Raw genomic sequence first — 57,671 nt, forward strand, 5'->3', positions numbered from 1 at the left:
GCCGATGGTTCTATCGGGACCGTCCGACGGGCGAACAACGCCGGACTCGGTGACACCGGCGGCCTCAGCATCGGGACGGACGAGCCGGGCAAAGAACCGTTCGCGCCGTCTGTCCCGACGAAAGACGACGTCGGCATCAACACGGCGAGTGCCGGCTCTAGCGGCCCCAGCGTCGCGTGGCAGTCTCCGAGCGACGGCACAGTTCTAGGCGGGAGCGTGACCCTCCAAATAGCCGCCAGCAATCATGAAGACAGCCCCGACGCCGTGACCGTGGAGTACAACGTCGACGGCAACAGCTGGGTGAGCACCGACTACAACAGCGACACCACCTACTTTGAGGCCAGTCTAGACGCATCGACACTGTCGAACGGCAGTCACACGCTGACAGCACGGGCAACAGACAGCGACGGGGACAAGTCCACAGCCACGGTTGATGTCGTTGCCGGCGCGCTCTTTGCCGACTGGACGCCCCAGTGGATCAGTACGACCGACGACTGGACCGTCTCCTCCGGCGACAGCTTCGTCGGCGGGCACGCCCTCGCGTTCGAGAATACTGCTGGGACCCGGGACCGCTTCGCCATCTCCTGTGACGCGGCGGGAACGCACGCCGATGTCGAAGTCGTTGACCGCTTCCGGGTCCCGACAATCAATCCTGAGACGAATCGCGGCTTCCACGCACGCCTCTTCCTTCGTGGCTCCGGGTCCGAGGGGAACGAGAACGGCTACTGGATCGAGATAGAGGACCGTAACGACGCTTTCCGAGTGGGCAAGTACGTCAACGGTAATTCGACGACTCTCCAGCGGTTCGGTACACCTGCCGAGGATACCTTCTTCTACCGCCGGTTCCGCGCAACGGGCACGACTATACAGGCGAAGGTGTGGCCGGCCAGCGAGAGCGAGCCGTCTGGCTGGGATGTCGAACTCTCCGACTCGAGTCTCAAAAGCGGGTGGGTCGGACTCGGCTCGTTCGACCCCGGACTGGTCGAGACGGACACCATCAGCGTCGCCACCGGCGGGGCCACCGCCGAGATGGTGGAAACTGACGCCGCACCCACTATCTCATGGGCAACACCTTCCGACGGAGCGACGGTGACAGAGACGGTCGGCCTGCAGGTCGCTGCGGGCGATGAAGCGGACAGTACCGGATCGCTAGCGGTCGAGTACCGCGTGGACGGCGGTGACTGGACCGCCACGAGCTACAACGCAGACACCGGCTACTACGAGACCAGTCTCGACACGACAACGCTCGCCGACGGCAGTCACACGCTGACTGCGCGAGCGACGGACAGTGCGAGCAACGCGGCGACGGCGTCCGTCGGCGTCACCGTTGACAACCCGCTTGCCATCTCCACTGTCGATGCACGGAACGTGACGGAGTCGACTGCGACGCTCGTCGGCGACGTAACGAGTCTCAGCGGGGCTAGTGACGCCACGGTCGGATTCGAGTGGCGCCCGGTCGGGTCCAATACGTGGACCGCCGACGGGCGTCAGACCGTCTCGGCTACCGGTGAGTTCACGACGGACATCTCGGGTCTTGAGGCCGACACCGACCACGAGTTCAGAGCCGTCGCCACTGACCCCGACTCGGTCACTGGGAATCCGGTTGGCTTCCAGACTTCGACGACAAGTAACGAGGCACCGACCATCGAGCAGTTCGACGTGATCGACCAGAGTAGCACCGGTTGGCACCAGTATCAGATCGAGTGGGCTGTCGCCGACAGCGATGGGAACCTCGACAAGGTCATCTCTACGCTCCGACGGAATGGCTCCGTCGTCGCCACTGAGAGTACCGGCGTCAGTGGGAGCGACGCCAACTACACGCACGTGCTCCGCGTTCGCGGGAACGTTGACGAGATGACGCTGACGGTCAACGACACGCAGAATCTCGTCGGCCACGCGTCACAGCAACTGTAGGCGGCCCTCTGGAAGAACCCACGGAAACGGTCCCCGTTCTACCCGACGTCGTGCATTTTACTTCAGTCACTCCCCGATGCCGGTACAACCGGACCAGTATGAACTTCATAATTCCCTTGCGTCCTACTCCAGACCGAATGACCACCACGTACACGACTGTGGGTACTAGCGTACCAGCTATCTTCAGTTCGCATACACCGCCATGATGGCCAAGGGAAAGCGCGTCGTCTTCGTCACACAGCGGTATCCGCCTGACAAGGGAGGGAACGCCGCACGTATCGGTGACATGGCGTCGAACTTCGTCGACACCAAGTGGTTTGTGACGGTGCTGACCCTGCCGCCGACGTACCCGCCCTGGTCGTTCGACCGGTCCGTCGAGCAACGATCAACCGAATCCCGTGAGGAAGTAACCGTCCACTGTCTTTGAACGTGGCAACCGCAGGTCGCGAATCCCGGGACTGTCCGGCGACTGGCCTACTATTTCCTTTTCGAGGTCCACGCGATGCTGTGGCTACTGCTCAACGTCCGCCGGTACGATGCCGTGACGACGACGCCGATATCGACCAGTGCCCCCGGACTGCTTGCCAGTTTACTCGGGAAGCCGTGGCTGGTCGACGTCAGCGACCTCTGGATAGACACCTCCATCTCGCTCGGCTACATCGAGTTCAGGTCGACGATTCCAGCGCTCGCCCTCCAGATAGCCGATAGAATCGCCGTCATGACGGAGACGCTGGGTGACTCGCGTCGAGACCTACGGCGACTCGCTGGCGGAGAAGACGGAGATCGTTCCCAACGGCGTCGACACCGACCGATTCCGTCCGGGTCGGCCGCCGTTGAGACCGCCGGGGCGATGCCGAGCAGTGCGGCCGTCGACGAGACGGAAATTTCGCTTTCCGGACTGCGGTTCAGCCCGCAGTAACCGGGCCGGTCGCTTCTGTCGTCATGTTCCCGACACCATCCACATAGTACAGCTGCACGTCGCCGTTGTCGTAGGTTCGGTGGATCGTAGTGTCCCGTTCGATCTGCTCGAAATCCGCGGGATCGTATCGCCACAGACCGGAGTAATCGGGGAAGCCCTGTGGGTAGACGATGCGCCCTTTCCGAGTGATAAGCATGTACTGATCCGTCTCATAACTCTGCCCGAGCGTCCCGTACTCGGTGTAATTGAAGTGCGGAGGCGGTGCCATCGCGCTCGACCCGCCCTCGAAGGGGTGCGTGCCGATGCCATACTGAGCATGGTAGAAGCGGTAGTATCGCATGTCGAACTCAAGGAACCGGTTGGTCGCCGTCCCGTGTTCGGTCAGCCACTTCGTGCCTGACAGTTCCATCTCGGTGACCTGCTCGTTGCTCTCAGATTGGAGCGGTGCGGGGTAGAGAGTGAACACTGATAGCGAGATGACGAGGAGCAAAACGACGGCAGTCGTAGCCCGGAACCCAGTCTCGAACAGGGAGGTGTGACGCTGCCAGCCGACGACATCCCACGTCATCAAAAACAGCTGTCCACTGAGGATGACCGCAGTGATCTTCGCTATCTGGAACGGCCGTTCGTGCGGGACGATGAGGGGAAGGACGAGGAATGCGAGACCGCCCAGACTGAACAGGGCCATCGAGCCGGCGAGCATCGTGTCGTACGTCGTGATGGCGTAGTCACCCTGTCGGATAAGTAATAACAGGAGGCCGATGAAGGCGAACCCGAGCCCGAACAGCACGCCTTCGATACCGTACTTAAAGAAGGCAACGCGAACTAAGTCGATGAGCGCCGGGGATGCCTCCTGAGCCGTCTGTGTGTACCCGGATATCGGCGCACTCCCGCCGCTGGACCCAAACAGCGTCTCGTAGAGCCTGTTGAACCTGAGGATGATCCCTGCATAGTTCGTGTACCAGATAGCGAAGACGGCGACGGACAGCGAGACGAAGTTCGTCGGTGAAGCGAACTGCTCACGTACTCGCGGCGCGTACCGCCCACCCACGTAGAGGAAGAACAGAATGATCCCAAAGAGTGCAGTCAGTGGGTGATAGAAGACGAAACCAACGAGCGCGAAGACGAACACTGCTCGGACTGCGGTGGTTGGCGATCGCTGGCTCTTGACAAACAGGTACAAAACGAGCGGAACGAGCGCGAGACTCATGTCGAACGGTCGTAGCATGGTGTGCGCGGGGCCGAGTATCGGCAGTAACACGAACACGAGACCGTAGAGGACCTGTGTCCGGTCGCCAAACAGCGTCCGGAGGAGATAGAACATTCCGCCAAGGTACACCACCGAGAACACGAATGGGAGAAAGAGCGTCGTCACCGCGAGTTCGATTCCCGCCGCCTCCGAGATAGCCACCATGAGGAGGTGGATAGGTGGGTAGATGTTTGCCCCGATGTCGCCATCTGCCACGATGTCACGGGCGAAACCTATGTGGCTGAGCGTGTCACCGCGTCCCCAGAGCTTGTAGCCACGGAGGTACGGCAACAGGAGGAGGATGGTGTCCGCGAGAAGGACGAGTGCGAGTCCGAACAGCCACGACCGACCCTCGGATTGGCGTGCGTCAGCGAGGATGACCATCGTCCCCAGAAACATCGACCCAATGAGTAACGCCCAGAAGTACAGCGGGTAGGCGTCGTACAGCGAGAGTTCGTACTGGTTGGCCTCGGGCACGAGATAGACGACCACGACTGCACCGAGCAGACAGACCAGTCCGACCAGAGCCAGCCATCGCGGTGTCTTGTTGTTCATCTCCGTTCACCGCACCGTCGTCCGAAGGGTCTACTGCACTCCAGGCTGCGACCCACCCGCTTAACTACCCGATTCGCCGCCGACACTCGATGACCCGACCGCAGGGTGCCGATGTCGCTATCTGTACCACCGACCCGGTCGTCCGCGTCGTACACGCGCCCGCCGTCCATAGGAATAGAGTCCGCGCTGGGACCCATTGTTATAGCTCGCATTATCTGAACGTAGTGGCGCCGACGGTCACCGGGACACCGGCTCACACGCCGGGAACTCCGACGAGAGCAGTGGTGAGAATATTCTAACGCTGTTTCACATCATACGGTCGCTCGAAACCGTCTCGAGAGCCCCGGCGTCACGGATTCTCTCCGCTTTCCGCTCGACTCGGTGTGGTTCAGAACATAAGATGCGATTAACTATATTCTGATCGAAAAAAGCGGAAACAATGAGCTTCTTGCAAAACGGTCCGCAGGCAGTTGCAGCAGCGGAAAACGAACGGCGGTTTCGTCTGTTCGCCGTCAGCGTGCTCGGCTTCTTACTCGTTTCACCCTTCCTGCTCAGACAGTTCGACCTCTTTACGGTCCAGACCTACGTCCTCGCTGGTTTCGTCTGGCTCCACGTCGTCGGGGAGATATTTTCGCCGGGTGAGCGGGGTGTCACGTGGTGGCGGTGGGTCCGGTGGCTACAGCGACTCGGATGGCTCGTGGTCGGCTGGATTCTTTTCCAGCGCATTGTGGCAATCGTCTAGTGACCGCAAACTGATGCTGTCTTCCATCGCTCTGGTACGGGGACCGTTCGGTGCGTCTGTCCCCTAAACTGCTCTGCTAGGGATGTCGTTCTGTCGACTATCGTTTCGACTCTATTCTCAGCACCCACATCGCTGTCGGCGGCCGTGTGCTGAAGAGAAGTCTGCTCTCCACCGACGAGGTAAGCTTCTCAGGTACCCTCGCTGGGAACGTCCACCCAGATATGGACCGACCGGTACGCCGAGTCAGCGTTCAGTTCGGTGTCAGCCGACACCTCCCCTTTGTACAGGAGGTACGTCAATCGGAGGTCCTCGCCGACGCGGTCCGGGATGACCGTGTGGGCCCGCTGGACAGATCCACCGTCCACAATCGTGACGCTGTACCGGTCGAGTTCCGACGAACTCTGTCGCTCTTTGCCATCGAAGGACTCCAGCAGGACGACGACGGTGTAGGATGTCTGCTCGCCCTCGCGGTTGGTGATGCCGACTTGGAGTTGCGTGTCTTCTTCGAGGAGGATTTCGTCGGGGTAGTCACCGGCGACGCTGGTCGAGTCAGTGGGGTCAGCCGTCGTCACGGAGAAGGCCGTAAACTCCTCACCGGGGTCGGTGGTCGCGGCTGTCACCCCGATGCCAGCCATCGCTATGACCAGTCCCACGACGAGAAGAACGGTAACAACGGACCCGTCACGAACCCCTTTGAGTTGGGAAGACGTCCAGTGGAGTACGCGTGGGTCAAATCGCTCCGACGGCGGGATTGTCTGCCTACGGACGGCCGCGAGCGCGGTAAAGAGGAGCGTCACCGAACCGACGAGGGTGACGAAGAATGTCGGTTGCATCCCGAGCGGTGTGTAGCCCAGCCCTATCCCGAGAAGCGGCACGAGGAAGATGCTCACTCCGATTCCGAGAACCATCCGCTCGACGATGGTTATCTCTCCGTTCGCCCACGTCCTGCTTCCTGGAGACGCGCTCTTCGGGAACAGGAGCGCGATTATCGCGTAGCCCGGCGCGAAGAGTATCGCCGATACTCCGAGAAGCACGCTCGATACTGTCTCGATACCGAGGGCTCCCCGTACAGTAATCGACAACCCCAGTATCGCTATGAGGATGAGGTCACTGCCAAGAAACCCCGGTCTGTCTACCAGACGGTCGGCCATTACCGGTCAGACGGGGTCCCATCTCAAAAGTAAATGTCCGCTAACACCGATCGTTTGACGCGGGATTGTCAAATCCACTGTGCGATTTTCGGAGGCCATGCGAACAGGTACGCGACACGCAGTTGATGGCACACAAGTTGACACTATTGCGAACCAGTTCCTAGTTTGCTGTAGTCTGACAACTAGTCTGAAACCAGCGGAGAAATACGTATCAGCGAGAAAATTAACAAGCACGTTCTGTTAACGTTCGACGACCTCGAAGCTGTTGCGGGTCCAGCGGTCGGCGTTGATGAGGTTGACACTGTCGACCACGACCCGCTCTCGCATCGCGCGGCCGACTCTCCGGGATTGAGGCGATATCAGCGGTTCGGACCGAAACGGAGCCCCCAATTCGGGCCCTCTCGACAGACTCGGATGCTGGTCTGGACTCGCTACACGTACTCGCTGAAATCCGTCATGTGGGTGTTGGTCTCTTTACCGGAGATGCTTACACCTAAGCTGCCGACACCGACGGCTGCAGTTACCGCTGACAACCCGAACTGGAAGAAACTCCGCCTGTTAAGGTGTACTTTACCACGTCTATCTGCGTTTAGAGTGTCTGAAAGGCCCGATTCATCTCTATCGTCGTCAACCGCGTTGTGCTTATCGAACATACACATACGTTTGAAGTAGGTATATGCTAATTAGCCGTTCTTACACTGTGTCGACAAAGTAGGTAGCTTTTAGCTACTTATGTGGGTAAAGTAGTTACCACATAAGGCTTCATCCGTGCTGGTTTGCCATACGAGCGAATCAAATATGATAAAGTAATAATACAATACTGTGCGGAAAGGAGAGATTATACCAACCAGACGAGGTGGTGTCTGGTTAGATTCCGAAGTCAGTCTTGACACTAAAACGGGACGCACGTTCCGGGACACACGGTCGACGTGAAATGGTCTCGGGACAAGAGAACGCATAATTGGCCCGTCCCCGAACCGACAGTGGAGTATCAGACGCATACTAATATCCCTGTCAGGAATACGATGCAGTGATCCAATGAACAGCGACAGGGCAACCGACACGTCATCGTCGTGTGAGAATCGTCCAGGAGGGACAGTCGCGGCACGCACGTGGCTCCGATGACCACTGACTTCGTCATCGTCTCCCAGCGGTACCCGCCGGAAAAAGGGGGGAATGCGTCGAGAATCCGCGACACGGCCGTCAACCTCGACAACGAAATCGGAACGACAGTTCTGGCACCGCTCCCGTGTTATCCCCCGGGAAACTTCGATCGGACGTGGGAGCGCAAGCGGACCGAACACGACGACGGAGTGGTCGTCCACCGTCTGTGGACGTGGCAACCCCAGACGGAGAACCCCTCTCTGCTCCGTCGACTGCCGTACTATCTCGTCTTCGCGCTTCACGCGGCGCTCTGGCTGGTGGTCAATGTCCGGCAGTACGACGTCGTCATGACTTCAACACCGCCGATTACCACTGGGCTCCCCGGGATCGTGGCCGTCGCCATCGGGAAGCCGTGGATCGTCGATGTACGCGACCTGTGGATTGAGAACTCGATTGCTCTGGGATACATCACAGCGAACAGCCCGCTGGTGAAAGCCGGACGTGCGTTCCAGTCGGTCGCGTTACACACCGCCGACCGGATTACCGTGACGACAGAAACGCTCGGCGATGCCGTCACCGACGCGTACGGCGGCGAACTCCGGGACCGGGTTCGTGTCATTCCGAACGGCGTCGACACCGACCGGTTTACACCGGAGACTGGGGCTGGCGATGCAGAAGATAGAATCGTGTACACGGGGAACATCGGGAGCGCACAGGCACTCGAACCGTGTATTCGGGCGATGCAACACGTGTCGAACGACGACGCCGAACTCCTGCTGGTCGGCGATGGGGACGAGGTGTCCCGACTCGAATCGGTGACGGAGCACCTCGACCTCGAAGACAGCGTGGAATTCGGCGGACTAGTGGACCGTGAGCGGATCCCGGAGATTCTCAACGATGCGACCGTCGGCTTGGCGCCAATAAAGGACAGTCCGGAGCTTGATTACGCGATGCCCACGAAGCTTTACGAGTACCTGGCGTGCTCGTTGCCAGTCGTAGTCACCGGACGGGGAGAAATCGAACGGTTCGTCACGGAGACCGCGGCGGGCATACACACTGAGCCCGATCCGGAACGCATCGCGGCGGCAATCGACACCCTCCTCGAAAACCCTGAGCAGCGGACGTCGATGGGTCGGGACGGGTACCGGCTCGTAACCGAGGAATACGACCGCGAGGCCATCGCGGGCCGACTCAGCGAAGAACTCCGGGCGCTGACGGCTAGTGAACGACAGGCACCACGCGCGGCCCCGAGTCCCGATGATGACTAAGCCGATCCGCGTGCTTCCGTCGATGGCCAGACTGTACGGTCACACGCTCACGCGGATGGAGCCGGCTCAGATCTTCGGGATGGCCGAACGGACGGCCCGTAACACCGTGCTCGCCCGGCTCCCGGTCGATTTCGACGAGCACTACGACAACGCGGTTCCCGAGCGGCTATCTGTCGCGACAGCCCCACTTGAATCGGACCTCGACGTGCTCCGGGAGGCACTCTCCGACTCGACCGTCCGATCGTTCCAGCGGCGGAGCCGCCGGGCGGCCGACGGCGAGGTGGCGTTTCTCAACCGGACGGTCCAGTCCGATTCGCCGGCCCACCCCGACTGGTACGACCACGGGGCCGACAGTTATCCGTTGCTCTGGCCGCTGAAACTGTACGCGTTCGAACCGCTCCGGTGGGCAGTGCTGGGATTCGAGGACCCGCAGGCGGCTCCGGAGGAGGTCGTCGCGGTGTTCGACCAGTGGATCTGGGACTGGACCGACAGCATCGACATCGGCCGACCCGGCTACCTTCGCAGTGCGTGGACGCCATGGGCAGTCTCACTTCGGACACAGACGCTGGCTCGGTACCTAGCGTGGCGAACCGGCGGTTCTCAGGAAGGCGTTCCCGAGGGACTGAGCGAGGCACTTGTCGGGGAGATATACCGAAATTCGCTCTTCCTTGCCAACCACGTGGAAGGTGACGTCGGCGGCAACCACCTCGTTGAGAACGGGCTCGCACTGCTCATGGCTGGATTGTTGTTCCCTGACACCGACGAATCCTGGTTCTGTACGGGGCGCTCGATACTCGGCCGTACTGGAGCCAAACAGTTCCTCCCCGACGGCGGCCACTACGAGCGGTCGCCGATGTACCACGCGATTGTGACGACGCGGTACGTGACGGCCTGCTCGTTACTGGCGGCCAGCGAGCGAACGGTCCCGGCCTGGTTGACGGCGATGACGGAACAGGCTGTGGCATACCTGCGATACCTCTCACCACCGGACGGGCGGCTCCCGCTATACAACGATGCCGTCTTCGGACAATCGCTCCCGTTGATCGACTGCTTGGGATATGCCGAGAGCGTCGGGTTTACTGCCGATGACCGGGCCGTTCCGTCACAAAGTCCCATGGGCGCTGAGACGGGGTATTACTGGCTCGACACCGACTACGGGCGGTTACTGGTAGACGGTGGGCCTGTGGGGCCTTCCCATCTGCCCGGGCACTCCCACAACGACATGCTGAGCATCCTGCTCTGGATCGGCGGACAGCGCGTGCTCACAGATACTGGTGTGTACGACTACGCCGACAACGAGCGGCGGCAGTACGCTCGAAGTGTCGCCGGCCACAACACTGTTCAGGTCGGTGAGACGGAGCCTATCGAAATCGGTGGCAAGTACCTCATGGGCGCGCGGACGGAACCGACGGTCGACTACGGGGGGTCGGACCCGACCCTATTCAGAGGACACTACGAGACAGCCGCCACCGCACCAGCGTCGTACCGACACGACAGGACGATTCTCGCTAGCGACGACTGGTGGTTGGTCCGGGACGAACTCCGGGGGGCCGACACGGAGACCGAGCCGAGCGTCTCTCGGCTCCACTTCCATCCGGAGGTCGCAGTCACGGTCGGGGATTCGGGGACGGTGCGGGCGACTGGCGGTGACGACGACTCGACTCTGCTCAGCGTCCATCCGCTCGGCGTCAGTGACGCTCGGACGACGACGACCGAGTACTTCCCGGAGTTTGGCGTCGCAGAAGAGCGACAGACGCTAGAACTGGAGGCCAGGCAGGAGTCGGGAACGACTGCCTTGGGGTACCTCCTCGTCCCGTCGGCCGGTGGCCACAGAGCGCCCAACCGTTCGGATGGGAACAGGTAAGCCAGCCGGGACCGCTACCGAGGAACGGCTTCTCTTCTTCCGGCAGGTCGAGATAGGGAATCTTGTCGCCACCGATATCTAACGTCCGGACGACAACGCACTTATCCGGGAACGTGTCGACCCGGTTTAGACGTTTTGTTGCGATATCGGGAAGTCTGTTCACCGTTCCGTGCCGATGTCTATCTGTGGCAGTGCCTACCGCTCAGATGGGCGAACCCGGCACATATCTGCGATATATAGACTAATAGCGCCCGATATGGACATATACAAACGGTATTTACGTGTGTATCAGCATCCACTGGTATCGAAGTTCGTATGTGGACCGATCCCTGAGCGGTCTGCTGCGATCTGAGCAACCACGAGAATTTTATACCTGACATTACAAGCGGGAAATCAGACGATGGTCCCCTTTACTCGACGCACTCTCCTCCACAGCGTCTGCGGGCTGGCGACAGTGCTAGCTGGCTGTAGCGGGGTTTTCGAGGGTAGCGGCGAATCAACACACACTGCTTCCAGAAACGGACGGTTCGAGTGCCTCCAGCGCAGGATCGGTATCTGACCCGGATGCAGTCGTCACACGCGTTGATACCGATCGTCAGCCAGTCTGGCTCGATGATGAAGACGGTCGGCCGACCGAAAGCTCACATTCTCGTCCAATGGAATCCGAGATTATCGATACGGCGGCCAGGGCTGACCGGGTCAGCGTCGTCGAAGACGCGGACCGGTCGGAAATACGGTCCTTCCTCGATGGGACTGATTTCGATACAGAAACCGTCTATGTCCAGACTGTGACAATCGAGGAGTGTTTTCAACTAACGCTCTGTCAGATCCGGTGGGCGGCTGATAACATCACGACCGACTACGGTCGGGTGAGCCGACCCTACGACGAGCCCTGCACAGCGGGCAATAAAATATACGCGGTTTGGGTCATCCGGATTCCCGACACAGTCAACGCAGACGACATCTCCAGCTATTCCTCCTCAATTGGCGGCAACAGTTGCGAAAGACAGCGAGACGGTGCCGAAGGGGAAAGTGAGGGCGGGAGCGAGGCAGCACTGAGCAATGACCGACGCACCCAGTCCGATGGTGAGCAGGCATGACAGACGAGGTATCTGAGACAGACTGGAAATCCGCGCGGATGACGCGCCGTGGTGTGCTCGCCATAGTTGGAGCCACTGCCATTGCTGGCTGTAGCAGTATCGAGAGCATGAGTGGGGGAGACGAGGCAACTATCGATACCTATGACCTGCCCGACATCTCACGTGACGAGGAGCTAGAACCTCCTATTCCCCCTTCGGTCCCAGTCGACATCGCAGCGAGTCATTTCGATGTCGCGCGGGAGCGGGTTCGGTCACTTTTGGCGACGCTTCCGACCCCGCTCGGACCGGAAGAAATCCCGAACGGTCACATCCGCCAGCACCTGACTGATGCCGCCAGCGACGCTTTGGACGGCCTCGATGATGCACGGACGGCCCGAACTGGCTTGATGGCGCTCCGGTCGTTGCGGCGAGCACGCGAAAACGCCCGCTACGCCGCTGCGGGGTGGGGCGTCGCCGACCGTGGTCTTACTGCCGCTCCCCTCCGGAACGAATACGACAAGACCGTGTCTGCGGCCCGCGAAACCCTGCAGGAGCACGAATACGTCGGGGCTGACCCGGTGCGCGCGGCGCTGGTCCACGCCCGGATCGAAGCGAGACTGCAGCGGGCCACTGACACGGATATCAGGCCGAGGGAGGAATCGGAGCTGCTGTCTGTCGCCGAATGGGGTGAGGCGGCCGAGTCGGCCCAAGCGTATCTCAGTGACGCTCGTCACCTACGGGCACAGTTCACTGCTTCGCTTCCAGCCAATGTCGGCACGGTCAGACAAACACTGACCGCCGCAGCAAAAACACTGCTGGCGGACATCCGCGACAGGCGGTCGAACCTGGCACCGGAAACGAACGCTGACGACCGCACCCCGGGGAAGATAGTTTTCGATGAGCTCCGGTGGGAGGTAGAGAGCGGTATTAGCCGTCTTGGGGATGCCGTCGGCCTCGCGAGTGCCGTTGTCGATGCGAACAGTCAATTGGCCCGGCACCGAGCAATCGATCGCATTCAGAGTCGGCGGGAGGCGGGCGAACTCGTTCGGCCATCGGATGGGAAAACGGTTCGAGACATTAGGGAAACCGCGTACGAGGCGCTCACTACGGCCCTCAAATCGAGTTCACAACCGGAACTGGTCCGGACGGTTCTCGTCGATGCTGGCCACAAGGTCATGGCCGCTGACCGTGGGTTAACGCATCATCAGGGAGAGATCTCGGCTTCCACTCTCGATAGAAACGTTGCGGACTACTGGCACGCGACAGCACTCGCCCGTTCAGCATCGGCGGCGACCCAACAGACCGTCCAGACGCTGGAGTCTGGCTAAAACAGCCGTTACGAAAGCGACGTTGTGGCTGGTCCGCCGGTCAACAGAAACACGGTTCCCGCCACACAGGAGGACTCATTGGACGTTTTTTGTAACACACGATATTCACGTTCAGTTATACGTTGTGGTGCGAAATCACAATGTTACCACTGTTATTCGAGTAGTAAACTGATGGGGAACAGAGACTTTGTACGTCGAGTCCCCCTGTTTGCTTGTAATGGATTCTCGGGAACAGGAACCTGCACACCAGCACGATACTGCAACCCAACCGACAGATGGCTTTGACGAAGAGAAGGCGCGACGTGGTGCTCGCCTCCTGCTCGAAGCCGCTGGCCGTGACCCCGATTCGGCGGGGCTATCGGATACGTGGAGCCGGCGTGTCCCGGAAATGTTCGAGACCCTGACTGAAGGCTCTCAGTCCGAGTCCGGACCGGTAATGCGGACCTTCGATGCGGAGACCGACGGTCTCATCGTCAAAACCGGAATTCCGCTTCACAGCATGTGCGAACATCACCTGCTCCCCTTCCAGGGCGTTGCTCACGTGGCGTACAGACCCGGGGAGGAGATGGTGGGACTGTCAAAGCTCATCCGGTATGTCCGGTGGCAGTCACGCCAACTGACGACACAGGAGACACTCACGCGGGATATTGCGGTCGGTCTGGCGGATGAACTCGACGCGCACGGCGTCGTCGTCGAGGTGACCGCAACGCATATGTGCGAAGTCATGCGGGGAATCGAGACGGAGACTGAGACGACGACCAGAGAGCACGTCGGAACCATCAGCGAAGCCGACCGCACGCAGTTCAGGGAGTCGATTCGACGACACGACCAGTAGTCACTGATAGGTGACCCGCATCTCAGGAGAGTATTCATAAACAGGAATTCTACCTGCTACTGCGTCTGCGATCGCGTATGGTGCCTGTGTGACCAATGCGTGGCGCAAAACTCAACGTATTTGTAACCATACAGGATGAGTGCATGCGGTCTAGCCACAGACCCTGGCCTGTACTCGTCGATCGGTTTGAAAAGATGGCGATGGGCCACGTCCTCGGTGGTGGTGCATCCTCGAAGACGGGGAAGCGACTGGCCGACTCGCCTCACTCCTCGACAACGTAGTCCCCGAAGTTATCGACGGTTCCCACCGGTGGCGCACCGAGGGCAAGCCACACGTGCGTCTCAGCAGTATGGTTACACAGAGTTCGAACCGTGTCCGGATACACACGGACCACTCCGCGCTCGGGGACATCGTAAACGTCGCCTTCGATAGATATCTGGCCGCCGGTCGTCGCGACGAACACTTCTTCTTGGCCGTCGTGTATGCAGCGTCGTCACGGAATCCGGTTCGACGACGACCTGATTAACCCGCATCTCCTCACAGCCGAGTGGGTCCGTGAGCTTTCGGACCTCTGTATCGCAGGTGTTGAACTGCTCAGTCGGTACTGTCGCTGGCTGTACGATTTCGAACGAAGACCCCAGACAGTGTCTTGACAGAGTCCAGTCATAGCCTTTGTGACGGGATGGCCCACACGAAGGCCGAATATCTCCAGGGAAATCATTAGGCGAGTGGGCCGAGAATGGTGCACTATGGGCAGTCAATCACCAGAGACGAGCGGCGTTGTACCCGACAGATGACGTTCGCGGCCCAGCCGATCGGCGAGTTTCTCGACGACGTCGCGTCGGGCCAGGTGACCCCGAGCGGCGGTGCAGTCGCGGCCGTCGGCGGTGCGATGGGTGCGGCGCTCTGTGAGATGGTCTGTATCCACACTGTCGGCACAGACGGGTCCGATGTGGAGTCCGGTGAGCTATCGGCTCTAGCGGACGCTCTGGCCGATAACCGGGAGCGGCTGCTCGCCCTCGCTGACGAGGACGCGGCAGCGGTCGACGCGATCGGGGCCGCCTTTGAATCCGGGGATGACGCCCGGATTCAAGAGGTCTCGAAACGCTCGACTGAGGTGCCGCTGGAGACGGCCGAGGTTTGTCTCGACGTCGTCGAGCACGCCCGTACGGTGACTGTGAAGGGGACGCCGGTCGCAGTCCCGGACGCAACTGTCGGGGCGCTGCTCGCGGCAGCGGCGCTACAGGCGTCGGTCTCGACCGTTCGGGCCAATCTCGACATAATAGACGACGAATCATTCGTGGCAGCCTTGAAACAGCGGGCAGACGAGGCAGAAGCGGCCGGCGAAGCGGCGCTCGACGAAGCGGTCACAAACGCGAAGCGGTGAGCGTCGTCCCTTTGTCGAACGCTGGGCAGCGTCCACCGGAAGTCGAGGCGGCGAAACGCGAACGCTGGAACGCAGGACCAGTCCGTCAAAACAGGCCAGAGATGTTGCCGTCTTCGTCGATGTCCATGTCGGCCGCAGCTGGACGGGCCGGCAGGCCGGGCATCGTGAGCGCGTCGGCCGTAAGTGCGACGAGGAAGCCTGCGCCAGCGGACGGGTACACTTCACTGATTTCGAGTTCCCAGCCCTCCGGCGCACCTTTCTGGCTCGCGTCGTCGCTCAGCGAGTGGAAGGTCTTGGACATGACGACCGGGTAGTCGTCGAAGTCGAGTTCGTTCATCTGCTCGATATCGTCAAGTGCGCTACCGGTGTATTTCACGTCGTCAGCGCCGTAGATCTCGGTCGCGACAGTGTGAATCTTCTCTTTGATGCTGTCCTCGTCGTCGTACAGCATTCGGAAGTCATCCTCGACGCTCTCCTCGGTCGCCTCGATGACGTTCTCCGCGAGGTCGACGCCGCCCTCGCTGCCGTCGGAGAACACGTTCGACTCGGCCGCTCTGACGCTGAGTTCGTCGTGACAGTGGTCCAGCACGGCCTGGATCTCTTCGTCGGTGTCGTCCGGGAAGCGGTTGACGGAGACGACGACCGGGACGCCGAACTTCTGGAGGTTCCGCGCGTGTTTATCGAGGTTCGAGAAGCCGGCTTCGACCGCTTCGACGCCAGCCTCGTCAATCTCGTCGTAGTCGACGGGCCACTGGTCCAGTCCGTGGTATTTGAGTGCGCGGACCGACGCCACGAGCACCACAGCGTTCGGCGTCATATCGCCTTTGCGACAGACCACGTCCATGAACTTCTCGGCTCCCAAATCGGAGCCGAAGCCGGCCTCGGTAACGAGGTAGTCGCCCATACCGAAGGCGGTCTTGTCGGCGACCAGCGAGTTCGTTCCGTGGGCGATGTTCGCGAACGGGCCGCCGTGGACCAGCGCTGGCGTCCCTTCAATGGTCTGGACGACATTCGGCTTGATCGCATCCCGGAGAAGCATGGTTGCTGGGCCGGTTGCCTCGATATCATCGACGGTCACCGGGTCACCGTCCTCGTCGTAGGCGACGATGATGCGGCTGACGCGCTCTTTCAAATCCCCGATATCACTGGCCAGACAGAGGACCGCCATCAGCTCGGATGCCGCCGTCAGGATGAAGCTATCCTCCCGCGGCGTCCCACCGGTTTTTCCGCCGAGACCGACGACCGTCTCCCGGAGCGCGCGGTCGTTCATGTCGATCGCGCGCGGCCAAGAGACGTTGTTGATGTCGATGTCAAGGTCGTCGCCCTGCGAGATCTTCGCGTCGAGCATTGCAGCGATGAGGTTGTGCGCGGAGGTGAGTGCGTGGAGGTCGCCGGTGAAATGGAGGTTGATGTCCTCCATCGGAAGGACCTGCGACCGACCCCCACCTGCTGCGCCGCCTTTGACGCCGAACACTGGGCCAAGCGACGGTTCCCGGATGGCGATCATCGCTTCCTCGCCAACGTGGTTGAGCGTCTGCCCGAGGCCGACAGTCGTTACCGTCTTCCCCTCGCCTTTCGGCGTCGGCGTCATCCCGGTTACCAGAACGAGGTTCTGTTCCTTGTTCTTGGCCTGTTCGCGGAGGCGCTCGATGGCGTGTTGTTTGACTTTCGCGGTGTATTCGCCGAAGTACTGGAGGTCGTCGAGGCCGAGTCCCCACGGCTCGACCAGTTCCCAGATCGGCTCCATGTCGGTCGATTGGGCGATATCGTAGTCCGTAGGAATCGGCTCCTGCGTCTCTTCGGCCGCGGATTGCTCATCCTGTGAAGACATCTCGGCTAGCCCTTCCCTGCACCGTCGTAATAATGTTAGTGTACCTAACACTACCGGGATAGGATGTGTTCGAGATGTCGTTACATCCCCCGGAGGCCACATCATGTATCTCGGTTTACGAGATTGGTTCTCAGCCCCGAGTGCAGACAACACGGTAGCGGCCGCGAAGGCGGGTCGTAGGAGATGATTCGGTTACGGCCTAAGGTTCAGTATTAGGGGTTTTCACCTGAGCTGGTAGCATTACAGCGGAACGCGCGAGTAAGCCAGATTCGCCCTGGCGATACATTAATCAGGCCACCGGTGACCAATTATGGTATGCAGTACCACGAGTCGGCGGACTACCTGCAGTCGCTACAGCGTCGTCGGCCCAAGTTGGGAACCGATACGACGGCGCGGATGCTCTCACATCTCGGTGACCCGGACGACAGTTTCGACAGCGTGCAGATCGCCGGGTCGAACGGAAAGGGAAGCACCGCCCGGATGACCGAGAGTGTGCTCAGAGCCGCCGGGCTAGATGTCGGCCTGTTCACCTCGCCAGGATTGAACGGCTTCCGGGAGCAGATTACGGTCAACGGCGGTCGGGTACCGAAAGAGCGAGTGACAGAGTTCGTCGAACAGATAGCGCCCTGTATTGACCAGTTAGCTGCCGAGGACGACAAACCGACGCATTTCGAGGTACTCACCGCCCTGGCGCTCTATCACTTCGATGTCGAGGATGTCGATGTCGCGGTGCTGGAAGTGGGCATCGGCGGCCGCTACGACGCCACGAGTGCTGTCGACCCCGTCGCTAGCGCCGTCACCAGCATCAGTCTGGAACATACCGACCTGCTTGGCGACACGATCGTGGAGATCGCCCGTGACAAAGCACAGGTCGCGCCGCGGGACGCTCCGCTCGTGACGGGAACGACCGGGGCCGCTCTCGACGCGGTTCAGGAGACTACCGATACCATCACCGTGGGCGGCGACGACGCCGATGTCACCGCCATCGAGAACGGCATGCGCTCCGCCGTCGAGAACCGGATCGCACTCACTGGGCCGGACTGGGCCCTCGAATCGAACCTCAAGCTGCTTGGCCAGCATCAGGCGGAGAACGCCGGCGTTGCTGCGACGCTGGCCCGACAACTCATCGATGTGGACACGGAAACCGTATCCGAGGGACTGCGGGCCGCGACGCTGCCGGGCCGGTTCGAAATCCGGTCGATCGACCCGATGGTGGTCCTCGATGGCTCCCACAACCCCGGCGCGATGGAGACGCTGACAACACTCATCGAGCGATACGAGTACGATGATCTCCACGTGGTCTTTGCCGCGATGAAGGACAAGGAGTACGAACGGATGATTGCGACGCTTCCGGCCGCCGAGACCGCGTTTGCCACTCGGCCCAAGCTTGACCGGGCAGCAAGCACCGCGTCGCTCGCTGCGGCGTTCGAGGGGCAGGCGTCTCAGATACAGCAGGTCGAATCCGTTCCTGAGGCCACCGAACGGGCGATAGCTGCGGCCGGCATGGACGACTTCGTGCTCGTGGCCGGGTCGCTCTACGCAGTCGCCGAAGCTCGGGACCGATGGAGCCGGTTGGTCGTTCCCAAAGAGAACCTCACGCTGGCGTCGACAGGGGAAACTGCTGGAGACGAAAGTAATCCGGAAATCCGTCAGCAGGTGCTTTCGGTCACGTTGCGGCGCGACCAGGCAGGCGTCGTCAAACAGGAGTTCGAGGACTGCGGCGGCACCTGTACCTGTTCGACTATTGGCATGCCAGAGAAGCTCGTCGATACGACACTGTCGGGGACGCGGCGACAGTTCCGACAGCTCATCGACCAGCTGGCTTCGGCGGGGCTGGGGCTCGGTCGGCTTGCGACACAACTCAAAGCAAGGCTGTCTGAGCGGTCGTTCCCGCCGCCGTTAGACACTGAATCAGCGGCCGTGATGGGCATTCTCAACGTCACGCCGGACAGTTTCTACGACGGCGGCGAGTACAACCGCCGCGACCTCGCGGTCAATCACGCGAAACAGATGATCGAATCCGGGGCAGATATCGTCGACATCGGCGGTGAGAGCACGCGTCCCGGGGCTGACCCCGTGTCCGTCGAAACAGAGATCGACCGCGTGGTGCCCGTTATCGAGGCCGTGTCCTCGCTCGACACGACTGTCTCCGTAGATACCCGAAAGGCCGCCGTCGCTAACGCAGCGCTGGAGGCCGGTGCCGATATCGTCAACGACGTGTCGGGGCTGTCGGACCCCGAGATGCGGTTCGTGGTTGCCGACCACGACGCGTCCGTCATCCTGATGCATAGTCTGTCTGCGCCAGTGGACCCGGGTCGAACTGTGACCTACGACGATGTCGTCGATGACGTACTTCGAGACCTCACGGAACAGATACTGCTCGCCGAGCAAGCCGGTATCGACCGCGAGCAGATCATCGTCGACCCCGGCTGTGGGTTCGGGAAGAACGCCGGTGAATCGTTCGAACTCGTCGACCGCCTCCACGAGTTCCACGCGCTCGGCTGTCCGGTGCTGGTCGGGCACTCCCGGAAGTCGATGTTTGCCGACATGAGCGACGCCGGTGCGGACAGGCTGCCGCCGACGCTGGCCACGACAGCGCTGGCCGCTGAACGTGGGGCTGACGCCATCAGGGTCCACGACGTCTCCGAAAACAACGCCGTACTCAGGACGGTTTCAGCGACGGCAGCTCGGCCATCCAACCTTCGACAACAGTGATACCTGTGCAGTCCGAAGAACGTGTATGGTACAGTTTCCGGTTCAGCTCGGCTCGGGTCTGCTCGAGTCCGTCGGGCAGGTGGCAGCAGCCGCTGGAACCGTCGTTCTCCTCCTGATACTTGTCGGTCTGGGTGCCTTCGCGTACAAGAGCCTCGTCGGAGACGGCATTCGCTGGCCCGATGAGCGAGAAGAGGCGGACAGTGAGGAGGACGACGGCGTCGTGCAGGGGAGCCGTGAGGACGACTGGGAGTATTACTGACGGCAGAATCCCACTGGCGTGTTGGAACTGGATACGCTATTGATTTTGTAGTCGTTTCGAAACAACGCACAGCCCGCAGAACAGCCGCAGTGTGATCGGTGTAACCATGTCTCAATCGGCACCAGAATCGTAGGAGTGTTCGAACTCCCAGTGATACCGACAGTCCGTACAGGTCGCCCACTCGGGGATGTCGAACCGTTCGGGATGTCGCTGACCGTGTTCCATTCGGCTTCGACAGACCGGGCACGTGAGATACAGGAGCTTCAGGTCGGCGAACTCGTCGTGGCTGTACTCGCCGATACACCGCGGACAGTCGATGCTGTCACGCGCGTTGTGCTGGAAGATTTCCGACTCGCATCGCGGACATTCGACAGTCGCCGGCGGCCGTCTTGCCCATCCGATGTCACCGTCGTACGTCGTCGTTGCCGTATCCATGCTCGACAGCCTGAACTTGTTCGGCCCGTCGCTCCGCCGAAGTGGTGCGGCGACCCGCTTGCCGACCCAGACAAGCTTCGAGAGCAGAACTGCGAGCCATCCAGACACAGTATTATAGTAGTTTTCTGACGGCTTAAATTTCCGGGCAGTGCCGGCGCTGACCCGGTAGTGTGCGGTCGATAGGTTTTCACGGCGACCCGCGGTATGTGGAGTATGAGTTTTGACGCAGCTGTCAGTGTCGCGACGACCGTCCCGGGACTGGCGGCAACCATTTGGAATCCCGTTGTGGGACAGGTGGCGCCCGGCGTTGGCACCGAACTGTCTAGGCCGATCCGCGGGCTCGTCTCGTTCGTTCTCGTGCTCATGGGCGGCGCATTGGTACTCCGGCTACGGCGGAACTACGTCGACGAGTCTATCAACGCGATTTTGGACAGCCCGGCGATGGCTGTCCTCTACGGCATCGCTGGATACGTGATCGTCGCTATTGTCGGCCTCTACGGGGCAACGACGCTGGCCCGCCTCAGCGTCGCTAGCGGGGTGTTCGTCCGTATTGTGATTCTCATCAGTAGCGCGTTCGTCCTGATACTCACAAGCTTCGGGTTTCTCGTTGTCGGCACGCTCCTCACCGACATTCTGCGCAGCCGCCAACCGGTGTTGGGGCTGCTCATCGGAGCCACTCTCAGTGCTGTTTCGTGGGTCCTGCTTTCACCCGCCGGCAGTATCGTGTCCAGCCTCGCCATCGCCGCGTTCGGAATCGGGGGCTCCGCCCGGCTCTGGATACACTCTGAACGGACGGTCGAAACAGAACTGGGTGGCCGGTAGCGTGAACGGTTTCACCCACTGTTGGCGATAACGTCTGATACCACCGGTCGCGTCGGAAAACGCCAAAACGAGAGCGCTTCAGTCGGTGCCTGTCGCCGTGTCGTCTCCCGGGTCGGAGATATCCGTCACCATCTCGTCGCCAGAGGTCACGACGTCCACGTCGTCCCGTTCAGAGAGATCCTGAATCGTCTCTGCGAACTCTTCGGATTCGAGTATCTGGTACTCGTTGTCGAGCCCCAGATACACCGTGTAACACATCAGACACAGGATGAGCGCGAACGGGAGTCCTGTGGTGATTGCGGCCGTCTGGAGCGCGGTCAGCCCGCCACCGATAAGCAGGATGGACGCGACCAGCCCCTCAGTGAGGGCCCAGAAGATCCGCTGCGCTCGCGGAACGTCGTGTTTCCCGCCTGAAGTCAGGTGGTCGATCACCAGTGATCCCGAGTCAGACGACGTGACGAAGAACGTGATGACCAGCAACGTTGCCAGCAGTCCACTCACCACGCCCAGCGGGAACTGCTCCAGTAGGGCGAACATCGCGACGGTCTGGCCAACTTCGTTATACGTCGCCAGCGCCTGTCCGTTCCCCATCAGTGAATTGAACATCGCGCTGCCGCCGAACACCGACAGCCAGAGCGTCGAGAACAGCGACGGAAGGAACAGGACGCCCAGAACGAACTCCCGGACGGACCGACCCTTCGAAATGCGCGCGATGAACATCCCGACGAACGGCGACCACGCGATCCACCAGCCCCAGTAGAACACTGTCCATGCGGTGGGGGTCCCGTTCGCCGCTTCGTTGAGCGTCCCAGTGAAGAATCCGAGCGCGAGGATGTTCCCGAAGTACGCGCCGAGCCCCTCAGTCCACGTCCCGAAGATGTACACCGTCGGGCCCACGATAACGAGGAACCCGAGCAGTGCGAACATCAGGTAGAGATTCAGCGTACTCAGTCGCTTGACTCCGCCGTCGAGGCCCGCCGCGACCGAGAGGGTCGCGATGAGCGTGATCCCGGCGATGAGCACGACTTGGGGCAAGGTCCCGGTCGGGATACTCACCGCACCGAGCATGTCACCGCCCACGTAGGAGAGCCCCGTGTTGACCTGTGCGACACCGAGTCCCAGCGAGGTTGACAGCCCGAACAGCGTCGCAAACACCGTCACGAGGTCGATGATATGGCCCGGCCAGCCGTAAATCCGCTCGCCAAGCAGGGGCCAGAATATCGACCGGAAGGTGAGCGGGAGCCCCCGGTTAAACGAGAAGAACGCGAGGCCGAGTCCCACCAGGCCGTACACCGCCCACGGGTGAAACCCCCAGTGGAAGAACGTCTGTGCCATCGCGGCGGACGCCGCCGCGCCGGTTCCGGCTTCAGCCCCGAAGAAGCTCGGGGGGTTCTGGAAGTAGTACAGCGGTTCCGAGACGCTGAAGAACATGAGGCCGATGCCCATCCCGGCACTGAACAACATTGCCATCCAGGAGAAGTCGCTGAACTCCTTTTCGGCCTCGACGCCGCCGATTCTGATATTGCCGTACTTGCTGAACGCGAAGTACAGCAGTGTGATGATGAACACGTTCACCGCCAGGAGGTAGAACCAGCCGAAGGTGTCTCCGATAGTGTTGAACAGCCACGTGTACGCCGAGGCTGCAGTGTCTCCCAGCAGTATCGTCACCGCGATGAACAGCGCAATTATCACTAGCGCCACCGGGAATACTACTGGATGGATGTCGAAGCCGGCCGCCTGGATGTTCGTATCACCTGGCTCGCGGTCGGACTCCGGGTGGAACAACTCGACCTGAAGCCCGTCCGACATTTCGCCGGTCTGCTCGTCACTGTCTGCCATACGTTACCCCTCTCGAACGCGGTACTGGTCTGTGTTGTCTCATTGTCGTAGTCGCAGTCTTGTGCTGTCGTAGTCCGCCGCCACCGTCATGCCAGCGACATCCCGACGTAGCGCGTCTGCAGCGTTCGTATCCTGTTGGACTTACTGTACTCGTCCGGGCGGGCACGGCGTGCCCACAGTCGACGGATTTTATGTGCTACTCAGTCTCATACTTATGCAGTAATGCAACTCTAATAAAACTTCACCTTAGACCCCAATATATGACCGAATGAAGCGTTGTACTGTTGTTACCTGCCAAATAGTTATGGAATATAACATATTGTGGTTTCCCGGTCACTGTTTACTTGTTCGGTACCCTCCCAGCGTGGGACGCGCGTATTTATTTCGGATTCCTACATACAGCCAGTATGGCACGGCTACTGGCCACAGGGGCAGCCGCGGTGGCAGCACTGCTGATGGGCGTCGGCCTGATCGGAATGACAGTCGGCGACTTCCGGCTCGCAGGGTTCAGTTTCCTCAGCGCCAGCCTGGTGATCTACATACGTGAGACGCGGCTGATAGACGCATAGCGGGTGTCAAATATCGTTGACGCTCATCCGCTGACTGATGACCGGAACGCTCGACGTCCGGACCACTTTATCGGTTGTCCCACCGAGTAGGTTCCCGAGTTTCCCGCGGAACGCCGATCCCAGGACGATCGCGTCCATGCCTTCGTCTTCGGCAAACTCGACGATTTCCTCGCTTGGTGCGCCGGTTTTGAAATGCGTCTCGTAGTCGACGCCGTGCTCTTCGGCGACGTTCCCAAGATTCGCCAGCACCTCCACCCCGTAGGCCCGATACTCCTCACGCATCTCCTCCTCGTCGTCTCTGAGTGCGAGTGCGCGCGGCGTGCCCGGCAGGTCGATTACGTACAATGCATGGACTGTCGCGTCGAGCGCAGCGGCGAGTTCGATGCCGTGTTCTGCCCCTCTTCGTGCCTCGTCGCTGCCGTCATACGGGACGAGTATATTGTCGTACATGCTACCTGACTCATGTGTAATTCCCACACACACCTGTTATAGGTTTCCCCGCTCTCAGCGTTGATCCGTCGGTCTGGACGTCGATTCCGGTTATACTGCGTCGCTTTTTGTCTCTCGTGCAACGTTGTCGACAGGATAGCCCGCATCGCGTATCGCCGCGATAATACCCTGAGCGTGCTCGGCACCGCTCGTCTCGACGTTGAACACGAGATACGCTTCTCCGATCTCGAGATTCTCGACGGACCGTTCGTGCCGGACGTCGTGGATATTGGCCCCCTGCCGGGCGATAACGCCCGATATTTCCTCCATCACACCCGGCTGGTCGTCGATTCGAACCCGAAGCTGAAGGAGTTGCTGACGCTCCGTGAGTGCATGGATGAGAACCTCACGCATCTGTGTCATGTCGAGGTTCCCGCCACACAGCAGCGGCATCACCGTTTCACCCGATACGTCGAGGCCGTCGCTCAGAACGGCGGCGACAGAGGCGGCTCCGGCACCTTCCACGACCTGTTTGGCCCGTTCCATCAACAGGAGAATCGCCTGCGCGATATCGGTATCCGAAACCGTCACAACCTCGTCGACGTTTGCCTCGATGATGTCGAGCGTGGTCTCCGAGATGCCGCCGGTGGCGATGCCATCGGCGATTGTATCTACCTCGTCGAGCACGACCGGAATCCCCTTGTCGAGGCTTTCGTGCACTGTCTCCGCGCCGGTTGCCTGAACGCCAACGACGCGCGTCTCCGGCGAGAGGTGTTTGATCGCCGTCGAGACGCCACTGATGAGCCCACCGCCGCCGATGGGGACGATGACCGTGTCGACATCGGGGCAGTCGTGGTACATCTCCGTGCCGAGGGTCCCCTGGCCGGCGATTATGTCCAGATCGTCATAGGCGTGAACGAACTCGGCGTCGGTCTCCTCAACGACCGCTTTGGCGTGTGACATCGTCTCCTGAAAGTCGTTGCCGACCAGTTCGACGCTCCCACCATAGGCCCTCGTCGCGTCGATCTTGGCCTGTGGCGCGTTCTCCGGCATGAAGATCGTCGCCTCCGCCCCACATTTCGTCGCGGCGAGGGCGACGCCCTGCGCGTGGTTCCCGGCGCTGGCGGCGACGAAGGACTCCACGCCGTCGGCGACGTCCTGCGAGATCTTGTTGTACGCGCCTCTGGTCTTGAACGATCCTGTCCACTGGAGATGTTCCATCTTCAGGTACACCTCGGCGTCGACGAACTTACCAAGTGACGTACTCCGTTCGACTGGCGTCTTCTTGACGACCGTGTCGTCGTCCAGTCGTTCGCGGGCTCGTTCGATGTCTGCGTATGTGACGGGGAGCGTGTCCGATTCTGTTTGTGTCATAGTTGGTATCGTCTCGGGCCTTACGTCAAAGTTGGTGGGTCATTGCGCTATCCCGTTATCTGATGATTCGGTCTCGGGTCGGATCGAACAGTGGCTCGTCACGCACCGTCGCGTCGTAGGTCTCGCCCTCGCACTGTATCTGAACCGACGTTCCGGCTTCGGCGTGTTCGGTCGGAACGTACGTGTACGCGATTGACTCGCCGAGACTGTAGCCGTAGTTCCCGGCCTGCACGTAGCCGATCGCGTCGCCGTCTTTGAGCACTGGTCGCCCACCCAGCATGATATCCGTCGAGTCGTCGAGCGTGAGCGGCGTGATTTTGCTGTCGATACCTTCCTCGCGTGCAGTCTCCAGAGCCGCTTTACCGATGAACTCAGTGTCCAGGTCCACAGCGAAGGGGAGCCCTGCCTCGAAAGGGTTCGAGTCCGTGTCGATGTCCGTCCCCCAGAGGCGGTAGCCTTTCTCTAATCGCATGGAACTGAGCGCGCCGCCGCCCATCGGCCGGATGCCGAGATCCTCGCCAGCGTCCTGCAGCGTCTCCCAGAGGCGCTGGCCGTACTCCGTCGGAGCCCACAGCTCCCAGCCGAGTTCACCGACGTACGAAACTCGCAAGGCGATGACCGGCACGTCCCCGACGTACATCTGCTTGGCGCGGAAGTACTGGAAGCCATCGTTGGTCACGTCTGCGTCAGTACATCGCTGGAGGAGGAGCCGCGCGTTCGGTCCCCAGAGGCCGATCGTTGACTTCGCGCCCTCCTCGACGTGGACCGACACCGTCGCAGGCGCTTCGTCTTCGAGGTGGCCGCCGTGGATACCAGGGGAGTTCCCACCACCGGTCGTCACCATGAACTCCTCGTCGTCGAGTTTGACGACAGTGATGTCCGCGAGGATGCCGCCACCCTCGTTCAGCAGCAGCGAGTACCGTACCTGGCCGACATCGAGGTCCATGTCGTTGCTACAGACCCGCTGGAGGAACGCCTGGCTCCCCTCGCCCTCGACCATGATCGAACTGAACGTCGTCATGTCGAACATCGACACCTTCTCGCGGGTGTGGAGATGCTCCGCGGCCTCGATTTTCGAGCGGTTGATCCCCTGCCAGCCGTCCTGGTCGGGAATCCGGTCCTCGTACTTCTCGACGAGGTCGGCGTTCGACTCGTACCACTGTGGCGTCTCCCAGCCGCCGCTCTGGTAGAACTCCGCGCCGAGTTCCTTCTGCTGGTGGTAGAACGGGCTCGTCCGGAGCTTCCGGTGGTCGTCGGGTTGCCACCGGGGCTCGACAATGCTGTACACCTGCTCGTACCGTTTGGCCCCGCGGTCGACGAAGTAGTCCTTCTCGCCCGCGTGGGGTTCGAACCGTCGGACGTGGATACCGCCAGTGTCAACCGGACCGGACGGCAACCGAGGAGTGCCGTTCTCCATCCACTCGGCAAGGATACGTCCGTAGCCGCCTGAGTGGGTCCACCAGATAGCTAGCCCTGTCCAGAGACCGTCGACCTGCGCCGTTTCGCCGACGGCCGGCATCCCGTCAGGCGTGAACACGAAGATACCGTTCTCGGTGGCCTCGTATTCCACGTCCTGTGTCGCAGGCAACAGTTCGTCGAAGGCCTGCTTCGCGGACTTGTCCCGACCGCGGTGAGTTGGCGTCTCCCAGTGTTCTTTCGTGAACCCTCTGACCGACGCCTGGAGTTCCTCGGTGTTTTTCCCCATCGCCTCGGGGTCGACCGAGAGCGTCTCATGGTTGTACGAGCCCATCCCGAGAGCATCGCCGTGGGTTCGGAAGTACAGCGAGTGGTCCTGGTCGCGACCGACCGGCTGGTGTGGCCCTTCACTCATGTACTCCGCGATAGAGCGGTCCCCCGGAACGTCCAGCCCGGTCGTGTTGTCGCCGACGGAGGATTCGGCGTCGGCGAGTTCCTCCATGGGTTCGGTGACGACGTACTGGTGCTCGACCGGAGCAATCGGGAGGTCAAGCCCAGCTAGTTGGCCGGTCTGGTAGCCCCAGTTGTTCGTCGCGATGACCGCTCGATCGCAGTCGATTCGGCCCTGATCGGTCTCGATAGCGTTGATCTCACCCCCTGAAACATCCAGATCCGTGACCTCCGTGTTCCCGTAGAACGACGCCGAGGAGTGCTCCATGTACCACTGGAGCGCGCCGATACCGTCGACGCGCCCGTCCGTCGGCGAATAGTAGCCGCCGAGGATTTCGTCTTCGTCGACCAGCGGGAGGTGCTCTGTGACCTCCTCAGGCGAGAGCAACTGCGGTTCCGGCAGCCCGTAGGAAGTCGCCCACTCGACGCGCCGGCGGAGGAAGTCCATGCGCTCCTCGCTTCGGGCCACCTCGATGCCACCGACCTCGTCGTAGACACCGGCGTCGGAGAGGAGCCGACTGGTGTAGTGCGCGGTCTTCGTCTGTATCTTCGACGGCGATGTCTGGAACATGATGCCGGGCGCGTGGACCGACGAGCCGCCGGTGACCGGGAGCGGTCCCTGGTCGATGACGACAACGTCCTCCGCGCCGAGTTCCGTCAGGTGATACGCGACGCTACACCCGACAGCCCCAGCACCAATTACGACAGTATCCGCCCGAGACGGGGGAGTCTCTGTGCTCATGTATCTCGTCTGGAACTGTTTCTGTCACAATCTTAAATACACCGGTGAGCAGACCCGCTTGTAGAAGGGATATCTGGTTAGAGCGTCCAGAAACCATCATTTCGCCCGGTGTTGGAAGGTCTGCTAGCCGTCGGGCAGGGAGAGTAAACGGTGATGCGGGACTGAACCACAGCGTGTTACAATTGCGATAGGACCAGCCGCGGGTCGGAGACCGCTCTCAGACGAGCGGTTCCTCGCGGACAGTCGCGTCGTATCGCTGCCCTTCGTAGAGGATCTCGACGCTCGTCCCCGGTTCGGCGTACTCGGGTGGGAGGTACGTGTAGGCGACACAAGCGCCGACGGTGTAGCCGTACTCGGCGCTGTGGAGATAGCCGATAGTCTCGTCGCCATCGAGAACAGGCTTGTTGTCGAGCACGACGGCGTCCTCGTCGTCGAGAGTCAGACAAGCTACCTTGTGGTCGATGTTGTCGCCGGCGGCGGCCGCCGCGACAGCCTCCTTGCCGATGAAGTCGGTTTCGAGGTCGACAGCCCAGCCGAGGCCGGCCTCGTAGGGATTGTGCTCCGTGTGGAGATCCTTCCCCCAGAGCCGGAACCCCTTCTCGATACGAAGCGAGTTCAGCGCACCATTGCCGTACGGGCGGATGCCGTACTCTTCGCCGGCCTCCATGATATGCTCCCAGAGGCGCTCGCCGTACTCCGAGGGCGTGTAGAACTCCCAGCCGAGTTCGCCCGCATAGGAGACGCGGAGTGCAGTCACGGGGATGTTCTTGACGAAGAACTGCTGGCTCGTGAAGAACGGGAAGGCGTCGTCGGAGAGGTCGATATCGGTGACCTTCGAGAGGACTTTCCGGGCGTTCGGGCCGGTACAGACCATCGCCACGAGGCTGGATGTCACGTCGTTGACGACCACGTCGTCGGGGGACTGTTCGCGCACCCACGCGACATGGTTGTTCCCGACCTCACGACCTGTGGTCAGCAGAAGGTAGCGGTCCTCACCGGTTCGCGTGACCGTGATGTCGGCTCGGACGCCACCGCCCTCGTTACACATCAGCGTGTACTTCACGTCGCCCACGTCGATGTCCATGTCGTTCGTACAGAGGTACTGGACGAACTCACCGGCGTCGCTCCCGATGACCTCCATCTTGTTGAAGGAGGTCATGTCGTGGAGGCCGACGTTGTTACGCACGTTCAACGCCTCGGCCCCCTCGATTGGTGACCAGTACTTCGCCTCCCAGCCCTCGCGGTCGGGAATCCGGTCACCGTACTCCGCCAGCAGGTCGGCGTTGGAATCGAACCAGTGTGGTTCCTCCCAGCCGGCCTCGGCCCACAGCTCGGCGTCGTACTTCTTGTGGGTGTGGTACATCGGGGTTCGGCGGATGTCCCGTTGTTTGTCGGTCCAGACCCACTTGGGGTGCATGATATTGTAGACGATACGGTACTCCTCGCCGCCGATGTCTCGGGCAAAGTCCCAACTGCCCTCGTGCTCGTCGAAGCGGTTCACGTCGCAGTGTGCGAGATCGATCGGGCCGTCGGGGAGCCGCGGCACGCCGTGTTCCATCCATTCGGCGAGTGCTTTACCGGCTCCGCCGGCGTGTGTAACCCAGATGGCCGCCGCCGTCCAGAGGCCGTCGTACTCCTGCACGGGACCCATCACGGGGAGTCCGTTCGGTGACTCCGCGAACATCCCGTTGTACTTGTGTTCGAGCTCCTTGCCGGCCGTCGCGGGGAGCAGTTCGTCGCTGGCCTGGCGAGGGGGCTTGTCCGGCCGGTCCGGATGGGTCGCGTTGTTCATGTGATAGTCGGTGAACTCGTGGACCGACCCCTGCTCGCCGTCGGGGTCGTTCCCGCCGAGGTCCCGCGGGTCGGGCACGATGGGGTCGTGATTGTACGAGCCGATACCGTAGGAATCCCCGTGATTCCGGTAGTACATGGCGTTGTCCTGATCGCGGAGAATCGGCCGATCCGGCCCGACGAGCAGTCGTTTTGCCTTCTCACCGGAGACGTTCTCGTAGTTCTCGAACAACGGGTGGTCGGTGATGTCGACCGCGCTGTCTGCCAGTTCATCGAGAGACTCCGTCATCGTGTACTGGTGCTCGACCGGCGTCACCGGCAGATGCACGTCGAGTTTCTCGCCGAGCTGGCGGGCCCAGATGTTCGTCGCGACGACGACCTCGTTGCACTCGACAGTGCCGTTCTCCGTGACGACGGCCTGTACCGAGCCGTTCTCGGTCTCAACGTCCTCGGTGCGCGTGTGTGGGACGAACTTCGCACCCCTGTTCATCGCTTCCCTGGCCAGCGCATCGCAGGCGACGACACCCGAGACCTGCCCGTCTGTCGGGGAGTAGTAGCCGCCCTTGATCTGGTCGGCATCCACTAGCGGGAGGTGCTCGGTAACTTCCTCGGGGGAGAGCAACTGTGGGTCCTCGATACCCCAGGCCTTGGCATACTCGACGCGGCGCTGGAGGAAGTCCATGCGCTCATCGCTCCGGGCGACCTCGATGCCACCTGTTTCGTTGTAGGCCTGATGTCCGTCGGCCCCTTCGAGGTCCGAGTACAGCCGCCGGCTGTAGTCCGCAAATTGGCTGAGGACCTTCGGTTCCGCGGTCTGAAACATGATTCCAGGGGCGTGCGTAGACGATCCACCCGTGGTCGGCATCGGCCCCTGATCGACCACGACCACGTCCTCGCGCCCGAGTTCTGTCAGCTGATAGGCGATGTTACAGCCGACGATTCCAGCACCGACGATGACGGTATCGGCCTCGGTCGGCAGGCTATCGGTAGGCTCCATAACTCTGCGTAGAACGTGCTATGGCGTGGCAATATAGTTACCGCCTGGTCCGCCTCCTTTTCAAACTGACATCGCATTATCACGTAGTGTTTCAGAATAACAGGAGTACCATTGTTAATAGATTTGGGCCCCCTGTGGTGATTGTCAGTTCTATTCGAATCCGTCTAATTTCTCGCAACTGTCTGATTGTACTGTCAGTTTATGTGTTAACAGATGCCTATAGAGGTTTCAACACGATGCTTTCACACCGCTGTATCGGGCAGTGCTGCTATTCCGAAAGAGCATCACAGCATCGTTTCATGCGGCACAGCGGCGCTCCTGCTCCTAGCGTTTTTTGTCTGCGCACCGCCAGATACTGCTATGGACTACACGGCCGTCACGCATACGACGACTGACCGACGGCTTGGGCGGTTGCCGTCGGGTCGAGACGTGTCTGTGACTGTCCACCAGTACGTCGGCGGCACCGGACCGACAGTGTACATTCAAGCGGCGCAACACGGTATCGAACTCAACGGCCCAGCCGCGCTACGGCGACTGCACGCCCGTCTTACCGACGCGGCCATCGCTGGGACAGTACTCGTCGTCCCGGTAGTGAACCAGCTCGCATTCGACCATCGGTCGTACATGACCCCCGGCGAGTACGACGTAATGAACCCGAACCTGAACCGCGTGTGGCCGGGCGACGAGCGTGGAAGCCTACAGGAGCAGTTTGCCGCTCGGCTGTGGGAACTCGTGAAGGATGCGGACGCAGCGGTGGACCTCCACACCGGCACGGCAGATATGCTGGAACACGTCAGATGTCGGGCAGGCGACCCGGCCGCCGAGCGCCTCGCCGAAGCGTTCGGGACCTCCTACAGGCTTATCGACGGGTTCGAGGACACAGGCGACGACGGCTCTGGCGGGACGTTCCGTGCTGCGGCTGCAGAAGCTGGGATTCCAGTTATTACTGCAGAACTATCGAACAGCCGCCGGATAGCACAGGACGCGGTTGCAGCTGGTGTCGACGGGATACAGAACCTTCTGCGCAAGCAGGCAGTCCTCCCGGCTGAGCCGGAGTCGAAGGCGACACAGACGGTACTTCGAAACGATGCGGAGCCGGTCACTGCATCGGAATCGGGACTGTTCGAGTGTCGGCCGGACATCGCCGTCGGCGACACCGTCGACGCCGGGGAGCGACTGGGAACTGTCTACGAACCCTCCTCGTTCGAGCAACAACAGGTCGTCTCAGCGACAGAACGAGGAGTGATATTCTCGCTTGCCAAGGAGTCTGTCGTCGTGAAAGGAGAACGTCTCGCAGGTATCGCAACACCACGATAACCGAGATGTATCCGCGAAGCTGCCCGCGGGCACTGTTTCAGATGCGTGTCGCCAGCCGCAGTTTTGTGGGGTTTATAAATGGGTTCGGTATTCCACACCTATCTCTACACCATAACGTGTCATAGTCACTCAATGACATGGGAATTCACACCGCTTTCACGGCGCTCGCGGAGGTCATCGATGCGTACGAATCCCGCGGACGGTCTATCAAGACCGTCGAAGCCTCGCCGGCCGACACCGGTGATGCAGTCCTTGATGTGACGGTGGCGATGCCGGTCTCGCTGCGTTCCGGCGGCGGCGCTGACGAAGGTCTCACGCCGGAGACAGCGAGGCTAACCGGGAGCGGGGACCTCGAAGTCACGTTCTCACCGTCGGCCACAGAACTCCAGTCGACCGCTGGTGCCGCACTGTCGATAGGTGATGCCTCAGCTACGGTCACTGACGACGGCTTGCTCCTGACGGTACAGTTGACGATCGACGCTACAGGTGCGCCAGACGAGGCAGCCAGCGTCGACTGTGGGCCTTCACTCACCGCTGCTGATATCGCGGATTCAGAACCTGTCAGTGAGGGGGGCGACGGTTCACAGGAAAATCCACAGTCAGACGGTGCGGCTACTCAGTCTCGTCGCGGGAACGACTCTGGATCCGACCCGTTCGCCGCCGTCCGCGACGACTCCGTGCCACCGTACGAGGACACCGACTACCTACAAGCACTGTACGACGAGTGCGACAACTTCAGGGAAATCGCCGAGCAGATCCAGATGGACGTCTCCTCCGAGACAGTCCGACGGTACATGATAGAAGCGGACATCCACGTCCCGAACACGTACGACACCTCCAGTGATGACGAGGAAGAACCGTCGACTGAATCAGGTGCCTCGGACGAGGACACGAACCAGTCCGGAGCCATGGATGAAGGCGAGCAGGTCACTGTGGCCGAGCCTGTCTCAGCAGAATCAGCCACGTCCGTCGAAGAGTCGGTCGGAGAGCTCCCCGACGAGCAACTGGTCACCGACGGGATTGGACTCCCGGCTGCTGTCCAACTGCAAGACGTCGCGGACGCAGTCGTCGAATCAGACACGGTGTACGAGGTCCAGCGACGCCTGAGTCTCGACCGTGGCCAGACCCGGGACCTACTGGAGGAACTCAATCTGTTAGATCTCGTCCTGTGCCGGCTCGCAGACGAACCGGACCACGCTGTCTCCTACGGGACTGTTGCCAGTCGGATCCAGCAGTGTGCGCCTCACAGCGCGTGATAGAAGCGATATCTTATAAACGGGTTCGATGCCCCACCCACAGAGAAAAGTACAGGTACGCCTTATCTCTGGCAACTCATGGCCCTCGGAACACGTGCTGTCTCAGACAGTCAGGGTGTCCGGACGCTGCTGACGAGCGCCCGGTTCGAACTGATGCCGTTCGAGAGCTTCGACGAGGAGATTACCCACCTCCCCGACGACGCGACTATCGCGATCACGACCTCGCCACAACTCGGCATCGAGAAGACCGTCGAAAAGACGGAAGAAGCCGCTGCAATGGGGTACGACGTTGTACCACACATCGCAGCCCGCTACGTGGAAGACCGGGCGCAACTCGAATCGATCGCCGAGCGACTGGAGCAGGCAGGCATCACGGACATCTTCGTTCCGGGTGGTGACCGGGAGGAACCGGCCGGTGAGTACGAGTCAGCGCTCGACATGCTTGAAGCGCTCGCAGAGACCGCGTACTCCTTTGAGGAAGTAGGAATCACGGGCTACCCCGAGGGTCACGACTTCATCGACGACGAAACGCTGGCGGAGTCGATGACACAGAAAGCACCGTACGCGACGTACATCGTCACGCAGTTGTGTTACGACCCGGACGCCGTATTAGAGTGGGTGGAAGACATCCGTGCTCGCGGTATCGAACTCCCGGTCGAAGTCGGTATCCCGGGCGTGATGAACTACCAGCGCCTGATGCAGATATCTCAGAAAGTCGGCGTCGGCGACTCGATAAAGTTCCTCAGGAAGACGACGGGCATCCTCGGGTTCGTCAAGCAACTGGTCGGCTCCCGCGGGACCTACGAACCCGATGAACTCATCGATGGCCTCGCGCCCTACGTCGGGGACGACGAGTACAACGTCCGCGGCGTCCACATCTACACCTTCAATCAGACGCCCGACACGGAGAAATGGCGGCACGATCGTCTTGACTCCTGACACCGACCTGCTTACTGTCCAGACTCGGGACAGCGAGCTACAAGTAGCCTGTTTTCGACCGTCTCGCTACCAGAGACTGCCAGCGAGCAATACTGTGGCCAGAGATCCCCAGCGCAGCCTGGCACAAAGAACGAAAGAGGGGTGCGTTGCTGGGACAGCCGGAGTGAGGATTAGTCGTCGCTTTCGGCCTCTTTCCGGGCGTTGAGCTTCGCCTGCTCACGGGCACTCGGGTTGACAGACTCCTTGAACGGCACCTTTGCGGCGGTGGCGAACACCGGTTCGCCGGGTTCGTCGGCGTACTCATCGGGGAGATGGACCTGGAACTCTAAGTCCAGCTCCTCATCGTATATCTCGTCGTTGAGCGGCGTGTCAGTGACTTCCTGAATCTTCTCAGCCGGGACAAAGCCCATGCCGATGTTGGTCTCCAAGTCCGGGTTCCACCATGGAGAGGTGAGGTAGCCGCATTCCTCGCCCGTGTCCGGGTCGGAGATGAGCCAGAAGTCGGGGGCGTAGTCACGGATCGGTTCGCCAGCGATCTTCAGGCCGATGAGTTTGTGTTCGAACGGATAGTTGCCGTTCTCGATCTGTTCTTTCTGCTTTTCGAGAGCCTCTTTGCCGATGTAGTCGGCCTCCTTGTCGTCAGGGACGTGATAGCCCAGATTGACCTGGAACGGCGAGGTCTCGTGGTCCATGTCCTGCCCCCAGGACATGATGCCGGCGGCGATCCGGCGGTGGTGACCGGGTGCGATCTGGCGACCGTCGTGGTCTTTGACGGACTCCATGACGGGGTCCCAGACCCGTTCGGCGTTTTCCATCGCGTCTTTGACGTAGATTTCGAAGCCCTTCTCGCCCGAGAAACCGGTCTGGCTAATCAACACGTCACAGCCGTCGATCTCGGCCTCCATCAGCCCGTAGTAGGGCACGTCTTTGACCTCGTCGCCGACGACGTCGACCATCACGTCAAGCGCCCTCGGGCCCTGGATCTGCATCGGCGCGACGTCGATCTCGTCGATTTCGACGTCGAAGTCGTTGTCGACGTTGACGCCCTGCAGCCACTGCATCAGCGTCGAGTCTGAGATAGAGAACCAGAACTCGTCTTCCTCGGGCCGGAGCAACACCGGGTCGTTCAGGACGCCACCGTCTTCGTTGCAGAGGATGACGTATTTCCCGTCCATGGCGTCCATGCCCGTCACGTCCCGAGTGACCACGTAGTTCGTCAGCGCCTCGGCGTCGGGCCCTTTGACCCGAATCTGTCGCTCTACGGCAACATCCCAGAGGGTGACGGTGTTTGTCAGTGCGTCGTACTCCTTCATCACACCGCCGTCCTCTGGCTCGATGAGGCCGCGCGGGTGATAGAGGCGGTTGTAGACGGTTGCCCGCCAGGCACCCTCTTCGTTGAAGGACTTGTGGAAGAAGGGGGACTTTCGAACGCGCGTCGACACCAACATCTCGATGTTGGGGTCACCAGTCTGGCGGAGGTTACGGGGGACGGTCCGGTCTGACTGGTCGACACTGGGATGGTTAGGATGTTCCTCGTTACCGGTCATGCCTATGAAAGAAGATGTGAAATACTAATAAAGGGAATTGTTACTTGCTTCTGGTATTTATATACGGGGGAAACTTTGCGGACAGCGACGATACGCTGAACCGTTGTTTAGCAGCCTATAGCATGAATATTCAGCAGAATACGTGTCGTGCTACTCGGATGAGACTGGTAGCTGTCGTAGGAAACGACCGGCACAGAACACGACCGAGCGGCCGCTGTGACTGCTCGGGAAAATATCAGTCCGAGTTACTGTTGGTTCGGGTGTATGTGACGATGTCGAAGTCGCTGTGTGTCATTCGTTCCGTCTCGGACCAGCGCGACCAGTCGACCGTCGGAAAGACCGTATCGCCGTCGAAAGCTGCCGTTAGCTCGGTGAGAATTAGCTCGTCGGCCTGTGGGAGAAACTGCTCGTACACAGTAGCGCCACCAATGACGTAGGTCGTAGATGCGCCGCTGTCGGCCGCTTCGGTCAACGCCGCCGTCGTCGAGGTGACAGCTGTGACGCTGTCAGGAAGGTGATGCGGCGTCGTAGTCAGAACAATGTTTACTCGCTCCGGCAGTGGGCCGTCGAGATCACGGCGGATGCTCTCGAAGGTCCGCCGCCCCATAATCACGGGATGATCGATGGTCGTCCGTTTGAAATGTTTTAGATCCTCGGGATACTGCCACGGAATATCGCCGCCAGCACCGATCACGCCGTTAGCCGCGACGGCGGCAATCAGCGAGAGTTTCATACGTACCCCTTTGTCGGGCTGCTGGTAATAAGTCCGTCCCACCGATGAGCGAGGCCACCGCACGAAACTGACGTATCAGCCCTGCTGCCCGATCTGAGGACACGGTTTCAAGCGACAGCAGGTCGTGTTCGGGTACTGTAATCCTGCCGTTTGGATCTGAATCAGTGGGATGTCGCTGTACCAATTCCAGCCCGGACCTTGATAGCGTATCTCGCGCGCGACTTATGGGGTTCAGCCATATAAAATGCCGTATGGATACGATTCACCTGTCGCCCGGTCCCGCCGCTGCTCAGGCGTTTCGCCTGGGAATCATCGCGAGCGCAGTCGGTGGACTTGCCGGGATCGCGACGCTGTACTGGCTAGACGTCCTGACACTGGTGTTTGCTGGATACGCACTCGTTCTTCTGTTCCCCGTGTATCTGGTCTTCGCTGCAACAGCGTTGAGCGTGTGGTTGGGATACAACAAAGACGCGACAGCATTACGGCCGGTCTACCGACAAAAGGATTCGGGTGGACGATCCGAGTGAACACCACCATCAGATAGGACCAACATCTGTCCCGGTGACTCTCCTTTGGACGATTTTATGCACATACTCTGGAATCCACTTTCAAACGCGGTTCGGTGTCATGAGAGTTGGTTTAAATCGGCAAAACGATTGGAAGCGCCTTCCGAGCGCTTCCAGTGGTGGATCTGTGAACTCATTCCTCTCTGTCAATTATTGTTGCTGCAATGAGGTTTCGCATTCCCCGCCGGAGCCGGCCGCTCATTGCTGTCGAGGACAGTCCGATTTCATCGGCGACTTCGTTCAAGGAAATATCTCTGGGTTCTCCGAAATAGCCGTTTTCGTATGCGGTTGTCAGCGCGATCCGCTGTTCATCAGTCAACCCGTACGACGACTCACCGCCGGTGTCCGTGTTTCCGTAGATTTCGATGATATCGAGCGAGATGTCATTCTCGTTGGCATACTCCCAGATCGTATTGAGCGCTTCGCGGTCAGGGAGCAAGAGTCGGACGAGCCACCCGTTGCCCTTCGTCTCTGTATGGATGAGAAATCCGTTGACATCCGTGACGACAGAACTGATGAGTTTCGTTTCGGGAGTGTGTTCGATGTAGTATATACCGGTCTGGTCGGTCCAGTCGACGAGTTCGTAGCTCTGGACTGTCGGATCAGCATCGAGCATCTCTTCGAGTCGGTCTCTGTCACGATACTCGATGAGGAACGGAAACACCGTGGAGCCCGGATCGGTATTCCCCTGCGTGATGACACGGATCGCTATGTCTTCGAGGTTCTGTAACGTTGGAACCAGAGCGAGGCGTTCGTGTTCGATGTGTATTTTCGTTGTTATTGACATTTTGTGGGACGGAGATTACAATCGAGGCGTCAAAGACGAATACTAGTTCGACAACGGAGCGTCATCATCTGTGAACTGCTGTATGTATGCGGGGTCTCCACCTCAATGTTTACATACACAGGTGCACACACGAGGGTAAAAATAAAAAAGCTGACTGCAGTCGCAGACAGTGCCTGTCGTTTTAGCCAACTGTATTTTCACTAATGAGACCGATTCGACGGATACAGTCGGAGCGACGAAGAAACGTGAAACAACTTAGAACACTTGTATCATTGAGATACTCAATTCGGCGAGCAGCACACGTCTCTCTCGGAATCTGAATTAACAATCGTTTATAATCATCCGTAATAAACACCCGTAATTATCCCACGATGAGCTTAGAAGGCTGTACCCAGTATATTGTATTGATATGAGTAAACCACAAAACCATTCCACCGCCGATAGTAAGTTCTCAAGCTACGATTTCTATCTACCAGCAGTTGCACTACCACCGAATTTCAGTCGTATCGAGGCGGCTGTTTCCGACCTCTTCGACTTCCACGGCGTCGTGCTGATTCCGGAGAGTTACAACAAGTAATTCAGCCGCGTGGCATTGTATCGTCTATTTGAAATTCGTCTGACTGATCGAGGTTAGTCTGTCAGTTTATCCGCGACCGCTTCGACAGCCTCGACAGGGACGTCGTACTCGTCGGCGACCGCTTGTGCCTGTGCTGCCGAGAGTGAGCCGTTTCCAGCGACTGTATTTTTGCTGGGTTCTCGAGGCTGTGACGACGACAGCGGTCCCGAACATGACTCCGACCAAGAGACCGGCAGCTGCCCGACCTGTAGTGAGTCCTGAATAAGTGGTGTAACGCTTGCGGGAACGATCTCGTAGGCTGCCAGTCCCATCGAAATCAGGCTCGTACCAGCCACGAGCCACCACGTCGAGTTGGCTGTGCGGACAGATGTCTCAGCAGCGGTATCCGAAATATCGGAATCAGTAGCCTGTGGTGTCATTCTGTCGGCGAGGCGTGTTTTGTCATCGCAGTATAGTGCTGGTATCGGAACTGGCAGTGAAAAACTCGGTCACTTCGAGTAGCGACCGTTTGGCAGGCGGTTCCCGAACCACACGGGAAGAACTGTGCTGTGTGGAGCAGTACCAACGGAGACTCACTATGTACAGATGAGATAACAGGGCGTATTGAAACCACATGACCTGAAGCGGCCGGTGCAGTGCTACCAAGCGCGGCGTACTATGAGTGTAGAATCCGCACGACACCAGCATACAAACAGGGCAAAGAACAAATCCATGTTTCCAAATTATAGATACAAGGGATTGACTCTAGGCTAATACGTTCTTATTTACGCTTTATTTTTTCTTATTGGGCCGCCACCTAGACAGAATCTGATCCGTATTAAGGCCGTATTTGGCTGAACTGTAATCGGGTCGCGTGATTGAGGCGTGGAACCTGCGAGATTCAACAACTACCAGCCGAATTTTAGATTCAAAGCCTTAGCTAGATCGACGGTACTTCTCTGTTTTATTTGTGGTATCTAGCGCTTCAATATCGTATTCCGGGCTATCCGTCTATCGTACTGTATTCGTAGTACTGGCTTCGAACTTCGATTTCGTTTTTCGTATATCGAAGCATCTCTAACAGGTTTGCCATATACCTAGAGGTGAATCTATCTCTGGGGCCAGTGATACCAAGCGAGACCATGACTTCCTGTTCGTCGTTGAATATCGGAACGGCGACACCTCGAACGCCCCTGAGATGCTCTTCGTCGTCTATCGCATAGCCCTGGTCACGGATTCGCTCGAGGGCCGCTTCAAGATCGGACCGGGATGACAATGTGGTATCAGTCCCCTTCGGAAGCCCATGGTCGGCAACGATTTCGTTTCGTTTCTCCACTGGAAGATGCGCCAGAATAACCTTGCCCAGCGATGTCCAGTGCATCTCGGTATGATTACCGATCGGTATTTCGTCGCCCGCAGCTTTTCCGCCCGAACTCCTGTAGAGGATGACCCGCTGTCCGTTCTCCTCAATGCCGGCACCGGCAATCTCACCGGTTTCTCTGCTGAGTTCTTCAACTTTATTGCGAAGCAATCGGCCGATATCTAGTCGTTGCCGAACACTGCCACCGAGCTCCAGAAAGCGGAACGACCGGCGATACTGCCCGGATTCCTTGACAACGTAGTCCCGCTGGACAAGCGTATTGAGATGAATAAAGACGGTACTTGTAGGGATATCAAGATGAGACGCAAGATCTGAAAGACCGATTGGTTCGAGTTTTCCGAGGGCAGCAAGGATATCCAGCGTCGTCTCAACCGCGCTGATTGTTTTGTTGTTCTGTGAGGGCATGGGTGCGCTTTTTTCTGCAGAGTAAAATAGATTCCGCCGAGGAACAAAATATGTCCAATGATGTTGGAAACAGGCGTTGTAGTCTGAGCTGCCTCATCCTAACAAGGGTACGGATGTTATTTTCTCCAATCTCGAACTTCGAGTTGAGTGACAACATACCACATGAATCTGTGGAATTCGGTATCCAACACCAGAATTAGCAGTCACAGGCACTCTAGCGTCGGTTTGAGTCATTCGTGTGTCTTGCGAGAGCTCAACGAGCGGCTTTCAATCTCATTGAAAGAAATTGGAGACGCCCTGATAGCCCGTTTTATACAAAGTAGTAGGTCTCTGCTCCGTATTCTGTATCACGGTATGAGATCGTACCTATCGGTGTGAGTTTTGTCCTCAGTTCAGAACCGCTGGCTGCACAGTCATACCGGGCGTTACCCGACAGTCGCCCTGCGGGTTTCGATGTGATTGGTCCGCCCGGCTGTGCCAGTACTACCAACATTTATTAATGATGGTTGCGATTCTTCTTCTACTCGGTATGAGCGAAGTTACACTATCAAACGTCAGCAAGGTATACGACGACAACGTCCTTGCAGTCGAAGACCTTTCTCTGGCCGTCGAGGATGGGGAGTTTGTCGTCGTTGTCGGACCATCCGGGTGCGGGAAGTCGACCACGCTTCGGATGATCGCCGGCCTCGAAACAGTCACCGACGGCGAGATCGCCATCGGTGGGGACGTAGTCAACGACGTTCGCCCACAGGACCGGAACATTGCGATGGTATTCCAGAGTTACGCCCTGTATCCGCATATGACCGTGCGGGAGAACATGTCCTTCGGGCTGGAGCTATCAGTCGAGTACGATGATCAGATCGAGCAACGCGTGACTGAGGCCGCCGAACTACTGGAGATTTCAGATCTCATGGATGACCTCCCGAAGCAACTCTCGGGTGGCCAGCAACAGCGCGTCGCGCTTGGGCGGGCTATCGTCCGTGACCCGGAGGTGTTTCTGATGGATGAACCGCTGTCGAACCTCGACGCGAAGCTGCGAACCCAGATGCGCACGGAGATCCAGCGGATCCAGGAGGAACTGGACGTGACGACAATTTACGTCACGCACGATCAGACGGAAGCGATGACGATGGCCGACCGGATCGTGATCCTCAATCAAGGCGAACTCCAGCAGGTTGCGCCACCGGAACGCTGCTACGATAAGCCCAACAACAAATTCGTTGCGGGGTTCATCGGATCACCGTCGATGAACTTCTTCGAAGTGAGTGTGACTAGCAGCGGTGGGCGCGCGACGCTGCACTCGGCGACTGTCGAGTTCACGGTCGACCTTGATATTCCGGACGGGGAGTACACGCTGGGCGTACGGCCGGAGGATTTCGTCGCCGGAGACGCTGGGGAGTACATCGAGACAGTCGTCGATGTCGTAGAGCCCATGGGCTCTGACAACTTCCTCTATCTGGAGACTGCAGGCGGATCGAACGAAGTCGTAGCCCGGGTCGATAGCGAATACCGTCCGGAGCGGGGCGACGAAATCGCGCTCGGGTTTCATACAGAGGATATGCATCTGTTTGGTCCCGATGGCGAGCGAGTGGAACTGAATCAGCCACAGCGGACAGAATCAGTGTAATATGTTGTACGATACTATCGGTCGGAAAGAGAGCGAGTGGGCTGGAATGACTGCGAGTCAGATCCGTGGAGTCGGCGAACAGTCGGGCTCTGTCCTCGTTATTCCCGTTGGAAGCGTCGAACAGCACGGGGACCACCTCCCGGTCGTCACCGACACACTTCTGGTTGAGGCGATGGTCGACACTGCTATCGAGCGACTGGACGACGTTCCTGTCGTCGTGACACCGCCAGTCTGGAGTGGGTTCTCACCACACCACCTGTCGTTCGGTGGGACTCTATCTCTCGAATTCGCACATCTGCGGGCTACACTCGAGGATATCGCCCACGCTGGCATCCAGAACGGATTCGATGCGGTGCTGTTCGTCAACGGCCACGGCGGGAACAGCTCCCTCATCGATGCTGTCGTGAGTACCGTGGGGGCCGACACGGATGCGGAAGTACTCGGGACGACGTACTTCCAGCTGGCATCGGATAGAATCGAGGAGATCCGAACGACCGAGACAGGCGGGATGGCCCACGGCGGGGAGTTCGAGACGTCCCTCATGCTCACGCTCCGACCAGACCTCGTTGGCGGTCCGGCGGTCCGCGACGGCGAACCGATGGACGAACACTACAGATGGGGCGGGCAGGACTTGCTTGACGGGGGCAACGTCGCCGTCTATCGATCGTTCGACGAGTATTCCTCGTCCGGGGCCATCGGGACGCCGAAGCAGGCGAGCGCGGAGACAGGTGAACGAATCCGCTCGGTTATCGGCGACGAACTCGCGGCCCTCATGACTGCGATTCACGAGTACAATGCGTGACCAATGAACGACACAAAGAACTATGTACATGGAAATAGGTGACATTAATGATGCAGCCCGATAACAACGACAGGTCTGTCGAGGACAGTATCGACCGCCGGCGGCTCCTCCAAGCACTCGGCGCAGGCGGCGCTATCGCCATCGCGGGGTGTAGCGGCGACGGTGGAAGCGGCGGTGATGGCGGTGACGGTGACAGCGAAAGCGGCGGTGATGGCGGCGACGGCGGTACGCAGAGCGTGCAGTTCCTCACGATGGGTGTCGGGGACAACATCAAGCAATTCTTCGAGGAGAACAACACAGCCTTCGAGGACGAGCATGACGTCGACGTTGAGTTCACCAGCGTTACGTGGGACAACGCACGGCAGACCGTCAACAACCGTGTCGACGGTGGCGAAGCCCCTGATGTCAGTCGGTGGCCGGCGCGCTGGATCCCCCAGCTCGTGGGTAAGGACGCGCTGGAGCCGCTTGACGACATGATGGACGGGGAGTTCGGTGAACAGTTCTACGACGGCGTGGCCGAAGGGACGATGTACAACGGGTCACACTACGGCGTGCCGTGGGCCGCCTCGAACAAGTGCCTCTACTACAACAAGGACGTCTTCGAGACGGCAGGGCTCGATCCCGAAGACCCGTCGCTCGATTCGTGGCAGGATATGCTGGATGCCGCAACGCAGATCCGCGACAGTGACGCGAGCGTCCCTGCACTGGGCCTTGCGGGGGCCGACGCGATCGAAACCGGGTCGCAGTACTACCACTACCACTGGTCACACGGCGCGGACCTCATCGACGACGAGGGAATGCCGGTCGTAAACTCCAGTGAGGCTGTCGATGCTCTCTCGTTGTACACCGACCTCCACCTCGAACACAACGTCACACAGTCGTCACCGCTCTCCTCGACGCGGCAGGACATCCGGCAACTGTTCGAGAACGGTGACCTCGGGATGGTCATCGGGCACGTGTATACGGGACTCAACATCACCACCGCGAAAGAAAACGGTGACGTCGACTTCGACTACGGTATCGTGCAGGTGCCGCGTGGACCTGAGGGACGGTACAGCCTGTTCACCATCGACACGCTCGCCGTCCTGAGTCAGAGCGAACACAAGGACCTCGCCCGGGATCTGATTCGGTTCTACTTCGACGAGGAGCGGCGGTTCCAGTACTCGAAGCAGAAAGGGTTCCTCCCCGTCGTCGAAGCCGTCGGCGAGCGCTCGTACTTTTCAGAATCGAAGAACTGGGGACCGTTCGTCAAGGCGGGGCAGTACGCCCGTGCCAGACCGAAGCTCGGCAATTTCAGCGAGTTCAACGACCGGATGGTCCAGGCGATTCAGGAAGCACTGGCGGACCGGAAGTCGCCGCAGAAAGCGCTCAACGATGCCCAGAGTGATCTCGAAGATGCTATGGAGTGACAGACAGGGATGAGTTTGGCAGAGGAATACACCGAGGCGTCCGATGGCTCACGTCTCGAACGAGGGCTCGCGTATGTCCAGCGCAACAGCCGAGCGTACCTCCTCATCGCCCCCGCAGCGGTGTTCCTGCTGGCCGTCGTCGGATACCCGATTATCGAGACGTTCCGGCTGTCGCTGTACCAGTCACCCGCCGATTCCAACATCGAGACGTTCGTCGGACTGCAGCACTACGTCGAAATATTCAACAGCGACATCTTCTACCGGCTGCTCTGGCAGACCGGCCGCTGGGTCGTCGTTGGCGTCGCGGGCAAGACACTGCTGGGGCTGCTTATCGCCGTTCACCTCAAGGGAGACATTCGCGGCCGGAAGTTCTTCCGCACGGCGTTTCTCATCCCGTGGGGGATTCCCTACGCCATCTCCGCGGTGGTGTTCCGCTGGATAGAGCACCCGCAGTTCGGCTACCTCAACGCGATCTTGCTGAAACTCGGCATCATCGAACAGGGTATCGGTATCCTCGGAAACCCGAGTCTGGCGTGGCTCGGCGTCGTCGTGGCTGATATCTGGATCGGGACGCCGTTCATGGCGATCATCTTCCTTGCGGGGCTGCAGTCGATACCGCAGGAGCTGTACGAGGCAGCAGCCATCGACGGTGCCGAGAAGTGGCACCAGTTCCGGTACATCACACTCCCACAGCTGAAAAGCGTCGTCCTGATCGCCACACTCCTGTCGACGATCTGGACGTTCGTCAGCTTCGACGTTATCTGGACGATGACCGGCGGCGGACCGATCAGTTCGACGGCAACGCTCGTCATCCACATCTATCAGGTGGGCCTCCAGAACGGGAACCTCGGGCGCGGAGCGGCCTACAGTGTCATCGGGTTCCTGTTCCTGTTGGTCTTTGCCATCATCTACCTGCGTATCTACACGCGCGGAGGTGACGAGCTATGACGATGGCAGGCCACGACCGGAGCGGTCTCCGCAAAGTCCGGCTCTACGGCGTGCTGATCGGACTGCTGGGGCTCATGATGTTGCCGTTCTACGCGATGTTCTCGAGTACGCTCAAGCCGGAGTCGGAGATATTCGCTGCGCCGGCGACACTGGTCCCCAGCGACCCCAGCTTCCAGGCGTATCTGCAGGTCTGGACACAGACCGACGTGTTGCTCTGGGTCGGGAACAGCTTCATCATCTCGGTAGGGACGGTCGTGTTGACGCTTCTGCTGGCGATACCAGCCGCCTACTCGTGTGCCCGGAACGACTTCGTGGGGAAGCGAACCTTCCTCCTCGCCGTGCTGGTCGTTCAGATGTTCGCACCGGTCGTGTTGATCGTCGGTCTCTTCGACGTTATCACGCAACTGGGGCTGTTCAACACCTATCTGGCTGTGATCGTTCCAGCAGCGGCGTTCACGCTGCCGTTCAACGTCTGGATGCTGTACGGGTACTTCAAGACCATCCCCGTCGCGCTCGAGGAATCAGCCCGTATCGATGGCGCGAGCCAACTGCAGATCCTGACGAAGATCGTACTCCCGCTGACGAAGCCAGCGCTTGTCGCCAGTATCACCTACACGTTCCTCTACGCGTGGAATCGGCTGCTGTTCGTGCTCACCTTCCTCACTGACAGTGCGAAGTACAACATTCCACGCGGTGTCTTCTCGATGGTCGGTGCGCTGCAGACCGACTGGCGGATGATGCTCACCGTCTCTGTCATCGGTATTATCCCGCTATTGATCCTATTCGCCTTCTTGGAGGAGTATATCGTGGCTGGCATGACAGCTGGCGCGGTCAAGGAGTAACCGCCTCTACTTTTATTATCACCGCGACAGTGGTTCGCGTATGGAATTCGCGATGTGGGCGTACCCGTGGGACCTGCTCGACGAGGGGCCAGCCGAAGTAGAGACGCGACTGCGTGACATCGGCATCGACGAGCTGAACCTCGCGACGAACTATCACACTGTGCAGGCGTTTACGCCACACAATCCGGAGCGGCGGACGCTGTTTGCCCGCGCGAGTTCGTATTTCGAGCCAGGCCCGGAGTACGGGGACCTCGAACCGGTTCCGTACGAGCGGATGGACGGGGACTGGGTCGCGGACATCGCTACTGGCCTATCGGAGGTGTCGCTCAATTCCTGGACAGTCGGCTGCCACAACTCCCGGCTCGGAATGGCCAACCCCGAGTACACGCTGGAATCAGCACACGGTGACGACCTGATCTTCGGCCTGTGTCCGTCCCAGCCCGCAGTCCAGACGTATCTCTCGGCACTGGTCTCGGATCTGTCGTCCCGCGATGAGTTCGCTCGGATCGAACTGGAAACGTTCGATTACTTCTACGGAACGGGCTTTGGCTGGCACCACCAGAAGATTCACGCGCAGTTGGGCATACTCGGAGAGTTCCTACTCGGAGTGTGTTTCTGTCCACACTGTCAGGAGAATGCGACAGTCGCGGGTGTCGATACTGAACGGGCACGCGAAACAGTAGCCAATACACTGGACGCTATCGTCGCCGGCGATGTGTCACATGACCGCTCACCGGAGGCTTGGCTTGCGGACCACAGTACTGTCGCTGCATACGTCGATGTCCGCGAACGGACGCTGGCGTCACTGTACGCCTCGCTGGCTGACGCCGCGGGAAAGACACCGCTTGGCTACTACGTCGGCGCACCGGAACCCGGCCGCGAGTGGATCGTCGGGGCCGACCTGCAAGCGCTCTCGGATCACGTCGATTACTACTGCCTGCCAGCTTACGAGTCATCAAGTGACGCAGTCATAGATGCCTATAACGCCGTTGAGACAGTGATCGATGACGTGCCACTCCACGTCGGTCTCCTGCCGGGCCATCCGGCTATCGACGACGAGGATACCGTAGTCGATATCGTCGAAACGCTCGACTCGAAGGGAGTGCCGCGGCTCTCGTTCTATAACTACGGACTGCTTCCGGAGCAGTCACTGGAGTGGGTGGAAACAGCCATCGAGACAGTGAGCTGATACTGTCGGGTGATATCCCGTCAAGAGCGGTGCTGCCACGCCGTAGCGATATATTCACGCGGTTACACCCAGCAGTGCGAGCGGGGGAAGCGGTACTTTGATATCGGTTCCCGAACGACAGGGTGCATGGAGATAACCGGCGTGTCAGCGGTAACTGTAGATGTACCGTTGGCTGACTTGGATGAGCATCTCGGCATCGGGCCGTACGTGACCAACCACGGGAAACTACACTCGATGGAACGTGTCCTCGTCCGCGTCGACACGGATGAAGGGATCAGCGGCTGGGGCGAGATGCGCGTCTTCTTGTCACCATCGGCCACCGAGTCGATTATCGAAGACGGCGTTGGACCGATGATTCAGGGCCAGTCACCGTTCGAAATCGAGCGACTCCGTCGACAGGTGTTCGTCGAGTACACGAACGTCGATATGTTCTTCGCCGCCGTCGAAACAGCCTGCTGGGACATCGTCGGGAAGGCACTCGATAGGCCCGTGTACGAACTGCTCGGCGGATGGACAGCACCGACACAGGGGGCTCAGCAACACCGACAAAGCGTCGATGGCAACAGTACTGCACCCGCTGACGTTCCCGTTGCCTTCTGTCTCGGCATCCTCTCACCCGAGGAGTCCCGTATCAAGGCGCGAGAAGCGCTCGAAGCTGGCTTCACTGTTCTCAAAACGAAGGCTGGGCGGGACTGGCGACAGGACGTCAAGCGAATCAAAGCGATGCACGATGAAGTCGACGGGCAGCTAGAGTTCCGACTCGACCCGAACCAGGGCTGGACGCTCGATCAGGCGGTTCGGGTCGGCGCGATGCTCGAAGACGAGGGTATCTACTTACAGTACATGGAACAGCCGATTCGGGTCGATTCACACACGTCGCTAGCTCGGCTCCGTCAGCGGCTCCGTCAACCGATCGCGCCGAACGAGGACACCTACATTTCGCATAATCTGCAGTCGCTCGTGGAAGCTGGTGCGATGGATGTCGGCGTTATCGACCTGACCCCGGCCGGCGGCATCAGTGGGATTCGACAGCAGGCCGCTATCCTCGAAGACGCCGGAGTTCCCTTTACCCACCACTGTGCGTTCGATTTGGGGATTCGGACTGCGGCAATCCTCCACGGGATCACCGGCATCCCGGGCTTTTCACTGCCCCCGGATTCGACGTACTACGGCTGGGAAGCGGACGTCATCGAGGCACCGTTCGAGGTCAGCGACGGCTGCCTCCCAGCCCCTGAGGGACCCGGCCTGGGTATCACTGTGGATATGGCTGCCATTGAGGAGTATCGAGTCACATGAGCGGCCAAGAGCAACTTTCAAGAGGGCAGCTTACGTGGGTGACCCTGTCATGGTAGAGCTATCATTAGCGGACCGGCCGGCCATTGTGACTGGCGCGTCGCGGGGTATCGGGCGCAAAATCGCAGCCCGGTTCGCCGAAGCGGGTGGCGACGTCGTCGTCTGCTCGCGCACCTACGAGGACGTGGAAGCGGTTGCGACGGAGCTAACCGAGACACACGAGGGCCGCGTCGTCCCGGTCGAGTGTGACGTTACAGACCGGAAGGCAGTGCGGAATCTCGTCGACACGGCCATCGAAGAATTCGGGGACATCCGCGTGCTTGTGAACAACGCTGGCGGGGCAGACGAGTCCGCCAACCTGTTGCACCGGTGTGACGAGGAGACCTTCGAATCGATGGTCGAGTTGAACCTGAAGAGCCAGTTCCTCCTGAGCAAAGAGGTACTGCCAGCAATGGTCGCCGCTGGCGGCGGCTCGATAATCCACATGGGCTCGGTCAACGGCCTGTTCGGTATCGGTCTCTCCGGCTACTCCGAGGCGAAAAGCGGACTCCTGGCGCTCTCACGAAATATCGCTGCCCACTACGGGCAGCACGGGATTCGCTCGAACGTTATTTCAGCGGCGACCATCGAAACAGCGAACAGGCGGGCAGAGATGGAAAACACGGAGGAACGGACCGGTGAAACGAGCGCCCGGGAGCGCTGGCTCGACCAGTATCCACTCGGTCGGTTCGGCACACCGCGGGAAGTCGCTGATACGACGCTGTTCCTTGCCTCCGAAATGTCGAGCTTTGTTACCGGTGAGAACCTGGTACTCGACGGCGGATTGACGACGAGCCTGCCGACATCGTTCATCAACGAAGTCTACGACGCGGACGATCAGCCGACAACAAATTGAGACAACATCCATGGAAGAACTGACAACTGACGACGCACCCGATAGTATCGGCCCGTACTCGCAAGGAATCGCCAGCGGTGACCGTATCTACGTTTCCGGACAGGGGCCAGTCGACCCAGACACCGGCGAGGTGATCAAGGGCACACCCGGTGAACAGACCCGTCGCACACTCCAGAACGTCGCTGCCGTACTGCAGGCCGGTGGCGCTTCGCTCGACGATGTGGTGAAATCGACGGTGTTCGTGAAGGATATGCGGTACTACGACGAGGTGAATGAGGTGTACGGTGAACTCATGTCTCCCCCCTATCCCGCTCGCAGCGCCGTGGAAGTCGTTAAGTTGCCAGTGGATATCGACGTTGAGATAGAAGTTATTGCAGAACGGTAGCATGTCGCATCTGGTAGTGTTCGACCTCGACGGGACGCTCACTCGACAGCGCGGTGGGTTCGAGCTATTGCACACCCTCTATGGAACGACATCGGAAGCCGAGACGCTGATGTCCCAGTTCGAGGCCGGAGAAATTACGTTTGCAGAGTGGTGTCGAGGCGCGGTCGATGTGTGGCGTGCGACCGATGTCACCAAGTCGGACATCGAGCGCGCGATACAGGCTGTCAAGCCGAAAGCAGGTGCTGTCGACCTCCTCAAACACCTCCAGGGAACGGATGTCCGATTCGGAATCCTCAGTGCCGGCGTGGCAAACCTTGCGACACAGTTCGAACCGTACGAACCGGCGTTTATTCGTGGAAACTGGCTTCGGTTCGAGGATGGACGTGTTTCGGGTATCGATGTCGGTGTCGGTCCAGACGAGAAGGGAGAATTACTGAGAAAGATTCGAATCAAGCAGAACCCCCCATCGATCACCTATATCGGCGACTCACACACAGATACGGAGGCGTTCGTCGAGGCAGATACCGCGGTGTTGTTCGACCCGGATGAGCGCGTTCCTGAAACAGCAATCGACGCAGCGGATACAATCATCGAAAGTGCGGATATCAGAAAGGTACAGAGCCATATTCTGACATTGTAGCCCAATACCCACTGATGGGGGCATATACTTTCAAATATACACCTTCCCCATTATCTTCTGCGACATATATCCCCATAACCGAAATATGCCACCCCATATGGCATAGATTACATCCAAATGTCCATTCTGAAGAAGGCTTAGCTTTCGGTGTGTGAACTGGACCGCTATCGACGTTACTCACTGACGTTCCGCTCTCGACCGTGTATTCCTCAGACGGCTCTATTGAAATATAATCGCATTGATACTTTTATACTGGCCCACTGTTGAGAACTGATATATCTGCCATGTTGAATAGTGACCTCTGAGTTACGGAGAGACGGTAGCGATTTTGAGACCACCAGCTGCAACTGCTAACAAGCCGGCTCAAATTTCGACAGCCTCCGCCAGCACCGCTATTCAGCAAAGCAGACATATCGAAGGCTATATTGACAGCCTAAGAGACAGATTGCGTATGCAAGTCCGCTCCAGTCGTGAACCGTTCCAGACGCCGGAACAACTGGACAGACGGTTCAGTCTTGTGGCTGGGGTCTACGTCGCCGCGCTGCTCTCACCAGCGCTATTACTCATCGTGGTACAGCGGCTGCAGGTGGTAAGTTGGCCAGTTGCGCTCGGCTCGCTTGGAGTAGTGGGGGCAGTCCTCACTGTCACTGTTACACGGATAGTTTCCCAGAGGGGCAAACTCGTTGCGTGGTTTGACTCGGCCTGGATTGCGGTCCTCATCCCCGCTGTCGGCATCCTCCCAATGGGTCTATATTCATTTCATTCTCTCCTTTTCGTCGCGTTCGCCGTTACCGATCTCCAGGCGGACAGCGCGGCCCATCTCGTTGGATTCGTCGGCTTTTTGCTGGGGGTCGTGGCCACGACACTGGGCGGGTGCCTCGTCCTCATGGCCCGCACTCAGCTGGCGAACGCGACGGTAGACGACGCCGACATCGCCGTCGAGTGGAGGGCAGGGTGGCCGCAACGCGCTCGGCTTAAGCTCATGGTTGGCACGCTTGCGGTTGTCGGCCTTCTCGCTGGACTGGCCGTCTGGCAACTGGGATGGAGAGCGGCAACTACCGTCCTACCCGGTGGGATTGTACTCGTGTTCATGCTCAGCTCATTGGTTACCGAGCGCACGTATCGCGCGACATCGGCGGGCCTAGAGCAACGTCGAGAAGGGCGATGGTCCATTTCCCGTCGCATCATCCCATGGTCAAGATTTGAAAGCTTCAGCGTGACCAATAACGCAATTGTCCTCCACCGGACGTTACCTTACATCGACATTCGATGCCGACGCTACCTTATCGACGACGAGGCAGTCATCGCGGCACTCGAAGACTATCTTGAGCGTCGGGGGTCATAGCATCTGCTCCCTCGATTAGAATGCCCGGTCAAGGTTGTGAGTAAGACAGGTGATCGTGAGCTCTCTAAATTGTTTCCACCAGTGCCTTGAGCGGATGAACGAACCGTACCTCCGTTTGAGGCGAGAGTTCCGATCGAACGCCTTACACAACGTCGAGAACGACGGGAGTTCCTCGAGATCAATTGTTCTCCAAATCCGAGGCATCTCGATAAGTTCGTCAAGCAGCATCCGGTCAAACTACTGCTCGATCCTGTAATCCTCTGAGGATTTCAACAGAGCCCTAGACAGATGCCGCCCGGCCATCGGCACTGCGTCAAGTGGTCGCTGGCGCAGTGGCAACATCTAGCAACTTGCGACAGCTTCGACGGCTCTTTTACTGTCGGGTAGTGACAGACAACTGAATGAGTCGCTATCGAACGACCGGTTGTTATCTCCTCCTCGCTGCAATCTGGGGTACTGCATTCATGGCGACAGATGTCGGCCTCGCCGACCTGCCGCCGGTACCGTTCGCTGCCGTCCGCTTTGACATCGCCTCCGTCCTCCTGTTTGCCGCGTTGGCCATCACAGGTTCACTAGAACGGCCACAGACCCGCGACGACTACGTGTATGTCCTCGCTGGTGGGACACTTATGATTGGCGTGCATCACGTATTCCTGTTCACCGGGCAACAGTACGTCACCGGAGCCGTCGCCGCCGTCTTGCTCGGTCTCGTTCCCGTCGTAACGCCCGCGCTCACAAAACTCGCGTCCAGCGATGACACGTTCACCGCGAATACGGGAGTCGGCGTGGTACTCGGGTTCGCCGGCGTTATCATCATTGCTGACCCCGACCCGGCGAACCTCCTCAGCAGCACGATCGGAATCGCGCTCGTGTTTGCGGCAGCGCTGGCGTTTGCCATCCCGGCCGTCGTGACGCACGACACCAGCCCGTCGATATCGTTTCTGGCCACGCAAGCATGGTTGATGGCTATCGGGGCCGTTGTCCTCCATGTCACCGTGCTCGCGCTCCCCGGACAGTCGTTTGCAGACGCATCGTGGACACCGTCTGCGGTTGCGGCGCTGTTGTATTTGGCTGTCGTCGCCGGTATCGGCGGCTTCCTGCTGTACTTCCGGCTACTTGACCAGCTGGGTCCTATCGAGATGAGCTTCATCGAGTACGTGATTCCGCTGTTCGCCGCGCTTGCCGGCTGGCTCGTGCTCGACCAGCAGGTCACGCTCGCCACCGTCGGTGGGTTCGCGTGTATCCTGCTGGGATTCATCGCGGCGAAGTGGACGGCGTTGCGAGCGGAACTGCGTCGGGTCGTCGAGCCGAAAACCAGTCCACCGGCAGACTAATTAGGAACAGCGATCACAGGCTGTCATTGACTTGACCATGCTGCCGGATTCAAAGAAATCGACAGTGGATCGAAAGGCGGTAAGAATGACCGCCAGACCGGAGTGGCAACGGCGTCGCGCTTCTGGAGACAACTGAATTGCAACCGCTATTTTGCTATCTTTTCAGAGGATCACGGGCAGTACTTGGCATTTGATAATAAACCCGGCTCCAAACGGAATCTTGTAAGAGCAGACCGCATCATAGCCGCGTGCACATACTGGCGGGGCTAACGGGTTTTTATAAGACTACCCGATGCTGTGTAATATGATACAACCCATTCGCACGCTATGGAGCCGGTATCGATCTATCCCGCTCATCTGGCGCATCTTTGTCGCCTTCGTACTGGGCGCAGGTGCCGGTATCGCGTTCGGGGAACAGATGGCTGTAGTCAGACCAGTGGGCGACCTCTTCCTTCGTCTGCTCAATATGCTGGTCATCCCGATTATCGTCTTCACACTGCTGACCGGGATTCGGCAGCTTTCGCCCGCAAAGCTCGGAAAGATCGGCGGTGCGACAGTCGGTCTCTACGCCCTGACGACGACTCTCGCAGGTATTATTGGTCTCGCGGTTGCAAACGTTCTCCAGCCGGGCCGTGGGCTCGAATTCGGCGGCGGTGAAGCGCAATCGCAAGCACCGCCGTCGTTGCTGGATGTGGTTCTCGGAATCGTGCCGAACAATCCCGTCGCGGCGCTCGCAGAGGGGAATCTGCTGGCGACGGTGTTCTTCGTCATCGTCTTCGGAATCGCGCTGACATACGTCCGCGCCCAGCAGGACGCGCTCGCAGAGAGTGTCGATTCAGTGTTCGAGGCCTTCGAAGTGGGTGCTGAAGCGATGTTCGTCATCGTTCGAGGGGTGCTCGAATTCGGTGTGCTCGGCGTATTCGCGTTGATGGCGTCCGGAATCGGCACTGAAGGTATCGGCCTGTTCTCCTCACTGGGCGAGCTCGTGTTGGCAGTCACTATTGCAATCGTCATTCACATCGGCTTCACTTATCTCGTTTTCCTGATGGGCGTGGTTGCCGATGTCTCCCCGATTGCGTTCCTCAGCGGGGCGAGAGACGCGATGGTGACTGCGTTTGCAACTCGGTCGTCGAGCGGAACGCTACCCGTCACGATGCGTAATGCAGACGAAGACCTGCAGATCGCCGAACGCGTGTATTCGTTCACGCTCCCGGTCGGTGCAACGGCGAACATGGACGGGGCCGCCATTCGGCAGGCAATCACCGTAATGTTCGCCGCAAACGTCGTCGGACAGCCACTGGTGCTTACTGAACAGGTTTTCGTGTTGATTGTGGCTGTCCTCATCAGCATCGGCACCGCTGGCGTTCCGGGAGCGGGCATTGTCATGCTCACTGTAATTCTCACGCAGGTCGGCCTCCCGCTGGAGGTCGTTGGGTTCGTCGCCGGCGTTGACCCGATCCTCGGACGGATTGCGACGATGAACAACGTCACTGGTGACCTCGCGGTTTCGACCGTTGTGGGGAAGTGGAACGACGGACTCGACCTTGGTGAGGGCGTCTGGTCACGAAATCTGAGCGGAGTCGCCGAGTTCGTTCCCGGTGATGACTAGAGGGCAGCGGTAGAAACAGACCCTAATGCTGGTACAGTTGTTATTCTAATCTATAAGAACAGAACCACGTCTCGTGGCTGGACTGATAACGCCAGTATGAGGGGATCTGGGACGATCACACCAGTTAGAAGCGTTTTTCCGGCCAATTCGTCGGATCGCTACAGTCTCAGAAACCGCGCAGTACCAGTTTCAACGTTATTTGGTTCGTTTCCGTTCCTGCGTCGGGTGGTCCGTGACGTACACTTTCGTATCGTCCGGAACGTCGTCGGTGACCCAGGAGTTCGCCCCGATGCTAACGTGGTCGCCTACACTAATAGCGCCCAAGACTTTCGTGCCCGCGCCGATGACGACGTGATCGCCGATATCCGGATGCCGTTTGTATCCCTTCTTGAGTCTGTGTTCGTCGCTCTCGTCGGCCTCGAAGTGGAGCGCGCCAAGCGTCACGTCCTGATAGAGACGGACCCACTCCCCGACAGTGGTGGTTTCGCCAATGACGACACCGGTTCCGTGGTCGATGAAGAAGTGGTCGCCAATTTCGGCGCCGGGGTGGATGTCGATGCCGGTCTCAGTCTTGGCGTATTCAGTGAGTTCGCGAGCGTACTCGGACGCCCCAGCTTCGTAGAGGGTGTGTGCGACCCGTTGGACGAGTATCGCCATGAACCCCGGATAGGACCGGATGATCTCCATGTACGTCTTCGCCGCCGGATCGCCTTTGAACGCGGCCTCGACGTCTTTTTTCAGCCGAGCGCGAACGGTGGGGAGCTGGTCAATGACTGTGGCGACTGTCTCTGCCGGGTCCGATCCCGAGTACGGTCTGATACCCGAATAGAAGAGCCCGCCGAGGGTATCAAGCTGATCCAGAACAGCGAGTTCGTCCCGGACCAGTGCGGCAGCGTTCCAGCAGGTCGGAAAGAACAGTCGCTTGAGGATGTCGACCTCCGCTCGGCGGTGTTCTCGCCGCGGGAATTCCATCTGAGTCTGGGTAGGGAACGGCGCTTCGTCGGCCTGGTACGCCGCGAACAGTCTCTCGTGTGTGTCGCCTGTGTAACAGTAGTCCATATCGGATTATCGGGCCGAAGCATCTTAGTATTGAAACAACAGTTGTCTTTTCGACCACATGTTGTGTTCTCGCTAGCAGAGTAGCCCTGAAAACGAGCAGAATCTCACAGTGAGAGATAGCTATTTGATACTGGCTTGTCATCGAGTCAGTATGAACGGCGAGTGCTACTTCTGTCACGGCATCGTTTCAGCACCGGAGGACGGCCACATCTGGCTGCGTGAACACGACAGCCACGAGGTGTATATGCACGAACAGTGTGCCAGCGGACACAACGTCATCGAAGGAGGACAGAACCCGGCGGGTGAACTCCTGATTACGTGCCCGGAGTGTGGCGAAGTCGAAACAGTGTAACACGGGTGGTTCTGCGGACGGGCAGCAGTCCCAACCTACGGGAGTGTAATATCGACGCCGGACTGCAGGCTAGCCGCTTTCACCGTGTTGTACATCAGCATCGCAATGGTGAGCGGGCCAACACCGCCAGGGACTGGGGTGATGGCGTCCGCTTTTGCTTTGGCGCTCTCGAAATCCACGTCCCCGACGAGTTCGTACCCCTTATCCGTGTCAGCGTCGACCCGGTTGATACCGACATCGATGACCGTCGTGCCGTCCGAGAGCATCGATCCGTCTATCATCTCTGGAACCCCGGCGGCGGCTATCACGATGTCGGCGTTACGAGTCTTTTCGGCAAGATCGTCAGTTCGTGAGTGACACACAGTCGTCGTCGCGTTGCCACCCGGCCCGTACTGGATAAGCAGGTTCGCCATCGGTTTGCCGACGATGTCCGAGCGGCCGACGACGACGGCGTCTTTCCCCGCCGTCTCGACACCAGTTTCGGCCAGTATTTTCTGTATTCCGTGGGGCGTGCAAGGTTTGTATCGCGCGTTCCCCGCGACGAGTCGGCCCACGTTTTCCGGGTGGAACCCATCGACATCTTTCATCGGGTCGATGCGAACCAGCACGTCACGCTTGTTCACGTGGTCGGGGACCGGCATCTGGACGAGGATTCCGTGAACAGCCGGGTCCGCGTTCAGTTCGTCGATGGTCCCAAACAGCGTCTCGGCCGGTTCGTCCGCGCTGATTTCGTAATGGAACCCCTCGATGCCGATCACCTCACAGGCCTGTTGTTTCATCGAGACGTACGTCTCACTCGCGCCGTCATCGCTCATTAGCACCGTCGCCAGCCCCGGTGTGACGCCCTCGCTGATGAGCGTATCCGTGCACGCCGCGACGCCCGCTGTGATCTGGTCGCCGATCTCGTTGCCGTCGATTATTGTAGTCATTATTGCTGTGTTCGCCATCAGCCCGAGAGTCCCCGATCAGGCGCCCAGACCGGGAACCGCTGCTGGACGGTCGGCTGTCGGGGCCGGGCAAGCGTTCGATACCCGTCTCAAACCCCGCAGGTATAGTGGGTGATGTGGAATAGTCCAACCGTTGAAATCCCACCGGCTATTCGTCCAGTGAGCAACCACAAGCGGTAGACAATTCGACAGTATATCGGCTTCAGGGGCAAGGGACCGAAAGTTTTTGTCATGACCCATGTTTGGTCTACACAACCACACTGAGAGGCATGGGCCTCTCGTCCGGGAGCAACTGCACTATGACTGAGATTCGATTCAGCACCGATAAAGAATCGTTCATCGAAACTGCGAGGGCAGCAGCAGACGGCACCCGTGTGCCGGTTGAGGCGCGCGTCACCGTTGCCGACCCGTTCGAAGCGTATCGCCGCGCCCGCGACGGGAACA

The 57,671-nt window shown here is 59.5% G+C and carries 50 protein-coding genes and 4 pseudogenes (2 of these 54 only partly in view); 33 read left to right on the forward strand and 21 right to left on the reverse strand.

Annotation, left to right across the window (positions count from 1 at the left end; genetic code table 11):
- From IEY38_RS13415 to IEY38_RS13425, 3 genes are all read left to right on the forward strand, one after another.
- Positions 1-1,914 carry the 3' portion of an Ig-like domain-containing protein gene (locus tag IEY38_RS13415; RefSeq protein ID WP_188978556.1) on the forward strand. Its footprint begins 1,098 nt before the window's first position, so 1,914 of the gene's 3,012 nt are visible here — the last part of the coding sequence; its start codon lies beyond the left edge, outside the window; it ends in the stop codon at positions 1,912-1,914.
- Between the two features lie 205 nt (positions 1,915-2,119).
- On the forward strand, positions 2,120-2,341 hold the full coding sequence (locus IEY38_RS13420; protein ID WP_188978558.1) for a hypothetical protein: 222 nt from the start codon (positions 2,120-2,122) through the stop codon (positions 2,339-2,341).
- Positions 2,342-2,416: 75 nt separating this feature from the next.
- Positions 2,417-2,833 carry a hypothetical protein gene (locus IEY38_RS13425; RefSeq protein WP_188978560.1) on the forward strand — a complete coding sequence of 139 codons (417 nt, stop codon included), beginning with the start codon at positions 2,417-2,419 and terminating at the stop codon, positions 2,831-2,833.
- Here the strand turns inward: IEY38_RS13425 and IEY38_RS13430 are convergent.
- Entirely contained in the window at positions 2,820-4,637 is a 1,818-nt protein-coding gene (locus IEY38_RS13430) for a hypothetical protein (protein ID WP_188978562.1), read from the reverse strand. The two genes, IEY38_RS13425 and IEY38_RS13430, sit on opposite strands and share 14 nt — an antisense overlap.
- 439 nt (positions 4,638-5,076) lie before the next feature.
- Here IEY38_RS13430 and IEY38_RS13435 point away from each other — a divergent pair, with 439 nt between their 5' ends.
- Entirely contained in the window at positions 5,077-5,379 is a 303-nt protein-coding gene (locus IEY38_RS13435) for a hypothetical protein (protein WP_188978564.1), read from the forward strand.
- Between the two features lie 188 nt (positions 5,380-5,567).
- Here IEY38_RS13435 and IEY38_RS13440 read toward each other — a convergent pair whose 3' ends face one another.
- Together IEY38_RS13440 and IEY38_RS13445 are read right to left on the reverse strand one after the other, a co-directional pair.
- Complete coding sequence (locus tag IEY38_RS13440) at positions 5,568-6,530, reverse strand: DUF1616 domain-containing protein (protein WP_188978566.1); 963 nt, start codon at positions 6,528-6,530, stop codon at positions 5,568-5,570.
- A gap of 431 nt (positions 6,531-6,961) precedes the next feature.
- A complete protein-coding gene (locus IEY38_RS13445; RefSeq protein WP_229775304.1) occupies positions 6,962-7,183 on the reverse strand; it encodes a hypothetical protein in 222 nt (73 codons plus the stop codon).
- A 468-nt stretch (positions 7,184-7,651) separates the two neighbouring features.
- On the opposite strand from IEY38_RS13445, the gene IEY38_RS13450 reads away from it, so the two are divergent.
- Together IEY38_RS13450 and IEY38_RS13455 are read left to right on the forward strand one after the other, a co-directional pair.
- Positions 7,652-8,902, forward strand: a complete 1,251-nt coding sequence (locus IEY38_RS13450; protein WP_188978570.1) for a glycosyltransferase family 4 protein — start codon at positions 7,652-7,654, stop codon at positions 8,900-8,902.
- A complete protein-coding gene (locus IEY38_RS13455) occupies positions 8,892-10,766 on the forward strand; it encodes a heparinase II/III family protein (RefSeq protein WP_229775305.1) in 1,875 nt (624 codons plus the stop codon). Before IEY38_RS13450 ends, IEY38_RS13455 begins: the two co-directional genes overlap by 11 nt.
- A 16-nt stretch (positions 10,767-10,782) precedes the next feature.
- Here IEY38_RS13455 and IEY38_RS13460 read toward each other — a convergent pair.
- Positions 10,783-10,887, reverse strand: a pseudogene (locus IEY38_RS13460) (putative PEP-binding protein); the annotation flags it as partial.
- Positions 10,888-11,422: 535 nt separating this feature from the next.
- Between IEY38_RS13460 and IEY38_RS13465 the strand changes: the two are divergent.
- The 3 genes from IEY38_RS13465 (at position 11,423) to folE (ending at position 14,008) form a co-directional block, all read left to right on the forward strand.
- The gene (locus tag IEY38_RS13465) at positions 11,423-11,866 is read left to right on the forward strand and encodes a hypothetical protein (RefSeq protein ID WP_229775306.1); all 444 of its coding nucleotides are present in this window, start codon (positions 11,423-11,425) and stop codon (positions 11,864-11,866) included.
- A complete protein-coding gene (locus tag IEY38_RS13470; RefSeq protein WP_188978574.1) occupies positions 11,863-13,173 on the forward strand; it encodes a hypothetical protein in 1,311 nt (436 codons plus the stop codon). The genes IEY38_RS13465 and IEY38_RS13470 overlap by 4 nt, the downstream gene beginning before the upstream one ends.
- Positions 13,174-13,390: 217 nt before the next feature.
- Positions 13,391-14,008, forward strand: a complete 618-nt coding sequence (gene folE, locus IEY38_RS13475; protein ID WP_188978576.1) for a GTP cyclohydrolase I — start codon at positions 13,391-13,393, stop codon at positions 14,006-14,008.
- Between the two features lie 262 nt (positions 14,009-14,270).
- On the opposite strand, the gene IEY38_RS21270 is transcribed toward folE, so the two are convergent.
- Complete coding sequence (locus IEY38_RS21270) at positions 14,271-14,471, reverse strand: cupin domain-containing protein (protein ID WP_229775307.1); 201 nt, start codon at positions 14,469-14,471, stop codon at positions 14,271-14,273.
- 330 nt (positions 14,472-14,801) lie between these two features.
- On the opposite strand from IEY38_RS21270, the gene IEY38_RS13485 reads away from it, so the two are divergent.
- The gene (locus IEY38_RS13485) at positions 14,802-15,395 is read left to right on the forward strand and encodes a cyclodeaminase/cyclohydrolase family protein (protein WP_188978578.1); all 594 of its coding nucleotides are present in this window, start codon (positions 14,802-14,804) and stop codon (positions 15,393-15,395) included.
- Between the two features lie 85 nt (positions 15,396-15,480).
- On the opposite strand, the gene IEY38_RS13490 is transcribed toward IEY38_RS13485, so the two are convergent.
- Positions 15,481-17,226 (reverse strand): formate--tetrahydrofolate ligase, encoded by a 1,746-nt coding sequence (locus IEY38_RS13490; protein WP_188978579.1) that lies wholly within the window; start codon positions 17,224-17,226, stop codon positions 15,481-15,483.
- Positions 17,227-17,541: 315 nt separating this feature from the next.
- Here IEY38_RS13490 and folP point away from each other — a divergent pair, with 315 nt between their 5' ends.
- Positions 17,542-19,941: a dihydropteroate synthase gene (gene folP / locus IEY38_RS13495; protein ID WP_188978581.1), complete on the forward strand. Its 2,400-nt coding sequence runs from the start codon at positions 17,542-17,544 to the stop codon at positions 19,939-19,941.
- 25 nt (positions 19,942-19,966) lie between these two features.
- Entirely contained in the window at positions 19,967-20,200 is a 234-nt protein-coding gene (locus tag IEY38_RS13500; protein ID WP_188978583.1) for a hypothetical protein, read from the forward strand.
- A gap of 111 nt (positions 20,201-20,311) precedes the next feature.
- Here IEY38_RS13500 and IEY38_RS13505 read toward each other — a convergent pair whose 3' ends face one another.
- Positions 20,312-20,743, reverse strand: a complete 432-nt coding sequence (locus tag IEY38_RS13505; RefSeq protein WP_229775308.1) for a hypothetical protein — start codon at positions 20,741-20,743, stop codon at positions 20,312-20,314.
- Between the two features lie 105 nt (positions 20,744-20,848).
- Here IEY38_RS13505 and IEY38_RS13510 point away from each other — a divergent pair, with 105 nt between their 5' ends.
- Positions 20,849-21,457 carry a hypothetical protein gene (locus tag IEY38_RS13510; RefSeq protein ID WP_188978585.1) on the forward strand — a complete coding sequence of 203 codons (609 nt, stop codon included), beginning with the start codon at positions 20,849-20,851 and terminating at the stop codon, positions 21,455-21,457.
- A gap of 78 nt (positions 21,458-21,535) precedes the next feature.
- Here the strand turns inward: IEY38_RS13510 and IEY38_RS13515 are convergent, their stop codons facing one another.
- Entirely contained in the window at positions 21,536-23,296 is a 1,761-nt protein-coding gene (locus IEY38_RS13515) for a BCCT family transporter (RefSeq protein ID WP_188978587.1), read from the reverse strand.
- A gap of 407 nt (positions 23,297-23,703) precedes the next feature.
- Here IEY38_RS13515 and IEY38_RS13520 point away from each other — a divergent pair, with 407 nt between their 5' ends.
- Complete coding sequence (locus tag IEY38_RS13520) at positions 23,704-23,865, forward strand: hypothetical protein (RefSeq protein ID WP_170098601.1); 162 nt, start codon at positions 23,704-23,706, stop codon at positions 23,863-23,865.
- 6 nt (positions 23,866-23,871) lie between these two features.
- On the opposite strand, the gene IEY38_RS13525 is transcribed toward IEY38_RS13520, so the two are convergent.
- The 4 genes from IEY38_RS13525 to IEY38_RS13540 all read right to left on the reverse strand — a co-directional run bounded on the left by IEY38_RS13525 (position 23,872) and on the right by IEY38_RS13540 (position 31,064).
- Positions 23,872-24,315 (reverse strand): universal stress protein, encoded by a 444-nt coding sequence (locus tag IEY38_RS13525; RefSeq protein WP_188978589.1) that lies wholly within the window; start codon positions 24,313-24,315, stop codon positions 23,872-23,874.
- Between the two features lie 90 nt (positions 24,316-24,405).
- Positions 24,406-25,668 carry a threonine ammonia-lyase gene (gene ilvA, locus IEY38_RS13530; protein WP_188978590.1) on the reverse strand — a complete coding sequence of 421 codons (1,263 nt, stop codon included), beginning with the start codon at positions 25,666-25,668 and terminating at the stop codon, positions 24,406-24,408.
- 55 nt (positions 25,669-25,723) lie between these two features.
- Positions 25,724-28,276, reverse strand: coding sequence for a GcvT family protein (locus IEY38_RS13535; protein WP_188978592.1), 2,553 nt, complete (start codon positions 28,274-28,276; stop codon positions 25,724-25,726).
- A 217-nt stretch (positions 28,277-28,493) separates the two neighbouring features.
- Positions 28,494-31,064: a GcvT family protein gene (locus tag IEY38_RS13540; RefSeq protein ID WP_188978594.1), complete on the reverse strand. Its 2,571-nt coding sequence runs from the start codon at positions 31,062-31,064 to the stop codon at positions 28,494-28,496.
- 360 nt (positions 31,065-31,424) lie between these two features.
- Here IEY38_RS13540 and IEY38_RS13545 point away from each other — a divergent pair, with 360 nt between their 5' ends.
- From IEY38_RS13545 to IEY38_RS13555, 3 genes are all read left to right on the forward strand, one after another.
- Positions 31,425-32,381 carry a succinylglutamate desuccinylase/aspartoacylase family protein gene (locus IEY38_RS13545; protein WP_188978596.1) on the forward strand — a complete coding sequence of 319 codons (957 nt, stop codon included), beginning with the start codon at positions 31,425-31,427 and terminating at the stop codon, positions 32,379-32,381.
- 137 nt (positions 32,382-32,518) lie between these two features.
- The gene (locus IEY38_RS13550; protein WP_188978598.1) at positions 32,519-33,637 is read left to right on the forward strand and encodes a hypothetical protein; all 1,119 of its coding nucleotides are present in this window, start codon (positions 32,519-32,521) and stop codon (positions 33,635-33,637) included.
- A gap of 78 nt (positions 33,638-33,715) precedes the next feature.
- The gene (locus tag IEY38_RS13555) at positions 33,716-34,576 is read left to right on the forward strand and encodes a methylenetetrahydrofolate reductase (protein ID WP_188978600.1); all 861 of its coding nucleotides are present in this window, start codon (positions 33,716-33,718) and stop codon (positions 34,574-34,576) included.
- A 170-nt stretch (positions 34,577-34,746) separates the two neighbouring features.
- On the opposite strand, the gene IEY38_RS13560 is transcribed toward IEY38_RS13555, so the two are convergent.
- Both IEY38_RS13560 and IEY38_RS13565 read right to left on the reverse strand, forming a co-directional pair.
- Entirely contained in the window at positions 34,747-36,123 is a 1,377-nt protein-coding gene (locus tag IEY38_RS13560; RefSeq protein WP_188978602.1) for an aminomethyltransferase family protein, read from the reverse strand.
- A 235-nt stretch (positions 36,124-36,358) separates the two neighbouring features.
- Positions 36,359-36,856 (reverse strand): dihydrofolate reductase, encoded by a 498-nt coding sequence (locus tag IEY38_RS13565; RefSeq protein WP_188978604.1) that lies wholly within the window; start codon positions 36,854-36,856, stop codon positions 36,359-36,361.
- A 251-nt stretch (positions 36,857-37,107) separates the two neighbouring features.
- On the opposite strand from IEY38_RS13565, the gene IEY38_RS13570 reads away from it, so the two are divergent.
- Entirely contained in the window at positions 37,108-37,383 is a 276-nt protein-coding gene (locus IEY38_RS13570) for a hypothetical protein (RefSeq protein ID WP_005532997.1), read from the forward strand.
- Between the two features lie 172 nt (positions 37,384-37,555).
- Here the strand turns inward: IEY38_RS13570 and IEY38_RS13575 are convergent, their stop codons facing one another.
- The 3 genes and pseudogenes from IEY38_RS13575 to IEY38_RS13590 all read right to left on the reverse strand — a co-directional run bounded on the left by IEY38_RS13575 (position 37,556) and on the right by IEY38_RS13590 (position 40,551).
- A complete protein-coding gene (locus IEY38_RS13575; protein WP_188978606.1) occupies positions 37,556-38,209 on the reverse strand; it encodes a helix-turn-helix domain-containing protein in 654 nt (217 codons plus the stop codon).
- A 763-nt stretch (positions 38,210-38,972) separates the two neighbouring features.
- Positions 38,973-39,205 (reverse strand): annotated as a pseudogene (locus tag IEY38_RS21765) (MFS transporter); the annotation flags it as partial.
- Between the two features lie 563 nt (positions 39,206-39,768).
- Entirely contained in the window at positions 39,769-40,551 is a 783-nt protein-coding gene (locus IEY38_RS13590; RefSeq protein WP_005532992.1) for an IclR family transcriptional regulator, read from the reverse strand.
- 529 nt (positions 40,552-41,080) lie between these two features.
- Here IEY38_RS13590 and IEY38_RS13595 point away from each other — a divergent pair.
- The 11 genes from IEY38_RS13595 (at position 41,081) to IEY38_RS13645 (ending at position 51,926) form a co-directional block, all read left to right on the forward strand.
- Complete coding sequence (locus tag IEY38_RS13595) at positions 41,081-42,178, forward strand: ABC transporter ATP-binding protein (RefSeq protein ID WP_229775310.1); 1,098 nt, start codon at positions 41,081-41,083, stop codon at positions 42,176-42,178.
- 1 nt (position 42,179) lies between these two features.
- Complete coding sequence (locus IEY38_RS13600) at positions 42,180-42,980, forward strand: creatininase family protein (protein ID WP_188978610.1); 801 nt, start codon at positions 42,180-42,182, stop codon at positions 42,978-42,980.
- Between the two features lie 50 nt (positions 42,981-43,030).
- Entirely contained in the window at positions 43,031-44,389 is a 1,359-nt protein-coding gene (locus tag IEY38_RS13605; protein WP_188978612.1) for an ABC transporter substrate-binding protein, read from the forward strand.
- Positions 44,390-44,398: 9 nt separating this feature from the next.
- Positions 44,399-45,337 (forward strand): carbohydrate ABC transporter permease, encoded by a 939-nt coding sequence (locus tag IEY38_RS13610; RefSeq protein WP_188978614.1) that lies wholly within the window; start codon positions 44,399-44,401, stop codon positions 45,335-45,337.
- Positions 45,334-46,179, forward strand: a complete 846-nt coding sequence (locus IEY38_RS13615) for a carbohydrate ABC transporter permease (RefSeq protein WP_188978616.1) — start codon at positions 45,334-45,336, stop codon at positions 46,177-46,179. Before IEY38_RS13610 ends, IEY38_RS13615 begins: the two co-directional genes overlap by 4 nt.
- A 40-nt stretch (positions 46,180-46,219) precedes the next feature.
- Positions 46,220-47,368 carry a hypothetical protein gene (locus IEY38_RS13620; RefSeq protein WP_188978618.1) on the forward strand — a complete coding sequence of 383 codons (1,149 nt, stop codon included), beginning with the start codon at positions 46,220-46,222 and terminating at the stop codon, positions 47,366-47,368.
- A gap of 126 nt (positions 47,369-47,494) precedes the next feature.
- Complete coding sequence (locus IEY38_RS13625) at positions 47,495-48,664, forward strand: mandelate racemase/muconate lactonizing enzyme family protein (protein WP_188978620.1); 1,170 nt, start codon at positions 47,495-47,497, stop codon at positions 48,662-48,664.
- Between the two features lie 49 nt (positions 48,665-48,713).
- Entirely contained in the window at positions 48,714-49,556 is an 843-nt protein-coding gene (locus IEY38_RS13630; protein ID WP_188978622.1) for an SDR family NAD(P)-dependent oxidoreductase, read from the forward strand.
- Between the two features lie 10 nt (positions 49,557-49,566).
- On the forward strand, positions 49,567-49,941 hold the full coding sequence (locus IEY38_RS13635) for a Rid family detoxifying hydrolase (RefSeq protein WP_188978624.1): 375 nt from the start codon (positions 49,567-49,569) through the stop codon (positions 49,939-49,941).
- Between the two features lies 1 nt (position 49,942).
- Positions 49,943-50,581, forward strand: a complete 639-nt coding sequence (locus IEY38_RS13640) for an HAD family hydrolase (RefSeq protein WP_188978626.1) — start codon at positions 49,943-49,945, stop codon at positions 50,579-50,581.
- Between the two features lie 451 nt (positions 50,582-51,032).
- A complete protein-coding gene (locus IEY38_RS13645; RefSeq protein WP_188978628.1) occupies positions 51,033-51,926 on the forward strand; it encodes a hypothetical protein in 894 nt (297 codons plus the stop codon).
- Between the two features lie 15 nt (positions 51,927-51,941).
- Here the strand turns inward: IEY38_RS13645 and IEY38_RS13650 are convergent.
- Both IEY38_RS13650 and IEY38_RS21935 read right to left on the reverse strand, forming a co-directional pair.
- Positions 51,942-52,055: pseudogene (locus IEY38_RS13650) on the reverse strand (IS5/IS1182 family transposase); the annotation flags it as partial.
- Positions 52,056-52,157 (reverse strand): annotated as a pseudogene (locus tag IEY38_RS21935) (IS5/IS1182 family transposase); the annotation flags it as partial.
- A gap of 170 nt (positions 52,158-52,327) precedes the next feature.
- Here IEY38_RS21935 and IEY38_RS13655 point away from each other — a divergent pair.
- Both IEY38_RS13655 and IEY38_RS13660 read left to right on the forward strand, forming a co-directional pair.
- Positions 52,328-53,260, forward strand: a complete 933-nt coding sequence (locus IEY38_RS13655; RefSeq protein ID WP_188978630.1) for a DMT family transporter — start codon at positions 52,328-52,330, stop codon at positions 53,258-53,260.
- 304 nt (positions 53,261-53,564) lie between these two features.
- Complete coding sequence (locus IEY38_RS13660) at positions 53,565-54,869, forward strand: dicarboxylate/amino acid:cation symporter (protein ID WP_188978632.1); 1,305 nt, start codon at positions 53,565-53,567, stop codon at positions 54,867-54,869.
- A gap of 195 nt (positions 54,870-55,064) precedes the next feature.
- Here the strand turns inward: IEY38_RS13660 and epsC are convergent, their stop codons facing one another.
- Positions 55,065-55,928, reverse strand: coding sequence for a serine O-acetyltransferase EpsC (epsC, locus tag IEY38_RS13665; protein WP_188978634.1), 864 nt, complete (start codon positions 55,926-55,928; stop codon positions 55,065-55,067).
- Between the two features lie 151 nt (positions 55,929-56,079).
- Between epsC and IEY38_RS13670 the strand changes: the two genes are divergently transcribed.
- Positions 56,080-56,280 (forward strand): hypothetical protein, encoded by a 201-nt coding sequence (locus tag IEY38_RS13670; protein ID WP_188978636.1) that lies wholly within the window; start codon positions 56,080-56,082, stop codon positions 56,278-56,280.
- Positions 56,281-56,315: 35 nt separating this feature from the next.
- On the opposite strand, the gene IEY38_RS13675 is transcribed toward IEY38_RS13670, so the two are convergent.
- Positions 56,316-57,209 (reverse strand): bifunctional methylenetetrahydrofolate dehydrogenase/methenyltetrahydrofolate cyclohydrolase, encoded by an 894-nt coding sequence (locus IEY38_RS13675; protein WP_188978638.1) that lies wholly within the window; start codon positions 57,207-57,209, stop codon positions 56,316-56,318.
- Positions 57,210-57,526: 317 nt separating this feature from the next.
- On the opposite strand from IEY38_RS13675, the gene IEY38_RS13680 reads away from it, so the two are divergent.
- Positions 57,527-57,671 carry the 5' portion of an anthranilate synthase component I family protein gene (locus tag IEY38_RS13680; protein WP_188978640.1) on the forward strand. It continues 1,367 nt past the right edge of the window, so only the first 145 of its 1,512 coding nucleotides appear in the window; its start codon is at positions 57,527-57,529; the stop codon falls past the right edge of the window.

Source organism: Haloarcula sebkhae, assembly GCF_014647415.1.
Classification (GTDB): Archaea; Halobacteriota; Halobacteria; order Halobacteriales; family Haloarculaceae; genus Haloarcula; species Haloarcula sebkhae.

Coding starts and splice junctions, on each gene's coding strand:
- IEY38_RS13420 (WP_188978558.1), top strand. CDS start 2,120: ATGGCCAAGGGAAAGCGCGTCGTCTTCGTCACACAGCGGTATCCGCCT.
- IEY38_RS13425 (WP_188978560.1), top strand. CDS start 2,417: ATGCTGTGGCTACTGCTCAACGTCCGCCGGTACGATGCCGTGACGACG.
- IEY38_RS13430 (WP_188978562.1), bottom strand. CDS start 4,637: ATGAACAACAAGACACCGCGATGGCTGGCTCTGGTCGGACTGGTCTGT.
- IEY38_RS13435 (WP_188978564.1), top strand. CDS start 5,077: ATGAGCTTCTTGCAAAACGGTCCGCAGGCAGTTGCAGCAGCGGAAAAC.
- IEY38_RS13440 (WP_188978566.1), bottom strand. CDS start 6,530: ATGGCCGACCGTCTGGTAGACAGACCGGGGTTTCTTGGCAGTGACCTC.
- IEY38_RS13445 (WP_229775304.1), bottom strand. CDS start 7,183: ATGTTCGATAAGCACAACGCGGTTGACGACGATAGAGATGAATCGGGC.
- IEY38_RS13450 (WP_188978570.1), top strand. CDS start 7,652: ATGACCACTGACTTCGTCATCGTCTCCCAGCGGTACCCGCCGGAAAAA.
- IEY38_RS13455 (WP_229775305.1), top strand. CDS start 8,892: ATGATGACTAAGCCGATCCGCGTGCTTCCGTCGATGGCCAGACTGTAC.
- IEY38_RS13465 (WP_229775306.1), top strand. CDS start 11,423: ATGGAATCCGAGATTATCGATACGGCGGCCAGGGCTGACCGGGTCAGC.
- IEY38_RS13470 (WP_188978574.1), top strand. CDS start 11,863: ATGACAGACGAGGTATCTGAGACAGACTGGAAATCCGCGCGGATGACG.
- folE (WP_188978576.1), top strand. CDS start 13,391: ATGGATTCTCGGGAACAGGAACCTGCACACCAGCACGATACTGCAACC.
- IEY38_RS13485 (WP_188978578.1), top strand. CDS start 14,802: ATGACGTTCGCGGCCCAGCCGATCGGCGAGTTTCTCGACGACGTCGCG.
- IEY38_RS13490 (WP_188978579.1), bottom strand. CDS start 17,226: ATGTCTTCACAGGATGAGCAATCCGCGGCCGAAGAGACGCAGGAGCCG.
- folP (WP_188978581.1), top strand. CDS start 17,542: ATGCAGTACCACGAGTCGGCGGACTACCTGCAGTCGCTACAGCGTCGT.
- IEY38_RS13500 (WP_188978583.1), top strand. CDS start 19,967: ATGGTACAGTTTCCGGTTCAGCTCGGCTCGGGTCTGCTCGAGTCCGTC.
- IEY38_RS13510 (WP_188978585.1), top strand. CDS start 20,849: ATGAGTTTTGACGCAGCTGTCAGTGTCGCGACGACCGTCCCGGGACTG.
- IEY38_RS13515 (WP_188978587.1), bottom strand. CDS start 23,296: ATGGCAGACAGTGACGAGCAGACCGGCGAAATGTCGGACGGGCTTCAG.
- IEY38_RS13520 (WP_170098601.1), top strand. CDS start 23,704: ATGGCACGGCTACTGGCCACAGGGGCAGCCGCGGTGGCAGCACTGCTG.
- IEY38_RS13525 (WP_188978589.1), bottom strand. CDS start 24,315: ATGTACGACAATATACTCGTCCCGTATGACGGCAGCGACGAGGCACGA.
- ilvA (WP_188978590.1), bottom strand. CDS start 25,668: ATGACACAAACAGAATCGGACACGCTCCCCGTCACATACGCAGACATC.
- IEY38_RS13535 (WP_188978592.1), bottom strand. CDS start 28,276: ATGAGCACAGAGACTCCCCCGTCTCGGGCGGATACTGTCGTAATTGGT.
- IEY38_RS13540 (WP_188978594.1), bottom strand. CDS start 31,064: ATGGAGCCTACCGATAGCCTGCCGACCGAGGCCGATACCGTCATCGTC.
- IEY38_RS13545 (WP_188978596.1), top strand. CDS start 31,425: ATGGACTACACGGCCGTCACGCATACGACGACTGACCGACGGCTTGGG.
- IEY38_RS13550 (WP_188978598.1), top strand. CDS start 32,519: ATGGGAATTCACACCGCTTTCACGGCGCTCGCGGAGGTCATCGATGCG.
- IEY38_RS13555 (WP_188978600.1), top strand. CDS start 33,716: ATGGCCCTCGGAACACGTGCTGTCTCAGACAGTCAGGGTGTCCGGACG.
- IEY38_RS13560 (WP_188978602.1), bottom strand. CDS start 36,123: ATGACCGGTAACGAGGAACATCCTAACCATCCCAGTGTCGACCAGTCA.
- IEY38_RS13565 (WP_188978604.1), bottom strand. CDS start 36,856: ATGAAACTCTCGCTGATTGCCGCCGTCGCGGCTAACGGCGTGATCGGT.
- IEY38_RS13570 (WP_005532997.1), top strand. CDS start 37,108: ATGGATACGATTCACCTGTCGCCCGGTCCCGCCGCTGCTCAGGCGTTT.
- IEY38_RS13575 (WP_188978606.1), bottom strand. CDS start 38,209: ATGTCAATAACAACGAAAATACACATCGAACACGAACGCCTCGCTCTG.
- IEY38_RS13590 (WP_005532992.1), bottom strand. CDS start 40,551: ATGCCCTCACAGAACAACAAAACAATCAGCGCGGTTGAGACGACGCTG.
- IEY38_RS13595 (WP_229775310.1), top strand. CDS start 41,081: ATGAGCGAAGTTACACTATCAAACGTCAGCAAGGTATACGACGACAAC.
- IEY38_RS13600 (WP_188978610.1), top strand. CDS start 42,180: ATGTTGTACGATACTATCGGTCGGAAAGAGAGCGAGTGGGCTGGAATG.
- IEY38_RS13605 (WP_188978612.1), top strand. CDS start 43,031: ATGCAGCCCGATAACAACGACAGGTCTGTCGAGGACAGTATCGACCGC.
- IEY38_RS13610 (WP_188978614.1), top strand. CDS start 44,399: ATGAGTTTGGCAGAGGAATACACCGAGGCGTCCGATGGCTCACGTCTC.
- IEY38_RS13615 (WP_188978616.1), top strand. CDS start 45,334: ATGACGATGGCAGGCCACGACCGGAGCGGTCTCCGCAAAGTCCGGCTC.
- IEY38_RS13620 (WP_188978618.1), top strand. CDS start 46,220: ATGGAATTCGCGATGTGGGCGTACCCGTGGGACCTGCTCGACGAGGGG.
- IEY38_RS13625 (WP_188978620.1), top strand. CDS start 47,495: ATGGAGATAACCGGCGTGTCAGCGGTAACTGTAGATGTACCGTTGGCT.
- IEY38_RS13630 (WP_188978622.1), top strand. CDS start 48,714: ATGGTAGAGCTATCATTAGCGGACCGGCCGGCCATTGTGACTGGCGCG.
- IEY38_RS13635 (WP_188978624.1), top strand. CDS start 49,567: ATGGAAGAACTGACAACTGACGACGCACCCGATAGTATCGGCCCGTAC.
- IEY38_RS13640 (WP_188978626.1), top strand. CDS start 49,943: ATGTCGCATCTGGTAGTGTTCGACCTCGACGGGACGCTCACTCGACAG.
- IEY38_RS13645 (WP_188978628.1), top strand. CDS start 51,033: ATGCAAGTCCGCTCCAGTCGTGAACCGTTCCAGACGCCGGAACAACTG.
- IEY38_RS13655 (WP_188978630.1), top strand. CDS start 52,328: ATGAGTCGCTATCGAACGACCGGTTGTTATCTCCTCCTCGCTGCAATC.
- IEY38_RS13660 (WP_188978632.1), top strand. CDS start 53,565: ATGATACAACCCATTCGCACGCTATGGAGCCGGTATCGATCTATCCCG.
- epsC (WP_188978634.1), bottom strand. CDS start 55,928: ATGGACTACTGTTACACAGGCGACACACACGAGAGACTGTTCGCGGCG.
- IEY38_RS13670 (WP_188978636.1), top strand. CDS start 56,080: ATGAACGGCGAGTGCTACTTCTGTCACGGCATCGTTTCAGCACCGGAG.
- IEY38_RS13675 (WP_188978638.1), bottom strand. CDS start 57,209: ATGACTACAATAATCGACGGCAACGAGATCGGCGACCAGATCACAGCG.